This window comes from Limosilactobacillus albertensis, assembly GCF_014145555.1.
GTDB classification, from domain to species: domain Bacteria; phylum Bacillota; class Bacilli; order Lactobacillales; family Lactobacillaceae; genus Limosilactobacillus; species Limosilactobacillus albertensis.
This window is the reverse complement of record NZ_JACIVD010000066.1, coordinates 57,672-115,342: the sequence shown is the minus strand read 5'-3', so window position 1 is coordinate 115,342 and position 57,671 is coordinate 57,672. Positions and strand designations below refer to the sequence as shown.

Sequence of the window (57,671 nt, the reverse complement as noted above, 5' to 3'; positions counted from 1 at the left end):
CAGCTGTTATTGCACTAGCGGGTGTGATTGCGCTTATTCTGATCATTAACGGGAAAATTAGTTTTTAAAAACATGAGGACGGAAATTAGCTTGGTCCCTAAAAAGTAATAGGATAGCATAGTCTAAAAAGGCTCCAGAGTTCGGTTTTGCCGAGCATTGGAGCCTTTTATCATTCTCATGTTTTTCTAAATTTTAATCTTCGCTAGTCATTTTACTTTTCATATTATCCATTCGCCAAACAACATAAGTCTCAATCAACGTGATGAGGCTTACCCATAAAATTGTAAAATTCGATGAGGTAAGAAACAGTAAGATGATTAGTATCCAGGAGATCCAGTTCCAACGACGCTCAAGACGTATTACCTTTACAAATCGTGGTGGAATCTTTGCCGGATTTTGAACAGCTAGTGCTTGAAGCTGCGAGAAAAGCCGAACTTCCCAAAAGCTTTCAAGCAGGAAAATAATGGTAAATACAAATGTTATTGTTTGATTCACTGGTTGTCACCTTACTAAAATGTAGGCTTTATTTTAAGCGCTTTTTGACTACTCAAGTCTGCATCTGGGTATTTATGTTCAAGGGCAGCTAAAAGAATCTTTTTAGCAATTTCACCATTTCTTGTAAGAATTGGTCCATGGAAGTAGGAACAGTAGGTGTTTTTGTAGATTGCCCCTTCAGTGTGATCTTCGCCGTTATTCCCATTGCCAGAAATAACTTTTCCAAGCGGCCGTTCATCTTTTCCTAAGAAAGTTCGACCGTTATGATTTTCAAAACCGTGATATTCTTGGCCGCTTTCTTCATTTTTAATAGTGATATCACCGATGAAACGATGGTTATCCTGGCTTAGCGTGTAGTGATCAAGGATACCAAGTCCAGGAATCTTTTCACCGCCAGCGCCGATATAATAGTGACCGAGAAGCTGATAACCTCCACAAATAGCGAGAAGGGGTTTCCCGTCGTTAATAAACTTACTAATCCCTGTTTTTTTATTTGGAAGGTCTTTAGAAACAACAAGCTGCTCGTAATCCTGACCGCCGCCAAAGAGTGCTAGGTCAAAGTCCTGGGGGTTAAATTCATTGTCGATGCTAATAACTTTGACGTCGATATCTGTATCCATTTGTTTAGCATAATATTGAAGAGCAATAATATTACCAACATCACTATAGGTATTTAACAAGTCGCCATAAAGGTGGGCGAGATGCAAGTGGTATTTTGCCATCAGTCCATTCCTCCCTTAATATAGCCTTTATCTGCTAGTTGCTTACGTAATTGAAGAACCGCAGTATAGGTAGCGAGAATATAAACATGCTCAGTAGGCATTTCTTTAATTTTATCAATTACTTGCGTTAAGTCCGGCTCATGCCACATTTCATTTACGCCAGCCATTGTTAACCGGGTTGTAATATCTTTATACCGTTCGCCACCAGTCATATATTGCGGGATTTGGTGACGAGTAAGCTTTTCAAAGTCACCATCCCAGATCCAGCTAGTATCAATACCATCAGCATAATTAGCATTCAGTAAGAAAGCAAAACTAAATGGCTTTTCATCGGTTTCAATCATATCTAAGACTTGATTGAGACCAACCGGATTCTTAACGAGGATCAGAGTGACTTGTTTTCCATCGATATTAATAACTTCTTGTCGGCCAAAAACTCGTTCATCTGATTCAAAGGCGTCCTTAATCTGTGCCTGGCTCACTCCCAAGAAGCGGCCAAGCGAATAAGCGGCTAAAGCATTATAAATGTTATATAGTCCGCCAATTCCAATTGTATACTCTTGCCCATCAATCTCAAAGGTTGAGTGTGTTGGGGTAAGCTTATTAATCTTTGTAACAGCATACGTTAATTCTGGACGATGGAAGCCACAGTTTGGGCAGAAATAGTTACCCAGTCCGGCATAAGTACGCATCCGATATTTTAAGATATGCTGGCACTTGGGACATAGCAAGCCATCAGTGTTAGCGGGTGCATTAAAAGGTTCTTTTTCTTCATGGTTGAAACCATAATAGATAATTGGGTTAGGTAGTTCTTTACTATTGAAGAGCTGCTCATCCCCATTAGCGATAATCGTTGCTTTTGGTGCTAATTTGACTCCCTGCAGAATCTTATTATATGTGGTATAAATTTCCCCGTACCGATCCATTTGATCACGGAAAATGTTAGTAAAGACAAACGCAATTGGCGTGATATATTTACATACTTTGACTACGTTTGCTTCATCAACTTCAAGAACAGCAAGTCCTTTTTTCTTTGGACGCGGTGCAGTAATAAAGGTTGTCACAATTCCTTGCTCCATGTTAGAACCAGTTGGGTTAGTGAGAACCTGATCATATTTTTCACGGAGAACTCGTACGCTTAATGCGGTTGTTAAAGTTTTTCCATTAGTTCCTGTTACAATTACAAGGTCATACTTTTTGCTAAAGGCTTGCAGAATATTTGGGTCAAGCTTTAAGGTTAATTTTCCTGGGAGCGAGCTTCCGCCATTCATGAACGTATGGAGAAACCAGTAGCTTGACCGTCCGGCAAATTCGGCAAATGAACTTCGAACTGTCATGAATAGATGTATTCCTTTCGTATCAATTGTAAATAATACAATATTGATGATTAAATTACCGTTTAATTCTAAACTTTACGATCACAAAAAGAAAGTTATTAAACTGAAATTATTATAAGATTAAAGTTATTCAATGTAAAAAACTCTTTCCTAATGTAGAAGTATTTAAATGATCCAAATTTTTGGATATAATGAAGAGTACTATGCAAACAAAAAGGAGCAATTGTAGTGGCACAACTATTCTTTAAATATGGCGCGATGAATTCCGGAAAGTCAATCGATATTTTAAAAGTTGCTCATAACTATGAAGAGCAAGGGAAGCCCGTTGTCTTGATGACTAGTGGCGTTGATGATCGGTCCGGCCGCGGAATTATTGCCAGTCGGATTGGGTTAGAGCGTAAAGTGAAGCCGATTATGGATGACACGAATATTTATGATTATGTCAACAAAATGGACCATAAGATATATTGTGTATTGATCGATGAAGCACAGTTTTTAAAGAAAGAGCACGTCCTACAATTAATCAAAATTGTTGATGAGCTAAATATTCCGGTAATGGCTTTTGGATTAAAAAATGATTTTCGTAATGAATTATTTGAAGGTTCAAAGTACTTACTAATTTATGCTGACAAGATTGAAGAGATGAAAACAATTTGCTGGTTCTGCCCTCATAAAGCAACGATGAATTTGCGAATTCATAATGGTAAGCCGGTATATGAGGGTGAGCAGGTCCAGATCGGGGGAAATGAGTCATATTACCCGGTGTGCCGAAAACACTATTTTCATCCCAAATTAAAATAATAGGAGGAATAATAAAGAATGGAAATGGAAGAAATTTTCGACAAGCTTCAAGCAGTTGCCGACCGTTACGATGAATTAAACGAGTTGATCAGTGATCCAGAAGTAATTGCCGATTCCCAGCGTTTTATGAAGCTTTCAAAGGAAGAGGGAAGCTTACGTGAAACTGTCGAGAAATATAACCAATATAAAAAAGTTACACAAACCATTAGTGATGATGAAGAATTATTACGTGAGACTAATGATGATGATTTAACTGCCTTAACAAAGGAAGAACTAGCAGAAGCACGGGAAGAACAAGCACAATTAGAAAAAGATCTTGAGTTGCTTTTAATTCCTAAAGACCCAAATGATGATAAAAACATTATTATGGAAATTCGTGGTGCTGCCGGTGGGGATGAAGCGAGCCTATTTGCGGCTGACCTTTATAACATGTACCTTCACTATGCCGAAAAGCAGGGCTGGAAAGTAGAAGTTGTTGACCGTAATGAAACTGAGGTCGGTGGTTTTAAGGAAATTGCCTTGATGATTACCGGTGATAAAGTATATTCTAAGCTTAAGTTTGAAAACGGGGCACACCGGGTTCAACGGGTCCCTGTTACTGAATCGGCTGGCCGGGTTCACACGTCAACTGCAACCGTTGGGGTAATGCCAGAAGCTGAAGATGTGGACGTTGATATTGATCCTAAAGATATTCGTGTCGATGTTTACCGTTCAAGTGGTGCGGGTGGTCAGCACGTTAATAAGACATCGTCAGCGGTTCGGATGACGCACTTGCCAACGGGGATTGTTGTTGCAATGCAAGATGAGCGTTCCCAACAACAAAACCGTGCTAAGGCAATGCGGATTTTAAAGTCACGGGTTTATGATTATTACCAGCAACAAGAACAGAGCGCCTATGATCAAAAACGGAAAGACGCAATTGGGACAGGTGACCGGTCAGAGCGGATTAGGACCTATAATTATCCGCAAAACCGGGTTACCGACCACCGAATTGGTTTAACCTTAAATAAACTTGATAAGATCATGGCTGGTGATTTAGATGAAATCATTGAAGCTTTAATTGTTGCTGATCAGACGCAAAAATTGGAGCAGCTCCGGAATGAGTAGGTTCGTGCCAACTAATTACTTCATGGCTCAGCGATGGGCAAAAGAACAACTACAAGGAACCGATATTGATCCAAGTGCCCCGCAATTTTTACTTCAACAGCTACATGGCTGGGATGCAACTCACTTACTATTACATAATCGTGATGAAATGCCGGTTGATGAAGTAAAATGGTGGGAGGACGCAATTACAAGGTTGCTTAAACATGAGCCTGCTCAATATATTGTTGGGCAGGCCCCATTTTATGGACGAACTTTTAAAATTAACAAAAATGTTTTAATTCCGGAAGCAGAAACGGCGGAACTGATTGATTGGGTACTACAGGAAATGCCAGCTAGCCCGCTAAAAGTTTTGGACTTAGGAACAGGCAGCGGGGTGATTGGTATTACCCTGGCATTAGAACGCCCAAACTGGAAAGTGAGCTTAAGCGATATTTCGTCTGATGCTCTTACCGTTGCTCAAAAAAATATGACGAATTTTAACTTAGAATTACCGTTAATTAAAAGTGACCTATTTGAAAATATCGATCAACGATATGACTTAATTGTGACTAACCCTCCGTATATTGATCCAGATGATACTGTGGCAATGGATCAGGCTGTCCTTGAAAATGAGCCGAAGATAGCTTTATTTGCTAATGAGCACGGCCTAGGATTTTATCATCGCTTATTCAAGCAGGCAGGACATTACTTAACATCGTCTGGTCAGATATTTGGTGAAACTGGTTATGATCAAGAGGACTCAATTCAAAAATTACTACATCAAACCGATGAACACGCACAGATATGCCCACGACATGATGTGGCAGGAAAAATGAGGATGATACACGCATGGGATTTTTCAAACGCAGGAGGAAGATAGTAAGAATGGATACGAGGATTTTTCGACATGGTGAGATTGCCCAGGCAGCAGCTGCAATTAAACGTGGTGAATTAGTTGCATTTCCGACAGAAACTGTCTATGGTTTAGGGGCTGATGCAACAAACGAAGAGGCGGTTAAAAATGTTTACTTAGCCAAAGGACGGCCGAGTGATAATCCGTTAATTGTCCACGTTAATTCAATTTCAATGGTTGAAAAATATGCTGCAGAGATTCCCGATAATGCTCGAAAGCTAATGGCTGCATTCTGGCCAGGCTCTTTAACCATTATTTTAAAGATTAAAAAGGGTGTCCTTTCAAAAACGGTAACGGGGGGCTTAAAAACAGTTGCTTTCCGTTATCCAGATTGCCAGCCAACACTTGATCTTATCGAAGAAGCAGGTGTTCCAATGGTTGGACCATCTGCTAATACTTCTGGAAAACCAAGCCCGACTACTGCTCAACATGTCTACCATGACTTGCATGGCAAAATTGCGGGGATTCTTGATAATGGTCCGACACGAGTAGGGGTTGAATCAACCGTTCTTGATATGTCAACAGCCCATCCTGTGATTTTACGTCCTGGTGCTGTTACTAAGAAAGATATTGAGTCAGTAATCGGCTCAATTGATATTAATCATCACAAAGTTGGAAAAAATGAAGTTCCTAAGGCGCCGGGGATGAAATATAAGCATTATGCTCCTAAAGCGCAGGTGTATATTGTTGACGAGGGTACTGATTGGAATAAGGTTGTTGAATGGATTCGCCAACAGCCGTTCGATGTCGGAATGATGGCAGAAGGCAAAATCCTCCAGCAAGAAGTATTACCAATGAATGCGATCCAATTCTCATTAGGTAAAAATGTTCAAGATGCCAGTGCCCGTTTATTTGATGGTTTACGGCAATTTGATGATCAGCCTAACGTTAAGGCAATCGTTACCCAAACATTTCCAGCGCATGATTTAGGTGGTGCATATATGAATCGGTTAAATAAGTCTGCTGGTGGTATGCACTTTGATAGTAATGCGGTAAAATAAAGACAGTTGAGTGGAAGAGAAACCACTGTCTAATTAAAAATCTCAATAAAATAATAAAGAGACTGAGTAGTTACCAGCCTCTTTATTTATAACCAGAGGAGATGTCGTGAATGAACTACGGTAAGAAGTCACCCCAACTATGGGCAGCAATTAAAAACGAAGAACAGCGGCAACAAGATACGATTGAATTAATCGCATCGGAGAATATTGTTTCAGACGCTGTTCGTGAAGCACAAGGATCAGTGTTAACTAATAAGTATGCTGAAGGGTATCCTAATAAGCGTTATTACGGTGGTTGTGAATTTATCGATCAGGTTGAACAGTTAGCCATTGATTATGCTAAAAAGTTATTTGACGCGGCATATGTTAATGTTCAACCTCACTCTGGATCGCAAGCTAATATGGCAGTGTATCAAGCATTGCTTAAGCCTGGCGATGTAATTTTAGGGATGGGAATGGATGCTGGTGGTCATTTGACTCACGGAGCAACTGTTAATTTTAGTGGAAAGCTATATAAAACTTATGGTTATGGCCTTAATTCAGCAACTGAAGAACTTGATTACGATGAGATTATGAGTTTGGCTAAGAAAGTAAAACCTCAATTGATAGTAGCAGGGGCATCTGCATATAGCCGGATTATTGATTGGCAGGCATTCCGCAAGATTGCTGATGAGGTTGGAGCTTACTTAATGGTCGACATGGCCCATATTGCCGGCTTAGTTGCTACAGGAGCACACCCTAGTCCAATTCCAGTTGCGGATGTTGTAACGACAACAACTCATAAAACATTACGCGGACCACGAGGAGGAATGATCTTATCTAAATCGGTTGAGCTAGGCCGAAAGATCAATTCGGCGGTTTTCCCAGGTACTCAGGGTGGCCCGTTAGAACATGTCATTGCTGGGAAAGCACAGGCATTTTATGAAGATTTGCAACCTGAATATACTAAATACATTCAACAGGTAGTAAAAAACGCTGCTGTAATGAGCCAAGTATTTAAGGCAAGTGAACAGGTCCGCGTGGTTTCAGGAAAGACTGAGAATCATCTCCTTGTTTTGGACCTTACCAAGACCGGTTTGACAGGAAAAGATGCGCAAAATCTTCTTGACCGTATTCACATTACAACAAATAAAGAAGCAATCCCCAACGATCCACGAAGCCCATTCATCACCAGTGGTTTACGAATCGGAACTCCAGCAATTACGAGTCGTGGTTTCAAGGAAGAAGATGCACAGCAAGTTGCTGAACTGATCATTACTGCGCTAACAAATCCAACTGATGAAGAAAAATTACAGCAGGTAGCGGAGCAGGTTCAAAAACTGACTACTAAGTACCCAATCAACTAGGAAAATATGAATATAAAAAGTTGTTAGGATTCTTTGTCACACCTTGATTTTTTTGGTAGAATAGTGAAGAAATTTAAAGGAGTGTATTTAGCATGGGCAAATTTGAAGTTATTGATCATCCACTGATTCAACACAAGTTAACAATGATTCGGGATAAAAATGTAGGGACAAAGTTTTTCCGGGAAACTGTTAAGGAAATTTCAACTTTAATGGCTTATGAAGTTGCGCGCGACATGCCATTAAAAGATGTTGAAATTGAAACCCCGATTGCTAAGACGACTCAAAAGGAGCTTGCAGGGAAAAAAGTTGCTATTATTCCAATCTTACGTGCAGGATTAGGGATGGTCGATGGGATGACTGACCTTATTCCTGCAGCCAAAATTGGCTTTATTGGAATGTATCGGGATGAGGAAACATTGAAACCTCATGAATATTTTGTAAAGCTTCCAAATGATATTACAGAACGGCAATTATTTATTGTTGATCCGATGCTTGCTACGGGTGGTTCTGCAATGATGGCGATCGAAGCATTAAAGAAGCGCGGCTGCCAAGAACAAAATATGAAATTTGCATGTTTAGTTGCTGCCCCTGAGGGAGTTAAGGCTGTTCGTGAAGCTTATCCAGATGTTGATATTTATACTGCTGGATTAGATGACCACCTTAATAAAGATGGTTATATCGTACCAGGATTAGGTGATGCTGGTGACCGGCTTTTTGGTACTAAGTAAGATTTAAATATTTATCAGGTAACTGAGGAGATTGGGAAGCTTAATGTTTCGCCAATCTTTTTCTTTTAAATATGATTTTGCGTTGAAAAGGCTTTCGCTTATAATAGGTACTATATTAGAAAAGAGGGATTGATGAATGGTAACCCGAGTTAATGGGATTGCGGCAAGTGATGGGGTCGGGATTGCTCCGGCCTACTTGTTAACAAAACCTAATTTAAGCTTTGAAAAGTACCATGTTAGTGATGCGGCCAGTGAAAAGAAACGCTTGCATAATGCTTTTGACAAGATTATTCGTAACTTGGAAACGACTAAAAAGAACCTAACTGGTAAACTTAGTGATGAAGATCTGGCAATATTTGATACCCATATTGCTATTCTTAATGATCCGGAAATGATTAAACAAGTAGAAAATCGGATAACTAATCAACGGTTAAACGCGGAGTCTGCTTTTGCCGAAGTAATAACAAAGGCGATCAAAACACTTCAGGCAATGACAGGAAATGAGTACATGCAGGAGCGGGCTGCTGACTTTCAGAACATTCAAGATCAGGTGCTTGCTGAATTAGAGGGGAAAGAGCTGCCTAATTTACGAGCATTAGATCACCCGGTAATTGTGGTTGCTCATTCGATCGGTCCTTCTGATACTTCCCAGATGGATGCTCGTTTTGTGAAGGGAATTATTACTGATCTTGGTGGCCGGACCAGTCATGCGGCAATTATGGCGCGATCCTTGCAGATCCCTGCAATTGTTGGATGTAATGATATTACAAGAAAAGCGGTAAATGGCCAGAATGTAATTGTTGATGGGTTTGAAGGTAATGCAATTATTGAGCCGGCATCTACTGAAATTAGTCAGTATCAAAAAATTGCCGATAAATTTATGAATGTTCGTCAACAATGGCAACAAATGGTAGATAAGCCCTCAGTAACGGCTGATGGCTCTAAATATAAAATTGCTGCTAATATTGGTTCTTCTGTCGATATTTCTTCAGCAATGGAGAATGGTGCGGACGGTGTTGGTCTGTTTCGTACTGAATTTCTTTACATGAAAAGTGATCATTTGCCAACTGAAGATGAACAATTTAATGCTTATCGAAAAGCTGTTGAGCAGTTAAAAGGGAAACGATTAGTTGTTAGAACCTTGGACATTGGTGGTGATAAGCCATTACGCTTTATGCCGCTACCAAAAGAAATGAACCCGTTTTTAGGGTATCGGGCAATTCGAATCGCTCTTGACCGACCAGAGATGTTTCGGACGCAGTTAAGAGCGCTTCTTCGCGCATCTGAATTTGGGAAGATCAGTATTATGTTTCCGATGATTACAACACTGGAAGAACTTCAAGCTGCCAAGAAAATTTACTACGAGGAACAGCAAAAGTTGGCGGTTGATCATCCTGAAATCGGAAAAGATGTTCGGTTGGGAATAATGATTGAAGTTCCATTAGCGGCTTTAAATGCTGAACGATTAGCTGCAGAAGTTGATTTCTTTAGTATTGGAACTAATGACTTAATTCAATACTGTTTTGCAGCAGACCGTGGTAATGATTCTGTCTCCTACCTTTACCAGCCTTTGAATCCGACTTTTCTTAAGCTGGTAAAACACATTATTGATTCTGGCCATGCTCACAATACAACGGTTGCAATGTGCGGTGAAATGGCTGGTGACCGGTATTCGCTGCCTTTATTGATCGGAATGGGTCTCGATGTTTACTCAATGAGTGCTAGTTCAATTTTACGAACAAGATCGATGATGAGACAGCTAGACGGAAAAAAGTGTCAGGAACTTTATCAAGAAGCAATTACTACCTGTGATTCAATGCCAGCAGTAAAAAAATTAGTTCAACATTGGTTAGTAGAAAACTAAAAAGGATTTAGGAAAAGTAAAGATTTTTCCTAAATCCTTTTCTTACAAATTGTTAATAGTAAAATAACAATAGTTTGCTGTTGTTAAGGAGATGTGGGTGTGGTTAAGCAATACTGGACGAGACGAAGAATATGGCTGCTTATTTCCCTGGTTATATTAGGGCTAGCAGCAGTCTTATTTACTAGTCATAACGAACGTTTTTACCGGCAGCCCATTGCAAAGGTGATGAGTGAACAAACGGTTGGTAAACGAAGGGTAAAAGATCAATTTGATAATGTCGATCATCAATATAGTCAGCAATTGCGGGTAAAACTGATGAACGGAAAGTACCGCAATCAAGAATTAACGGTGCAAAACACTTATAGTGATTCACAACCGATGGATCAGCATTATCGAGCGGGGAACGAAATCTTTTTAACCCAGGTTCGTAAACAAAATGGTAAATTAACGGCGAATGTTGATGGCTATAAGCGTGATACAGTGATTGTCTTTTTGCTTTGGCTTGTAATTTTAATGCTTCTTTTGCTGATGGGCAGGCCGGGATTATTTGCGCTTTTGAGTGTCGTAATTAATGCGCTTCTCTTTTTAATTGCCATTGAAATCGATTTGAAACAAAATGGGCAGCACATTATGATGCTTTTCAGTATTTTGGCTGTTATTTTTACTTTTATTAGCCTTTTATTAGTTCTTGGCTTTAGCAAACGAATGCTAGCTACTTTTGCGGCAACAGTTATGGGAACATTTATTGCATTAGGCGTTAGTATGCTGGTATTCGCATGGACTCATGAGCGGGGCGTCTACTATGAATCCATGGAGTATGTAACTCAGGTGCCGCGGCCTTTATTTTTAGCTGAGACGTTGTTGGGTTCATTAGGAGCAGTTATGGACGAATCAAGCGATATTATCGCAACGTTGTTTGAGTTGAAACAACTGAATTCCCAAGTAACTCGTAAGCAATTATTTATTTCCGGTCGCAATGTTGGAAAATCGATTATGGGGCCGCTAGTTAATGTCTTATTCTTAATTTTTATGGTCGATACCTTTACCGGTAGTCTTTTATACATTAAAAACGGTAATTCGTGGGGGTACACTTATGCGATGAATATGAGTTTAGGAACGATTCAAAGCCTAATTAGCGGGATTGGAATTGTTCTCTCTGTTCCGCTTGTAAGCTTATTTGGTGCGTTATTACTCGGAAAGAAGGTGCCAAAATGACGACAATTACTGGTTTAGGCTTAGTTTTGCTTGTTTTAATGATTCTTGTTGGTGGAAAACAGGGGTGGACAGCATTTTTAAGTTTGTTGCTTAATTTTGGCTTTCTATATTTTGCAATTATTTTAGTAGCATTTCATGTTCCGCCATTATTTGTTACTACGACAATTGGAATTACCATTTTAGCGATTACAATTTTTATGGGTGAAGACGACTTACGAACAACAGTTACTGCGTTTTATTCGTCCTTAATCGTATTAAGCTTGATTTTGGTTTTAATTTTTGTTGTCGAGCACTGGGCAATGGTTCAAGGATTTGGAACGGAAGACAGTGACGAATTGGAAGGAATGTCAATCTTAATTGGGATCAGTTACCTAAAAGTCTCGGTTACTACTACTATTTTGAGTTCTTTGGGAGCAATTGCTGAAGCTGCTATGGCAATTTCATCTGGTTTAACTGAAATCCTTGAAAATCATCCTGAACGAACTAATCGGCAGCTGATTCATAGCGGGATGGCGATTGGTCAGCAAATTATTGGGACGACATTTAATACCCTCTTCTTTGGCTTCTTTGGTGGATTTTTGGCCTTATTCATTTGGTTTTTAGGGCTTCACTATTCATTTGGAACAATTATGAATAACAAAATTTTTGTTGCTGAGATGATTGAAATTCTAATCGCCTTTATTGGCGTCCTAATTACTGTACCGATGACAGCCTGGGTAATGACAAAGCGGAGAAAATCGGTTATTGACAATCAAACAAAAACAAAGTAATATACGAATAACTTATAAATAGACCTTTAATCGGAGTCCCGTGAGGCTTCAAAGGTGCGGATAAAATCTTACTGTCTCGATAGGGATATTCTAGGATAAAACGACTTTGGAGCTGGATTCCAAGGTCGTTTTTTCTTAGGAGGATATTATGGCACATCGTGATAATGTTGTGTTGGACGTTGATGAGCGACCAGCTCCCTGGCATTGGTTCGGGTTATCATTACAGCATATGTTTTCAATGTTTGGTTCAACTGTTTTAGTTCCAATTTTAGTAGGACTGAATCCAGGAATTGCCTTATTTAGTTCTGGTGTCGGTACTTTAATGTATTTATTGATTACCAAGCATAAAATCCCTGCATATATGGGATCGAGTTTCTCATTTATTGTACCAATGATGGCTTTGATGAAAACTACGGGGTATCCAGGGATTGCGCAAGGAACAATTGCCGTGGGTTGCGTTTACTTAATTGTTTCCGTGATTGTAACATTGTTAGGATCAAAGTGGATCGATCGCGTACTGCCGCCAATCGTTGTCGGACCGATTGTTGTTGTAATTGGTCTTTCGCTTGCTGGGACTGCTGCTAAAGATGCAACGATTAATTCAGTAACCGGCCATTATGACCTGCGTTTCTTTGCGGTTGCAATGCTGACAATGGCGATAACGGTAATTTTTAATATGTACTTTAAAGGATTCCTCGGATTAATTCCGATTTTAATGGGGATTGTTGCGGGGTATATCATTGCCGTACTGTTTGGGGTTGTTAATTTTACCCCGGTAATGAAAGCGCACTGGTTTAGTCTTCCTGATTTTCAAATTCCTTTTGTTGATTACCATCCGCAATTATATTGGGGTGCGATTTTAAGTATGGCACCGATTGCATTTGTGACAATGACTGAGCACCTTGGTCATATTATGGTCCTAAATGAGCTTACAGAGCGAAACTATTTTAAGGATCCGGGATTAAATCATACTCTTGCAGGAGATGGAACGGCCTCCATTATTGCCGGATTTGTTGGCGGACCTCCTGTTACCAGTTATGGTGAGAATATTGGCGTAATGGCAATTACCCGTGTGCATTCTGTCTATGTTATCGCTGGAGCAGCAGCATTTGCCATTTTCTTTAGTTTTATTGGTAAGCTCAGTGCGTTAATTGAATCAATCCCCTCTCCAGTTATTGGCGGAATTTCTTTCTTATTGTTTGGGGTTATTGCATCAAGCGGTTTGCGAGTGATGATAGAGAATAAAATCGACTTTAATGAAAAGCGGAACTTAATGATCGCATCTGTAATTTTAGTGATTGGGATCGGTAATGCTTATCTTCAATTAGGCAAATATCAATTCTCTGGTTTAGCAGTTGCAGCAGTTTTAGGAATTTTAATGAACCTTATACTACCGCAAAAGGCAAAAAGCGAAGTGTAAATTTAGAGCAGGATGAGAAATCTCCCATCCTGTTTTTTCGTTTGATAATGCGACAGAGTAATTAAGTAGTTGCAGAAAAATAAAGATTAAAAGAAAAGTTTATAAAAAATGTTGAAATCGGTTTCTTTGTAGGGTTATCAAATGATTAGTAGTGCTGCCTACTACTAATATTTTTTTGAATTTTAATCAAATTAATGATATATTAACATTCGTAACTTGGGGTAGTTCGTTTTATTTGCAACGTTCGTCCAATTTACAAGCCAAATTATTGTTATAAGGAAAGAGGTGGAATATGAATGGGCGGTGATGCTTTAACTTTTAAGCTTTTCGGACTCACTTTCAATACAACGAATATTGTTTCTGGACTGATTATCTACGCAATCGTGTTCTTCACTCTTTACGGGATGTCACGAAAGATCCAGATGAAGCCGACTGGTGCGCAAAATGTCTTTGAATGGCTAGTTGACTTCACTAACGGAATTGTGCGGAGTCAGATGCCGGCATCAGAACAAGGACATTATAGTTTCTTTGCTTTTGTTTTGTTTGTCTTTATCTTCTTTGCAAACCAATTCGGTTTAATTTTCCAATTCCATTGGAATGGGGCTGAAGTACTTAGAAGTCCAACGGCAGATCCAGTTGTTACGTTAACACTTTCTCTAATGGTAATGGTATTAGCACATGCTGCTGGGGTAGCACATAATGGCCTTGGCGGGTATCTTAAAGGATACACCAAGCCATTTACATTAATGCTGCCTGTTAACATTATTGAGGACTTTGCTAACTTCTTAACTCTAGGTCTCCGTATCTTTGGTAACATTTTTGCCGGTGAACTTTTAATGAGTTTAATTGCCAACATGGCATTCTCACATGGAGCCTTAACCATTATTCCAGGATTACTTTTGGAACTTGCATGGCAAGGATTCTCCGTATTTATCGGTTCAATTCAGGCATATGTCTTTGTAACATTAACGACGGTTTATATTTCTCGGAAGATTTCCGAATAATAATCCCTAAGGAGGAATTTTAAAATGGCATTAGGAGCAATTGCTGCAGGACTCGCGGCTATGGGTGCCGCTATCGGTGGTGGTATCGGTGATGGTATCTTAATCGGACACACTGTTGACAGTATCGCACGTCAACCAGAATTACAAAGTAGATTACAAGCAACGATGTTTATTGGTGTTGGTTTGATTGAAGCCATGCCTATTATTGCCATCGTTATTGGCTTCCTTGTTATGAACAAGTAATTATTTTAAGTTTTTAATTTTAAGATAAGGAGGTGTCAATAGATGTTTGTAAACAGTGTGTTAGCTGAATCAAACAGTTTATACATTGGTGACTTAGTATTCTACATCGTTACTTTTATTATCTTGATGCTACTGGTTAAGCATTTTGCTTGGAAACCGGTAACTGATATGATGAAGAAGCGTGCGGATAAGATTGCTAATGACATCGATAATGCTGCCCGTTCACGTGAAAGTGCTGAAAAAATGGCTGCAAAGCGTCAAGCTGAGTTACAAAGCTCCCGGCAAGAGGCTGCTGATATCGTAAGCAACGCTAAAAAGTCTGGTGAGACTCAACGAGCACAGATTGTTGAAACGGCGCAAAAAGATGCACAAGCTCTCAAGCAACAAGCACAAAAAGATGCTGAACAGGCACGTCGCGATGCATTAAACAGTGCTAAGGATGACGTTGCAAACTTATCTATTGAGATTGCTTCCAAACTCATCCAAAAAGAACTAAAGGCAGACGATCAAAAAGAATTGATCGATTCCTATATTGAAGGGTTGGTAGAACATGAGTCTTGATAAGAAGACGGTTGCTGATCGCTATGCGAAGGCACTGTTTGAATTGGTCGATGCTGATAATGAACTCGATCAAACTTATCAAGAATTAATTGCTTTACGCCAAGTCTTTGAGGACAACGAGGGATTGGACACCGCACTTGCGGGAGTTCAACTGTCACTTGATGAAAAGAAATCATTGATTAAAGATTTACAGCAGGGTGCTTCAAAGTACGTTGCCAATTTAATTCAAATGGTTTTTGATTACGGCCGCATTGACTGCATGGTCGCAATTATTGATGAGTTTGAACGGCGGTATGACCGTAAGATGAAACGGATGCATGCTGACGTTATCACAGCGATCCAACTCGATAAACAACAAGAGGATCAACTTAAAGCTAATCTTGCAAAGCGTTTTGGTGCTAATGAAGTTACCTTAACTAAACATGTTGATCCAGAAATTTTAGGTGGGGTTATTGTCCACGTTGATAATAAAACATTGGATGGTAGTCTCAGCTCAAAGATTAAGCAAATTCGTCGTTTACTAGTTAGATAAATATATCTTTTTTCAAAGAGGTGAGACCTTTATGAGCATTAAAACTGAGGAAATCAGTTCACTCATCAAAAAACAACTCGCCAACTACCAAGACAAAGTATCTGTCGAAGAAACGGGTACTGTTACCTATGTTGGTGATGGTGTTGCTCGTGCCGATGGCTTAGATAATGCTATGGCAGGTGAGTTGCTCGAATTTAGTAACGGGGTCTACGGAATGGCTCAAAACCTCGAAAGTAATGATGTGGGTATTGTTATTTTAGGGGATTACACAGGCATTCGTGAAGGAGACACCGTTAAGCGGACGGGTCGAATCATGGAAGTACCCGTTGGCGATGCATTATTGGGACGGGTTGTAGACTCACTAGGTCGTCCAATTGACGGTCTTGGTGAGATTAAGACAGATAAGACTCGCCCAATTGAACGTAAAGCTCCAGGTGTTATGGAGCGTAAGAGTGTTAGTGTACCACTTCAAACTGGTATTAAGGTTATTGATGCCTTAGTTCCAATTGGACGTGGTCAGCGTGAATTGATTATTGGTGACCGTAAAACAGGTAAAACTGCTATTGCATTGGACACCATTATTAACCAAAAGAACCAAGATGTAATTTGTATTTATGTTGCTATTGGTCAAAAGGAATCAACTGTTCGGGCTAGTGTTGAAACCCTTCGGAAATACGGGGCATTAGATTACACAATTGTTGTTTCAGCTAGTGCTTCTAACCCTGCACCTATGTTATATATTGCACCATATGCAGGGGCAGCGATGGGTGAAGAATTTATGTTCAATGGTAAAGATGTCTTAATTGTTTATGATGATTTATCAAAACAAGCGGATGCTTACCGTGAACTTTCATTAATTCTTCGTCGTCCTCCTGGTCGTGAAGCTTACCCTGGTGATATCTTCTATACTCACTCACGGTTGCTAGAACGTGCTGCTCGTTTATCTGATGATCTTGGCGGAGGTTCTATGACTGCTTTGCCAATTATTCAGACACAAGCTGGTGATGTTTCTGCATATATTCCAACTAATGTTATTTCTATCACTGATGGTCAGATCTTCTTGGATTCTGATGAATTCTATGCAGGTCAACGTCCAGCCATTGATGCTGGTACATCGGTTTCTCGTGTTGGTGGTGACGCTCAGGTTAAGGCAATGAAGAAGGTTGCTGGTACTTTACGTTTGGATATCGCTTCATATAACGAATTGGCATCATTTGCTCAATTCGGTTCTGACCTAGATGCAGCTACACAAGCTAAGTTGGCTCGTGGACAACGGACTATGGAAGTCTTAAAGCAAGGCTTACATGATCCGCTACCAGTAGAAGAACAAGTTGTAACATTATTTGCTCTTTCACGTGGCTTTATCGATAAGGTTGAGATTGAAGATGTTCAACGTTATGAAAGTGAATTGGCTGCTTACATGCATGCTAACCACCAAGACCTCTACGACACCATCAAGAAGACTGGTAAATTACCAGAAGGCGACGACTTGCAAAATGCTGTTGCTAAGTTCTCTGAATCATTTCAAGGAACCAAAAAGCAAGCCGCTGAAGAAAAATAGTTAATGATGATTAGTCGAAAGGACGGTGAGATTTAGTGCCAGCTTCACTCGCTGCAGTTAAACATAAGATTGATTCCACAAAGAGTACGCGTCAAATTACTTCGGCGATGCAAATGGTTTCAACCGCAAAACTGAATCAAATTCAACACCATACTCAGACCTACGAAGTATATGCTGAGAAGGTTAAGCAAATGTTGTCTGATCTGGTTAAATCTCACAGCGCAACATCTGCAGCTTCGCAAGATGATGTTTACGCTGCACTGTTTAAAAAGCGCGCAGTTAAAAAAACTGGGGTGCTTGTGATTACGTCTGACCGGGGTTTGGTTGGTAGTTATAATAGTAATATTATCAAGCAAACGCTAGATATGATGGCTAAGCACAATCTTGATAAAGACAACACCGTTTTCTTGACGGTTGGTAAGACAGGAACAGAATTCTTTAAGAAGCGAGGAATGAATGTCGTTTACGAATATTCAGGAGTTAGCGATGTTCCGACATATCGTGAGGTTCATAGCATCGTAAAGACTGCTGTTCAAATGTACAGTGACCAAGTATTTGATGAAATGTATATGGCTTATAGCCACTATGTTAACCGTATTACATCAAAAGTTATTGTTCACGATGTACTTCCAATTACCGAAAAATCATTACTTGAAGATGATGAAACAGTTGCAGAAGATAATGCAGAATTAAATAATTCTGATGTAAGTACTGCCCCTGTTTCATCTGAGTATGAATTTGAACCGTCAGATACGGAAATCATTTCTGCATTGGTTGCTCAATACGCAGAAAGCTTGATTTATGGAGCGATTCTTGATGCAAAGACATCGGAACACTCGTCAAGTGCTAATGCAATGCGATCAGCAACGGATAATGCTGATGACATTATCTCGACTCTCGAATTGCAATATAACCGAGCACGGCAGGCAGCTATTACCACTGAAATTACTGAAATTACTGGTGGTATGACTGCCCAAGAATAATTTTCTAACGTAGGAGGAAACAACATGAGTTCTGGTAAAGTTTTACAAGTTATCGGACCAGTTGTTGATGTTGAATTTCCCTTAGACGAAAAACTTCCTGAAATTAATGACGCTTTGAAGATTAAGGAAAGCGATGGCAAGACTTTAACGACTGAAGTTGCCTTGGAATTAGGTGACGGCGTTGTTCGAACAATTGCCATGGACGGTACTGATGGTCTTCAACGGGGTATGGAAGTTGAAAATACTGGGGCATCAATTAGTGTGCCAGTAGGTGATGATACTCTGGGACGAGTATTTAACGTCTTAGGTGAACCTGTTGACAACGGACCGAAATTTGGTCCTGATGCAAAACGGATGCCTATTCACCGTGATGCACCAAAGTATGATGACTTAAACAACGCTACTGAAATTTTGGAAACTGGTATTAAGGTTATTGATTTACTAGCTCCATATGTTCGTGGTGGTAAGATTGGTCTATTTGGTGGTGCCGGTGTTGGTAAGACCGTTTTGATTCAGGAATTGATTCACAATATTGCCCAAGGTCATAATGGTATTTCTGTCTTCACAGGTGTTGGTGAACGTACCCGTGAAGGTAACGATATGTACTATGAAATGAAGGCCTCTGGGGTTCTTGAAAAAACGGCCATGGTTTATGGTCAGATGAATGAACCACCTGGTGCCCGTATGCGGGTTGCCTTAACCGGTTTAACAATTGCGGAATACTTCCGTGATGTAAAAGGTCAAGATGTTCTTCTCTTTATTGATAACATCTTCCGGTTTACTCAAGCCGGTTCAGAAGTTTCTGCCCTTTTAGGCCGAATTCCTTCTGCCGTTGGTTACCAACCAACATTGGCTACTGAAATGGGTCAGTTGCAAGAACGGATTACTTCAACTAAGAAGGGATCAATTACGTCTATCCAAGCCGTTTACGTTCCTGCCGATGATTATACCGACCCTGCACCGGCTACAACATTTGCCCACTTGGATGCAACTACTAACTTGGAGCGGCGGTTAACTCAGATTGGTATTTACCCAGCTGTTGACCCATTAGCTTCGACTTCAACTGCTCTTACTCCAGAAATTGTTGGTAAAGAACACTATGAAGTTGCTACACAGGTTCAGCACGTTCTTCAACGATACCATGAACTTCAAGATATCATTTCTATTTTAGGTATGGATGAATTATCTGATGAAGAAAAGACTATTGTTGCTCGTGCACGGCGGATTCAAAACTTCCTCTCACAAAGCTTTAGTGTTGCTTCACAATTTACTGGTTTACCAGGTAAATATGTTCCATTAAAAGAAACAATCAAGGGCTTTAAGGAAATTCTTGCTGGTAAGTATGATGATCTTCCAGAAGAAGCTTTCCGTTTAGTTGGACCAATTGAAGACGTTGTTGAAAAGGCAAATAAAATGAAAGCTGATACTGACGAAGATAGCTCAGAAGACTAGGAGGGATAATTATGGCTGAAAATACTTTTAAGGTCACTATTATTACTCCAGATGGCACCGTCTATGATAATGAAAAGGTTACAATGCTCGTTATGAACACTGCAGGTGGACAAATGGGTATCATGGCTAACCACGTACCATTGATTGCTGCGCTAGAAATCAGTACAGTCCGAATTAAACATTCTGAAGGCACTGATGAAGTTGCTGCAGTTAACGGTGGGATCATTCAATTTGATGGTCATAATGCTATAATCGCAGCTGATAGTGCTGAAATGCCTGAAACAATTGATGTTGAGCGGGCACAGAAAGCTAAAGAGCGATCTGAGTCTGCAATTGCCGAAGCGAAGAAGAAGCATAATCAAAACGACTTATCACGTGCCGAGGTTCACCTTAAGCGTGCTATTAACCGTTTGAATGCTGCTTCCAAACAGCGCAACATTTAAGGTAGAATATTAATATAAAAAAGGGATTGTGGTTAACGCCATTATTCCTTTTTTATTTATCTGGAAATCTTATTTAATATAACGTTAAGCTTTTTTATAAAACGCTAATTTAATCTTATGATATGATATGATTAAATTTAGTTTAAAAGAAGGTGATCGATTGCAAATTACAGGATTACGGGCCTTGATTGAAATAGTGGTCCAACTTGCCTTTGTTTGGTTAGCATTTGCGGCCATTCAAGGGATTCATTTTGAACATTTTTTTAACCGACCACCGCGAACATTACCTTTACTCATTGTTTTGATGGCCACTGGACTAGGATATTTATGCGCAACGTTTTTCTTAAATATCTTAAGTGCAATTGGTAATTTGACATATTTAATTCGATAGTTATTACTGGAGGAACTTATGGAAAAAATTATTGTCAAGGGCGGTCAGCGATTAGCCGGTCGAGTGAAAGTGGAAGGGGCTAAGAATGCTGTTTTACCGATTCAAGCAGCATCTATTTTAGCTTCAAGCGGAAACGTACAATTAACAAACGTCCCAATCTTATCAGATGTAACAACGATGAATCAGTTATTGCGCTTCTTAAATCTTAAAGTAGATTTTGACGAAAAAAATCATTCACTTACACTTGATGCGTCTAACCCTGTCTCTTCAGAAGCACCCTTGGAATATGTTAGTCGGATGCGGGCTTCAATGGTTGTTCTTGGACCGCTCCTTGCTCGAACTGGACATGCGCAGATTGCATTGCCTGGAGGATGCGCGATTGGTTCACGGCCAATTGACCTGCATTTAAAAGGATTACGTCAGCTTGGTGCGATCATTGAACAGCATGATGGATATTTAGAAGCACGGGCGGATCATTTAATCGGTGATCATGTCTACTTAGACTTCCCAAGTGTAGGAGCTACACAGAACATTATGATGGCAGCTACTCTTGCTCAAGGAATAACGACAATTGAAAATGCAGCCTGTGAGCCAGAAATTGTTGATTTGGCAAACATGCTAAACAAGATGGGAGCACGGGTTCATGGTGCCGGAACCGAAATTATCCGTATTCAAGGAGTAAACTTTCTTCATGGATGTGAACATTATGTAATACCGGATAGAATTGAAGCTGGTACATTTATGATTGCAGCCGCGATTACAAATGGTGATGTTGTCGTTGAAGGAGCCATTGCTAAGCATAATTCTCCATTAATAGCTAAACTTGAGGAGATGGGCGTAACGGTTGTTGTTCAAGAAGACGGGATTCGCGTTTTAGGGACTTCGGTTTTAATCCCTACTAATATCAAGACGCTGCCATACCCCGGCTTTCCTACCGATCTTCAGCCCCAAATGTCAGTTTTACAATTGCTAGCTAATGGAACGAGTATGCTTGATGAGACTATTTTCGAGAAAAGATTCATGCATCTTGAAGAATTAAGACGAATGAATGCCGATTTTCAAATTAATGGTCCAGTGGCCGTCCTCAATGGTCCAACACATTTTAGCGGAGCGGAGGTTGCTGCTTCTGACTTGCGTGCTGGAGCTGCTTTAGTTTTAGCTGGCTTAGTGGCTGATGGAATAACACAGGTCCGTAATCTGAAGTATATTGACCGTGGTTATTATCATTTTCACCAAAAGTTACAACAATTAGGCGCAAAGATCGACCGGGTTGATTTTGAAGATAAAATTAAATTAGATGTAAAACCATCAAAAAATAAAACTAACCAAGACTAGGGGAAATGCTTGAAATCGCAAGCCACTCCTGTATTGACCCCTATTTTGTGGTATAATTACGAACGATATTAACGAGTTTAGTGTTAACACTTTACTAGCTAAAAGGAGAATAAATTAATGGCAAAGGATATTGGAATTGATTTAGGAACTGCCAATGTTTTGATTTATGTTCAAGGTAAAGGCATTGTTCTAAATGAACCGTCAGTTGTTGCGGTTGATACAAAGACCAATAAAGTATTGGCTGTTGGTTCGGAAGCTTACCGAATGGTTGGCCGGACCCCTAGCAATATTCGGGCTATTCGTCCATTAAAGGATGGAGTTATTTCCGATTTTGATGTGACCCAGGAAATGCTCTCGTACTTTATTGGCAAGCTGAGTGTTAAAGGGTTTATGTCAAAGCCAAATATTATGATCTGTGCCCCAACTAACATTACAGAGATTGAACGAAAGGCGATCATTCAAGCGGCTGAGCAATCAGGTGGCGGAAAGGTTTATCTTGAATATGAACCTAAAGTTGCTGCAATCGGGGCTGGCCTTGACATCTTTAAACCTCGTGGAAACATGGTTATTGATATGGGTGGTGGAACTAGTGATATTGCTATCCTTTCATTAGGAGATATCGTTTCTAGTCAATCGATTCGAATGGCTGGTGACAAAATGAATAGCGATATTGCTTCTTACATTAAAAATAAGCATGGGTTAGTCATTGGTGAGCATACTGCTGAAAAGATTAAGATGGATTTAGGAACAGCTCTCCGTGTGGATGATCCAGAGACAATGGATGTCCGTGGACGGGATGTTGCTACTGGTATGCCAAAGCAAATCACTGTTAATGAAAATGAGATTGAAGAAGCATTGCATGATACACTTGAGCAAATTGTATCAGCAGCGATCAGTGTCTTGGAAACCATTCCACCAGAATTAGCTAGTGATATTATTGACCGAGGAATTATGTTAACTGGTGGGACCTCATTGTTAAAGGGAATTGATCAGTTATTTAGTGCTCGGCTAAAGGTACCAGTTGTTGTTTCTCAGGACCCATTGGATAACGTTGCTAAGGGTGCTGGTGAGATGTTGGAACGGATGCAAAAAACTGAGCGAAAGAAGTAATTAAAAATGGTCGGGATGTTATGTCGGTTTATTCGTTGGTACCAACGCGCAATATCGGCACGTCGCCAATTTCGAGTATGTCGGTTTATGCCGTCATGTTCACAATATATGCTTGAGGCTCTCCAACGATTTGGCCTAAAAGGGTTATTACTTGGATGCTGGCGGATTCTTCGGTGCCAGCCTTTTTGCCGTGGCGGATATGATCCTGTCCCAAATCATTTTACTTTTCGTCGTCAGTAGCAATAATAGTTATTAAGGGTGAAAAAGTGTCAAAGAAAGATAAAAAAATAGAAGTCAGCGTTAAAGATATTGAACGTCGTAATCAACCAGTTCAGCAAATATTTATTGGTGACCGATTGATTGGTGAAGTTGTAACCGATAATGAACGTTTCAAAGCAATGCTGATAAATGACCAGAGCGAATTTTACGTTCGTTCTCAAGAAGAAGGTTTAGAAATAATCCTTCAACAATACCATCTTCACCAGCATTAGTTTGGTGAACCATCCTCTTTAATTAATATTTTGTAAAGGAGTTTGGTAATGCAACGTTCACAAAATGATGTAGAGAGTCGAATTGATTGGGGAATTATATTCTGTGTCCTCTTACTAGCTTTAATTGGTCTTGCTTCAATATATGTGGCTGCGGTTCATGACCGTCAACAAACTAGTGTTGCTCGACAGGTTATTACTCAATTAGTTTGGTATGCGGTTGGAACCATTTTAATCATTGTTATTATGCAGTTTGATGCTGAACAATTATGGAAATTGGCGCCGATTGTATATTGGCTAAGTGTGTTCCTAATGTTTGCCATATTGGTCTTTTATAGTCGGGCTTATTACGCAAGTACAGGGGCTAAAAGCTGGTTTGCAATCGGGCCGTTCACGTTTCAACCATCAGAAATAATGAAACCTGCGTATATTCTGATGATGGGACGTGTTATTACGACTCATAATAATCGTTATAGCGTTCATACGGTTGATTCCGACTGGCGTTTAATTGGAACCATGTTTTTATGGTTGTTGCCAATCTTAATTTCCCTTAAGTTTCAAAATGACTTTGGGACAGGGTTAGTATTCTTCGCTATTTTTTGCGGAATGATATTAGTTTCAGGAGTAACTTGGCGAATTTTGGCGCCCGCTGCTACAGTCTTAGTTGTTGTAGGTGGGTCTGCCTTAGCAATGGTGACAAGTTCCGTTGGTCGTCAAATTCTTGAGCATGTTGGCTTTCAGGCTTACCAGTTTGACCGTGTTGATACCTGGCTTCATCCTGAGCAAGATACTACTAACCAGGGGTATCAGTTATGGCAAAGCATTAAAGCTGTAGGTTCAGGTGGAATTACAGGAACTGGATTCAATAATTCTAAAGTGTATGTTCCTGTTCGTGAATCAGATATGATTTTCTCTGTTATCGGTGAAAATTTTGGGTTTATTGGTGGAGTTTTATTAATTCTTATTTATTTGTTACTAATTTATTTAATGATTCGGGTAACATTTGATACCAAGAACGAATTTTATGCTTATATTTCAACCGGAGTTATCATGATGATTCTATTCCACGTGTTTGAAAACATTGGGATGAACATTGGACTTCTACCATTAACTGGGATTCCATTGCCATTTATTAGTGCGGGGGGATCTTCATTAATCGGTAACTTGATTGGGATTGGGATGGTAATGTCGATGCGTTACCACCACCATTCGTATATGTTTAGTAGTAATCGTGAATTTAGATAGCGGGGTCATAAAATGTCAAAGAGTTATTTTTGGGTAAAAGAACAAGCTGATGGTACTAAGCGGATCGGGTTAAATGATGCCGGCCGTGATGAACTAGGTGAAGTAAGTTTTATTGATGTACCAGCAGTAGGAACAACCCTTAAGCAAGCCGATAAGTTTATTGCAGTTGAAGCAGAAAAAGCAGTTACTGATGTCGATAGTCCTGTTGATGGCAAGATTACTAAGATAAATGAAGCGGTTGTTGATGATCCAGCAGGCTTAAATTCAAAAGATGAAAATAAGAACTGGATTGTTGAAGTTAAGTAATTAAATAGTTCAAAAGACTGAGAAAAATAATTTTCCCAGTTTTTTTATTTTGGCTTAAATGTAGCGGACAATTGAAGTTCATGGTATACTTAAAGTTCTAGGAAAACGGTTAAGATAAAAATATTTAAGGTGGTATTTATAATGACCAAAAAACTACATATCGCTTTATTGTTCGGCGGAAACTCTTCAGAACACGATGTATCGAAGCGGTCGGCGCACAATATTTATGATGCCTTGGATAAGGATAAATATGATGTAAGCCTCTTTATGTTCACCAAAGACGGAATTTTACTTAATAATGAGGACTCACAAAAAATCTTTGATGGTCAGCCTGAAGATCAGGTAGTAAATGAAGCTTATCGTAAGATGGATTTATCCAGTCCTTTAGCACCAATTATGGCGTTAAACGAGCAAGAAGAGATTGACTTCTTCTTCCCGGTTATTCATGGAAACTTAGGTGAAGACGGAACAATTCAAGGCCTCTTTAAGTTATTAAATAAGCCTTACGTTGGTTCTAATATTTCAGCAAGCGCAATGGCCTTTGATAAGGACCTTACTAAAAAGATTATTACCCAAGCCGGGATTCGCAATACTCCTTATGTTTTAGTTACTCCAGAAAATCGAGTAGATTACTCATGGGGCCGAATTGAAGAACAGCTTGGTAATCTTACTTTTATTAAACCTGCAAAACAGGGATCATCGGTTGGTATCCACCGCGTTACTAATGCTGAGGAATATGAAGCGGCACTTAATGATGCATTCAAATATGACTATAAGGTGTTAGTAGAACAAGGAATTGACCGGCCACAGGAAGTTGAAATTTCAATCTTAGGTAATGAACATCCAATTGCTTCAAAATTAGGAGCGGTACGGGTTCCTGAAGATGATTTATTCTACGATTACGAAAATAAATTCGTTGATGCTAGCGGGGTCGTTTTTGAACTACCAGTTAAGTTGCCACAATACTTAGTTGACGAAATTACTGACATGGCCTTAAAAGCATATAAGGCATTAGGGATGAAAGGATTAGCTCGTATTGATTTCTTGGTTGATAGCAATAATGTGCCATACTTAGGTGAGCCAAATACATTGCCTGGATTTACTAATATCAGCCTATATCCTCAAATGTGGGAAGTTTCAGGAATTTCGTACTCAGAACTAATTGATCGGTTAATTCAATTAGGACTAGAGGAATTTGAACGTAATAGCAAGATTAAATATGATTTCCGTAAACTTGGCACAGAACGTGTTGGGCAAAAGAAATATAATAATTAGTAAAGATACCGATAGAGGTTCAGAGTTCAATTTATCGAGCTTTGAACCTCTATTATGTACAATTCACAATCAATATATTTAGAATAAGCAAAAGTCTGATATATTAGTATTGAAGTGCGACGTTTTTATAATATAATATAGGTACATAACAATGTGAACGTCAATTATGCCAGTATTGACGCTGTTTATAGCGATTGAGATCACACGGGGGTGACTTTAGTTAGCGATTTTATGTAGTTATTTTTTATAATATTATTAAGGACAAGCATTTAATTAGTATTAATTTATTTAGTGTTTTATAATAATGTGACTATTAATAAGTTAATGATTGCTAAGTTCTTAATAGTGGTATAATACGATTGGCAATAGTCCATTTTATAAAGGATTTTTATATTCAACAATTATGATTAAGGAAGGTAAACAATGAAACTCCGAGGAGACGTATTAAAACAAATTCGTCGCAAGCGTGGATTGTCCCAGACAGCCCTAGCTGAAGGGATTTGTACCCAGGCGACGATTAGCCTAATGGAAAAACAAAATCGCTTACCCAAAATGGATATTTTAACGGCAATATGTGAACGCTTAAATATTTCTTCTGATCGAATTGTCGAAAATGAAGTTAGTGGAATCAATGAAACATTTAACCAAATTGTTGATAGTTTAATTTCACGTAATTTTGAAGATGCTTCAACTCTTTTAAAAAAGGTTCATGTTAAAAATCTGGAAAGTGATTTTGACAAGCAACGTTACTACTACCTTGTTGGGATGGTTCAGGTAGAAAGTGATCAGCTTGATGAAGCTATTTTTAATTTTGAATTGGTATTGACACAGTTTGCTACTACTAGTGCTAATATCTACTTGGCAATGACAACTGCAGGGATGGCATTAGCATATTTAAAGCGGGGAGATAAAGAACGAGCTGCACGTTTAACTAATCGTTCAGTAAAATTAATCGATAATAAGAAGCTAATTGGTAGTCTTCATCAATGGGCTTCAATTGATTGTCAAATTTCAGAATTATACCTTCAACTTGATGATCCTGATAACGCCATTGATGTTGCGAATAAAGGGATTGAACTGTGCCGTGAACATGATTCTTTATTCTTGTTAGATGAGCTTTACCTATGTATAGGTCGGAGCTATCTTTTAAAAGACGAACCAGAAAAAGCTAAAGAATCACTAGAGATTGCTAAAAGCCTTAGCATTGCTCGTCATGGCTCTGTAACTGAAAACACAATTTTATTAGAATTAAAGAATTTAGAAGTTTAAAAAGAGGCAGTATTTAGGAAATGAGTTTTTCTTAAATACTGCTTTTTTATTATCTTGTAGTTTGATAGAAACTATTTAATATTAAGCTTACGAAATTTTCCGGGAGAGATTCCGACAGTTTCTGTAAAGGCACGGATAAAACTGCTGTAATTTTTATAACCACTAAAATATCTTTAATAAAATGACTGGTTCAGCGGAAGAGTCAGTCATTTTTTTGTTTTTTAATTATTTATCCGTATAAATTTAATAAATTCATAAACTATTTTAAATAGTCTTCAAATAATATCAATGATTTTTACATTAGTTAATATACATATAAAGGACATTAGTATTATTAACCCTTAATTAACCAAAAAATAAATTATTTATTTCACATGCATAAACTAATTCAACAATAAGATAGACAAAGATTTATTGAATGTATAAAAGCAATTTTCACAATTGATCAGTATTAATTTAAATAATTTCTCTTGATTTATCCGTATAAATACTTTATAGTTATAGTTGTTCAATGAAAGCGCGTTCATGTTCATGGAATAACCTATCACTTTTTAATTTTTAAGGAGGATGAATGTGATGGCAAAAGCCGAAAAGAAAATATCAAGTGCATTTATCTACTTCTTCGGATCATTTGGAGGAATCCTATTTGGTTACGATATCGGTGTTATGACCGGAGCCTTGCCATTTCTGCAAGCCGACTGGCACCTTGAAAATGCAGCTTCGTTAGTTGGTTGGATTACCTCTGCGGTTATGTTCGGGGTAATTTTTGGTGGCGCATTAGCTGGTCAGCTTTCTGATAAGTTTGGTCGCCGGAAAATGATTTTAATGTCTGCAATCGTCTTTATGGTCTTCTCTGTTTTATCTGGTGTTTCACCGGATATGGGCGAGACTAGTGCTTACTACTTAATTATCGTACGGATGCTCTTAGGTTTGGCAGTTGGGGCTGCTTCAGCATTAGTTCCTGCTTATATGTCTGAAATGGCACCGGCCAGTGCGCGGGGACGATTATCCGGATTGAACCAGACAATGATTGTTTCCGGAATGTTGCTTTCATACGTGGTTGACTTCTTATTAAAAGATCTTCCTGGTGAATGGGCATGGCGTTTGATGCTAGGATTAGCTGCCGTTCCTGCTTTGATCTTATTCCTCGGTGTTCTTCGCTTACCTGAATCACCACGGTTCCTATTACGTAAGGGTGACGAAGCACAAGCACGACGGGTCTTAACTTACATTCGTAAGAATCCGGCAGAAATCGATCAAGAACTAGCAAGTATTAAGGAAACTGCTAAAGAAGAACGTCAGGCAAATTCAAAGACAAGCTGGTCAACACTATTTAGCAGCAAGTATCGTTATCTTGTTATTGCGGGGGTTGGGGTAGCTGCCTTCCAACAATTCCAAGGTGCTAATGCAATTTTCTACTACATCCCGTTAATTGTTCAAAAAGCAACTGGTCAAGCTGCTTCTTCAAACTTAATGTGGCCAATTGTTCAAGGGGTTATCTTAGTTATCGGTTCCCTAGTTTACATGTGGATTGCTGATAAATTTAACCGTCGGACATTGTTGATGGTTGGTGGTGCTGTTATGGGACTTTCCTTTATCTTGCCAGCAATTATTAACTGGATGATGCCAAACATGAATCCGATGACAATTGTTGTGTTCTTATGTATCTATGTTGCTTTCTATTCTTTCACTTGGGCTCCATTAACGTGGGTACTTGTTGGAGAAATCTTCCCGCTCGCTATTCGGGGTCGGGCATCTGGATTAGCTTCTTCATTTAACTGGATTGGATCATGGTTAGTTGGTCTAATCTTCCCAATCATGACTGCAAGTATGCCTCAAGAAGCTGTCTTTGCGATCTTCGGTGTTATCTGTATCTTAGGAGTTATCTTTGTTAAGACCTGTGTTCCTGAAACTCGTGGTCATACGCTCGAAGAAATTGAAGAACAAGGAACCAACCGTGGCCGAGTAAAGGCAAGTAATCCTGAAAATTAGGAGGAATATTCAATGAATTTACGTGAAACAGCGACCCAAATTAAAAATGGTCAGACTTCACTTGGAATTGAATTAGGGTCAACGCGAATTAAGGCCGTTTTAATTAATACCGATTTTGAAACGATTTCGTCAGGTAGCTATACTTGGGAAAATCAATTTAATGATGGAATTTGGACTTACCCCCTTGATCAAGTATGGGAAGGAATTCAATCGGCTTATTCCCAAATTAAAGCTGATGTTCAGAGCAAGTATCACACTGGCTTGACAGATATTAGTTCTATTGGTGTCAGCGCCATGATGCATGGCTATCTTCCTTTCGACAAGGAAAATCAACTGCTAGTACCATTTAGGACCTGGCGGAATAATATTACAGAAGAATCTGCTGACAAATTGACAGAGCTATTTAACTTTAATATTCCGCAGCGTTGGAGCATTGCGCACCTCCATCAGGCAATTCTTAATCAGGAACCGCATGTTAAAGATGTTGATTTCATTACAACCCTAGCTGGATATGTTCATTGGAAACTTTCTGGTGAAAAAATTCTTGGAATTGGTGATGCATCTGGAGTCTTTCCAATCGATGATCAAACATTAACTTACCGCCAAGACCTTATCGAGAAATTTAATGAATTACCAGAAGTACAACAATATTCATGGCAGTTAAAGGAGATCCTGCCATCAGTAGAAATTGCTGGTCATAATGCTGGAAAATTAACAGATGCCGGGGCTAAATTGCTAGATCCTAGCGGTACCTTATCTGCAGGTAGTTTAATGGCTCCTCCAGAAGGGGATGCCGGCACTGGAATGGTTGGAACAAATAGTGTTCGGAAACGAACCGGTAATATTTCTGTTGGGACCTCAGCATTTTCAATGAATGTTTTAGATGCGCCATTGAAGAAGCTCCATCGTGATATTGACATTGTTACGACGCCAACTGGTGACCCAGTCGCAATGGTTCATATCAATAATTGTTCATCTGATATTAACGCATGGGTTGGATTATTTAGAGACTTTGCCGATGCAATTGGGGCTAAGATTGATACCAACACATTGTATGAAACATTATTTGATTCAACAGTTCGTTCAGATCCTGATGCAGGCGGACTTATCAATTATAGCTATCTTTCTGGCGAAAACATTACCAAAATTCAAGCGGGACGGCCATTATTTGTTCGGACACCAAATAGTAAGATGAACCTTGCCAATTTCTTCCTAACACAACTCTATGCGGCATTTGCGCCATTAAAGATTGGAATGGACATCTTATTAAATGAGGAACATGTTCAAACAGACGTTATGGTTGCACAAGGGGGCCTCTTTGGTACGCCGGTTATTGGTCAACAGGTTCTTGCTAATACCCTGAATATTCCAATTACAATCATGAATACTGCTAGTGAGGGTGGCCCATGGGGGATGGCTGTTCTTGCCAAGTATGCAGAAACAAACGCAGCCGAATCATTAGCTGATTACTTGGATGAACAGGTATTCAAGAATCCAGAAAGCATGACCTTGACACCGGAATCGGCAGGAGTAAAGGGCTATGAAAGTTTCATCAAGCGTTACCAAGCTGGCTTGCCCGTCGAGTCGCTTGCTGGAAAAGATATTAGTGAACGTGATGCGGAGAAAGGAAGTAATTAATAGATGCTAGAAGAACTAAAAAAAGAAGTCTATGATGCAAATATGAGACTTCCTAAGTTAGGATTAGTTTCCTTTACATGGGGAAATGTTTCTGGAATTGACCGTGAAAAGGGCTTGTTTGTTATCAAACCTTCTGGAGTTCCATACGATGAGATGAAACCGGAAGATATGGTTGTTGTTAACTTGGATGGTGAGGTAGTCGAAGGTGACTTGAATCCATCCAGTGATACCCCAACCCACACCTATCTTTATAATCATTTTCCAAAGATTGGCGGGGTTGTTCACACCCATTCACCATGGGCGGTATCTTTTGCAGCAGCACGGATGGATGTTCCAGCGATGAATACTACTCATGCGGATACTTTCTATACTGACGTGCCAGCTGCTGATGCCTTAACGAAGGAAGAAATTGAAGAAGATTACGAGGGTAACACTGGGAAAGTAATCGTTCGTTCTTTCAAGGAGCGGGGGCTAGACTATGAAGCTACACCAGCTGCATTAGTTATGCAACACGGTCCATTTACCTGGGGACCAACACCTGATAAGGCAGTCTATAACGCAAAGGTGCTTGAAGTAGTAGCAGAGGAAGACTATCATGCAATGCAATTAACGCATAAAGACCTTCACCTGCCGCAATACTTACTTGATAAGCACTATTACAGAAAGCATGGTGCCAATGCTTATTATGGACAAAATAATGCCCATTCTAAGGACCATGCAACTCACGCTTAATTAATTTGGTAGCTACATTTAAAACTTTTTAGGATAAAAGGAGTGTAATCTCATGGATATTAAGAATTATGAATTTTGGTTTGTTACTGGTAGTCAATTCCTTTATGGTGAAGAACAATTAAAGTCTGTTGCTGCTGATGCTGAAGACATCGTTAACAAGTTGAATGAAAGCGGCAAATTACCATATAAAGTTGTTTTCAAGGGTGTAATGACCACTGCTGAAGGAATTACTAAGTTTATGAAGGAAGCAAACTACAACGACAATGTTGCCGGTGTTATGACATGGATGCATACCTTCTCACCAGCTAAGAACTGGATTCGTGGGACAAAACTTTTACAAAAGCCATTACTTCACTTAGCAACTCAATACTTAAACAAGATTCCATACGACACGATTGACTTCGATTACATGAACTTGAACCAATCTGCTCACGGTGACCGTGAATATGCTTACATTAACGCTCGTCTTCAAAAACACAACAAGATTGTTTACGGCTTCTGGGGTGACGAAGAAGTTCAAGAAGAAATCGCTGATTGGCAAAATGTTGCTGTTGCTTACAATGAAAGTTTTAACATTAAGATTGTTCGTTTCGGTGACACAATGCGGAATGTTGCTGTTACTGAAGGGGACAAGGTCGAAGCTCAAATGTTCCTTGGCTGGACAGTTGACTACTGGCCAGTAAGCGAATTGGTTGAATATGTTAACGGCATTAGTGAAGATGAAATTGATGCTGCATACAAGGACCTTGAAAGTAAGTATGAAATGGTTCAAGGTGACAATACTAAGGAACACTATGAACACTCAGTACGTTACCAACTTCGTGAATATCTTGCATTGAAGAAGTTCATGGACGAAAAGGGCTACACAGGCTTTACTACTAACTTTGAAGACTTACACGGCCTTGAAGAATTACCTGGGTTAGCTGCTCAATTATTAATGCGTGATGGCTACGGCTTTGGTGCTGAAGGTGATTGGAAGTCTGCTGGAATGGACCGCTTATTGAAGATCGCTGCTGATAATGTAGCTACTGCCTTTATGGAAGACTACACTCTTGATCTTCGTGCTGGTCACCAAGCAATTCTTGGCTCCCATATGCTCGAAGTTGACCCAACAATTGCTTCAGACAAGCCACGGGTTGAAGTTCACCCGCTTGACATCGGTGGCAAAGATAACCCTGCACGGTTAGTATTTACTGGTCGTGAAGGTAAGGCTGTCGACGTTACCCTTTCATACTTCAATGATGGTTACAAGGTTATCGGTTACTCTGTTGATTGCCACAAGCCAGAAGCTGAAACACCACATCTTCCAGTTGCTAAACAATTATGGACACCAACTGTTGGTCTTAAAGAAGGGGCAGAACGGTGGATGCATGCTGGCGGCGGACACCATACAATTTTGAGCTTTAGCTTGAAGCCACAACAAATTAAAGACCTCTTTGAAATGTTAGAAGTTAAAGTTGATTTTATTGAATAATAAATCCGCATAATACTTATGAGAGAGAAGCAATTATCCTCGGTGTACCTCGAGTCGAGATAATGGCCTCTCTTTTTTATCTATGAGGAGTAATAAAATATGAAAACAGAAAAAGAAAAAATGCTAGCTGGAGAAGTATTCAATGTTTATGATCCAGAATTAGTTAAGGAGCGCCGATATGCCCGTCAGTTGGTTGAACGATTCAATGCTCTTGGCGAAATGAATCCAACCGCAAGCATTGCCTTGATCCGTCAATTATTTGGTCATGTTGGAGCCAATTGCGAAGTTCATGCACAGTTTAAATGTGATTATGGTTACAACATTTATGTAGGTGATGACTTCTTCGCTAACTATGATTGCGTAATGCTTGATGTGAGTCCCATTCGGATTGGTAAGCATTGCCTGTTAGGCCCACGGGTCCAGTTGTATACCGTTAATCATCCATTGGACCCTAAATTACGTCGCAACGGTGCTTATGGACAGAGTGAGGACATTAATATTGGCAATGATGTATGGATTGGTGGCGGAGCAGTTATTTGCCCTGGTGTGACTTTGGGCAATAATGTCATTGTTGGTGCAGGAAGTGTTGTTACTAAATCATTCGGTAATAATGTAGTTATTGCAGGTAATCCAGCACGCATAATTAAAGAAAATCCGTATTTTGAATAAAATCTGGGATTATTTCCCAGGTTATTTTTAGGCTGAAATGTATATAAAGAAGGAGCCAAAGTAAGATCAATTACGTGTGATCTTATCTTGGCTCCATTTTTTAATATTTAAGATTGTATTCGTAAACTAATGCTGGTTCTTTACCGACCCGTGTAAAGTTATTTAAGTTATTAATTGCTGTCATTTCATTATCGCTTAATACAAAATCATAAATATTTATATTTTGTTTAATTCGTGCTTCGTGAACTGATTTTGGAATAAAAGCAACGCCACTTTGGAGATGCCAACGAAGGACGATTTGGGCTGCGGATTTATTATGCTTAGCGGCAATTTGGTTTAACGTTGGATTATCAAGGATGGTACCACGCCCAAGAGGACTCCATGCCTGGGTCACAATATTGTGTTCTTTATCGTACTGGACTAATGGCTGTTGGTTTAGACGCGGATGCCGTTCAATTTGATTAATAACCGGCATTTCTTGTGCTTGTGTAGCAAGGTATTGAAGGTGAATCATTTGATAGTTGCTTACGCCGATTGAACGAGTTAATCCTTCTTTTTTTAATTCCTCTAGAGCTGCCCAGGTATCAAAGAAAGCTCGTTCAATTGGCCAGTGAATAAGAAGAAGATTAACATAATCAAGCTTTAACTTTTGGAGTGAGTCCTTGATGGAAGTAATTGTCTGCTTAAATCCTTGATTGGGCTCGGATACTTTAGTAGTAATAAAAAGTTCTTCACGTGGCAGGTTAAGTTCTTTAAGTGCATTACCAACTTCTGCTTCGTTTTTATATAACTGTGCTGTGTCAAAAAGGCGGTATCCCGCATCGTAGGCATATTTAATCGCTGACGTAATCGTACTTTGATCTGTGATTTTATATAAGCCGAATCCTTCTTGCGGCATTGATTGACCATCTGCGAGTACTAGTTGCTTTACTTTGTTATTCATTTGTCTTCTCCTTTGTAGTGAGTGGGGCGGTTGATTGTCCCTTGATAATCTTTGGTGTATAGACTTTTGATTCAACTTCTTCGCCAGCAATCATTTTTAGGATCATTTTACCAGCATCTTCCCCCAGTTGACGTTTGGGATGATTAGCTGTCGTAAGGCTAGGAGAAATGATTTGCGCCATTTCATAGTTATCAAAACCAATTACTGAGATATCGTTTGGTACTTCTTTTCCCTGCTTATGGAGGTGACTAATAATTCTTGTTGCTAGCTGATCGTTATAGCAGGCAATGGCAGTGATTTCCTGGTTGCTATTGAGCATCATATCAACCTTTTTTATGATATTTTCATAGGGGTCGCTTGACTGATACATGATAACGTTTGAGCTTGTAGTCGGAATATTATTATCTTGGTATGCCTTAATCATTCCTGCCATTCGATCGACACCTTGCTGGTCATTTATTTGAAATACGCCAAGGATATTAGTGTGCCCGAGTTCAAAAAGGTAGTTCACCAGTTCTTCTTCTGCTTCGCGGTCTTTTGTTAGCAAGGACGGAAACTCAAAACCTGGATAAGTAGAGTGAAAGAGAATTGTTGGAATTTTATACTTTTGAACTTGGCGATATAGGTCTAAGTTTGGATTAGGCATAGCACTTTCGGTTGGTTCGATAATTAAGCCGGCAATTTGAAGATCAAGCATATTTAAGATTGTTTGCCGTTCCCTATTATGGTCATTAAGAGTATTACCAACAATCATTGAATAGCCTTGTTCAGTGACGATACTGTCGATGCCAGAAATAATTGGCGGGAAGATATAGTCAGCAATATGAGTACTAATAACCCCGATTATTTTATTCTTTTCGTTTTTTGTCCAGTCGCGTTGCCAATCCTGAACAAACATTCCGCCACCTTGAATTCGATAGATATAGTGTTCGTTTTCAAGGTCGCCGACAGCCCGTCGAATAGTATAGCGGGAGACATTAAAACGTTTCATTAGGGCACTTTCAGTTGGTAATTTTTCATTAATTTTATATTTTCCGTCAATGATTTCATTCCGTAAAGTTTGTTTTACTGTTTCATATTTCACTTCCAATGCTTTGCGCTCCCATCTTAATAGAATTAACTTTAAATATATAAAAAATGCTTCATATAATTAGCGAAATGCTAACGTTTATGAGGCATTTGATTGATTTTATCTTGATATTTAGAACCGACGCTTCTTTGGATTTTCGATTTGCTTGTTATCCAAATCGGTCCGTACTACTAAAACATCACAAATAGCTGTCCGAGTAACAAATTCAGTAACTGAACCAATTAAAATTCGTTCAACAGCGTTTAGTCCAGTAGCACCAATCATGATTAAGTCAGCACCCATTTCTTTTGGCACATCCCGTGCAATAATTGTCTTAGGAGCACCATATTCAATTGAGTAGCTAGCGTTTGCAACACCGTGTTCTTTAGCATAATCAATGTACTTATCTAAAGTCTTCTTTGCAGTTTCTGTAACCTGCTCAACCATTGAAGTATCAAAACTGGAGATATTTTGGAATGCACGGGTGTCAACAACGTGAAGCAAACGTAATTCAGTGTCTGTACCGTTACGCTTTGCAACAGCAACAGCCTTCTTAAAAGCTAATTCAGCTTCTTTGGAACCGTCGACTGGAACTAAAATGTGTTTATATTCTTGTGCCATAATTTTAGTGCCCTCCTGAAATCTTTATATTATATACTTATTATACACTTTTTCACTATTGAGCGTAAAGCACCAGTGAAACATTACTTTCGGTGATTTACGCGAAGATCAGCAGTAATCGCAAACGCCATTAATGTCTCGCAGACACAGCCGATAATTACCATAACAACAAGGAAACCGGTACTATTGGTCCATCCCGCGATGACACATAAGATCCCGACAATTGTCATAACAATTCCCCAGTTTTTTAGTTGGGGAGCCAAGTACTTGCTTTTATTTGGATCAAAAACAAGAAATGGCTTGTGGACATGAGTTAAAAGGAAAATTCCTTCAAAAAGAGCGATGAGGCCGAATAGCGTCATTAGCAGTGATAACAACATAAAAAATCTATCCTATCTATAATAAAATTAAAAATGGCGTGGTAGTAAGTTTGCCTACTATCACGCCACCGAATATGTACGAAAACTCCGTTGGTGCCGTTAATTGTCATTCAGTGTTGACCTGTGTTTAAGACAGGTGGGACACGGCTGCCTAATATTCAACTACCAAGTGTAAAGGCATGTTGTCCAAAAGGCGATGCACTAGTCCCAAAGTAATAAGACTGTAAGGCAAACCTGCGTTTAGACAACGCGTACACTACAGAATTTTCACCTTTATAATAGCATTTTTACTTGATTGGTGCAATTATTTGCGCGGGTGATGCTGACCGCGTAAAGTTTGTTGTTGCGCTTTTCGTATTTGCCAATATTGGCGCCCTAGGCTTGTTTCAAAACGACCGTTACTTTTAGGCTGGTAGTATTGAGCGTCCTTAATTCGGTCAGGCAAATATTGCTGGGCTACCCAATCATGGGGATGGTCATGTGGAAAGTCGTAATCAATCCCGTGCCCTAACTTAGCAGCTCCCTTATAGTGGGCATCCTTAAGGTGGGCAGGGACATCGCCAAAACCGCCTTGACGGACTTGCGCAAGGGCTTCATCAATTGCGTTAATTCCTGAATTAGATTTTGGCGAAAGACATAGCTCTATTACAGCATCAGCAAGTGGAATTCGTGCTTCCGGAAAACCAACTCTTTCTGCGGTTTGGACTGCCGTGACAGCTCGTTGTACAGCAGGCATATTGGCAAGTCCAATGTCTTCATAGGCAGTTACCATTAGACGGCGTGCGATAACGGTAAGGTCGCCGGCTTCAATTAATCGTGCCAGGTAATGAAGTGCAGCATCTGTATCTGAACCGCGGATTGACTTCTGAAATGCCGAAATAACATCATAGTGAGCATCGCCGTCTTTATCAGCAGCCAAGGACTTTTTTTGGACACTTTCTTCAATGATCGGTAGTGTAAGATGAATCTTGCCATCTTCACTTGGATCAGTTGATTTAGCAGCGAGTTCCAAACCGTTTAACGCGCTACGAAGGTCGCCATTCGTTGCTGCAACTAGTTGATTTTCCGCATTCTCTTCTAAAATTAGTGGTAAATTGCCTAAGCCACGCTCTTTATCGACTAATGCACGGTGGATTGCAATCTTCATTTCATCTACCGAAAGAGGATGGACAGGGAAAATTTGCGTTCGACTGCGGATTGCCGGATTAATACTAATATACGGGTTCTCTGTTGTTGCGCCGATTAAAATAATCCGTCCGTTTTCTAGGTGCGGTAAAAGGAAGTCTTGCTTCACCTTATCTAAACGGTGGATTTCATCGAGTAACAATATTACAGTTCCGCTCATTTTGGCTTCTTCAGCAACAATTTGTAAATCTTTTTTCGTATCCGTTGCTGCGTTTAGTTTCCTAAAGGCATATTTGGTTGACCCGGCAATAGCACTAGCAATACTTGTTTTACCTGTTCCCGGTGGTCCATATAAAATCATTGAAGAAAGCATTTTTGCTTTAACCATGCGTGAAATAATTTTTCCCGGGCCGACAAGGTGTTCTTGACCGACCACTTCGTCTAATGTTCGGGGACGCATTCGATAAGCAAGTGGTTGCTGCATATGTTATCCACGATCCTTTCTGTGAAAAAGGCGCTGAAAAAAGCTTTGATGCTGGTCAACATTTTTTTCATTGTTGTCACTGTTTGTATCCTTTAAGTTTGGGTATCTTTTTTGAACGTCTACTGGTGATTGGTATACAGCAGTTTTGGTGGCAATTACAATTGCTAATGATTCCGGATCGGTTTTATATTCGGGATCAGTCTTTAGTGTAAAGTGAGCATTGGCCTTGGCTGCTGCTTGAATATATGGATGAATTTCATCATGCGGGAGATTGCCGTTGATGAAAATAAGGTCACCGATGCCACGATTTACTTCTGTGGTTAGTGCCGATGTCCAATCTTGTTCTCTTAATTCTTGAATACTGATTGTTAAACAGACGCGTTCACGGAATGTTCCGAGGTATTTTCGCTGTTCATCAGGCTTGATTTTCGGCGTACCATAGACAGCATTGTCGATTCGTTGCTGAGTAGCACTTTTTTCTTGTTCAGCCATATTGAATGCCTCCTTATCATGCAATTGTAACATGAAATCTAGGAAACTATATTTCTTGATAATATTATAATTTTTGTTATATCATGACTAGTGAAGGAGTAAAAGTATCGGCTAATGTATAAGGAAAGTGATTATTATGTTTAGTGCAGTATTTTGGGTTTTAGCATTTTGGTTTATTGTCAATTTGGTTTGGACGATTGCACGCCTTAATAATCGAATGATGTCAAAAACATTTGCTTGGATTAATGTAGTTGCCGTCATAATTGGTTTTTGGACGTTTTACGCTGCAAGTAACGGTGGCGGGGGAGTTACTCCTTGGTTCCGCCTGATTAATTGGACTAACATTGTTCTTGCAATCTTTCAATTTTATAACGGATATCGTCCACACCAATATAGTAAGAAATCATAATTAATGTAAGTAAAAACGAGGCTAGAAAAAATTCCTAGTCTCGCCTTTTTATTTTACAATTTCACAGAATTCAATTGTTTCACTATTTGGTCCTTCAATATTAAAGAACTTAATTCCCTTATCCCAGAAGTCAAGGTGTTGAACTTCACTATCCTTTAGCTTAAAACCTTCTGCCTTTGCAGCCTTGAAAGCAGCGTCAGCGTCACTGGTGTTAAGGGAGATGTGGTTGATAGCACCAGTTTTGTGAACTGCACCATCACCAGTCCAGATTTCTAAGGTAAGGTGACCATAATGCATGAATACTACTTCATTGCCTTGATCATCGGTATCAAATTCACCGAGTTTCTTAAATCCGAGCTTTTCCCAAAAAGTGATTGTTTTTGCCATGTCATCAGTTGGAATACCAATGTGTTGAATGTCGTCAAAGTAACCTGCTAAACTCTTATTAAATGCCATAATAATTCACTCCTGTATAATTTTAATTACCGATATCAAGTGCTTGGTGCTTTAACTTAGGGAAGATAAAGCGGTCTGCCCAGCCAGTGATTGCCCCTTGGAAGGCAAGGGCAAACAATGTTCCTAGTCCAAAGTTATAAATCCCGCCCTGCATGAAAGCAGCAATGATTGCCATAACTGTCGGTGGAATGTATGATAACCACATCGCAACTGTTGCGTTACCATGACAATAACGGAAACGGATAATTTGGAAAAGGTCATCAGCCGGGTGCAGCACGAGGTTAACCCGCTGATAAATTGAAATGGCGGTTCCGATGAAAGCAACCCCTAAGAAGTTAATGAAAACATATAGGATAATCATCGGTAAAGTTGTGGCGTCTGGCATGATTCGGTTAAAAATGTCAGAGAACCATTGAATAAAAATAGAAAATGGCAACATGAAAATAAAATTACCACCAATTCGGCGCCAGTCCCACTTATGCATTAAAATCGCGTTTAGGACAGAAGTTAACATCCCTAAGACCATGAAAGCCCAGAAAAGGGTCATTGAATTATTTCCTAAAACGGCAATCCCTAGGTTGTTTTCTGCAGCGGTCCAATAAGCGGAACCAAGAAATTGTGGGTGAACGTGTGAACTTGTAACAAGTGTTAAAACGTTCCCCATTGAGTTAATAACAATTGACAGTGCAAAGTATGCCCAACTACTAGTTAGCGAAATCGTTCGTTCGGCAACTTGACCTTGTACTGGAACTTTTTCCTGTTCCATTCATATTCTCCCTTCTAACTTGACCAATTATCTGGTGAAGTTATTCACTTTCTCTCTACGATGAACTAATTTACAACCAACAAAATAGCTTGTCAAGCGCTTTATAAGTTGAAATAACGGGATTTGTACTATACCAAAATTATTGAAACGATTTACTGAAAACGCCATCATTAAATGGGCGCAGGAAACATAAATCTAATTAGACCAATTAGCTGAAAAAGCTTACAAAAAATTCTTGAAAGGGTGATATATGTGAAGATAATTATTTCTCCAGCTCGAACGATGCAGGTTGATACAGATTCCTTACCTTATAAAAACTTACCAAAATTTATTCACCAAACTGAAGAGATTTTGGCATGGATGAGGAGCTTGTCTTATGATGAGCTGCACAAGGTATGGGGAAATTGTAGTACGCGTCTAGCAATGAAAAACTATCGTTGGCTCCAACAGATGGATCTTCACCAAAATTTAACACCGGCAATTATTGCCTTTACGGGGCTGCAGTATCAATATATGGCACCAAGTGTTTTTTCAGAAGACGGATTGAAATATGTTGAGGATAACTTACGGATTTTATCCGGCTTTTACGGTATACTGAGCCCATTTGATGGAATAGTTCCCTATCGATTAGGGATGGGGGATGCGGCAACAGTTAATGACGATAAGAACCTTTATCAATTTTGGGGCGATCAGCTATATCATGAGCTTTACCAAAATAATGATTTAGTGATTGACCTAGCATCTGTTGAATATGAAAAGGCAATTATGCCTTATATGCAATCGCATGATCGACTTATAAAATGTGTTTTTGGCGAGGTGGTTGATGGCAAAGTAAAACAAAAAGCAACGTTAGCGAAAATGGCTCGTGGCAACATGGTTCGGTATTTAGCAGAAAATCAGGTTAAAACAATTGAGGAACTAAAACTTTTTAATATCGGTGGCTATCGCTTTCGGGAGGATCTTTCTAGTGACTCAAAATTGATTTTTGAATCACCCGCAAGCATCTAACAATGTTCGTATTTTGGTAGATAATCAGCTGCGATTAACACGCTTTTTATATTTATTTTAGTAAAAAGCGAATATCTATCTTGATAAAGAGATGAATATATGCAATAATCGCACTATCATATTTATTTGAGGTGGATAACTTGGAAGAAACACGAACAATAAGCTTCTTGGATAGTACTTTTCATTTGACTGAGAATAACACGAACATTAAACGCGAAAGTTTAGCCGGATTGACAACATTCGTTTCTATGGCTTACATTCTTTTTGTTAATCCTAGTGTTCTAGGAGCGGCTGGAATGGATAAGGGAGCGGTTTTTACGGCCACTGCCTTATCAGCAATTATTGGCTGTCTATTGATGGGAATTTTGGCTAACTATCCGATTGCAATTGCACCGGGGTTAGGTGATAATGCCTTTTTCACCTATTCAGTTGTCTTAGCAATGGGAATCCCGTGGCAAAAGGCAATGGCGGGAGTATTTGTTGCCTCTGTTTTATTTACGATTCTATCTTTTCTTAAGGTTCGGGAAATTGTAATTAACGCTATTCCTAAAGATTTGAAATATGCAATGGCTGCTGGAATTGGAATATTTATTTCTTTTGTTGGCTTACAGGGCGGCGGAATCATTGTTTCAAGTAAATCATCGTTGGTTGAATTAGGGTCACTGACTGTTCCGACTACCTGGATTACAATTTTTGGCGTGTTTTTAATTGCTATTTTGATGGTGAAAAAAGTTCCAGGTGCAATTTTTATCGGTTTAGTAGCAACAACAATGTTAGGGTTGGTGACTGGTTTAGTAAAAATGCCTACCCATGTTATGTCAGTTGCGCCAAGTATGGCACCAACATTTGGTGTAGGAATTAAGTTTTTGCCAACGATGGCTGATCCTAAAATGTGGGCGGTAGTTTTAATTTTCTTATTGGTTGCTTTCTTTGATACTGCAGGAACCCTAGTTGGTTTAGCACAAGAGGCCGGATTAATGAAAGACAATAAGATGCCGCGTATTGGCCGTGCATTAATGGCTGATTCGTTGTCAATGCTTGGCGGAGCAGTGATGGGAACAACCCCAACTTCTGCATATGTTGAATCATCAGCTGGAATTGCAGTCGGTGGAAAGACTGGTTTGACAGCAATCGTAACTGGATTATTGTTTGTGTTGAGCATGGCCTTCTCACCAATGTTAGAAGTAGTTACGACTCAGGTAACATCAGCAGCTCTAATTGTTGTAGGGGTACTAATGGTTTCAGCGCTTAAGGATATTAAATGGGATAAGTTCGAGATTGCCCTTCCATCATTTCTAGTTGTAATTGGTATTCCGCTGACTTATAACATCTCGTACGGAATTGCGTTTGGCTTTTTAACCTACCCAATTTTGATGCTTGCTGCAGGTCGGCGAAAAGAGATTAGTGCTGTAATGTGGATAATGTTTATTGTCTTTATCGCATTATTATTTGTTTTGAATATTTTACCGAAATAATAAGAAAACTACTTACTCGCTTTTAAAACGTTGTAAGTAGTTTTTTCTTATTAGTTAATTTTTAATTGGGAAAGCTAGTTATTAAAATTTTGAACGTAATCTTGAACTTCTCTTAAATAGATTGCTTTTTGCTCGTTGCTAATCCAGCTGGTTTCAAATGAGTTGCAAGCAAGAGTAACAATTTGTTCTTTGGTTAAGTGGTATTTATTTGCAATTGCATAGTAGTTATCAGCAATATAACCGCCGAAGTAGGCAGGGTCATCAGAATGAATTGAAATCTTAACGCCCTTATTCAACAGTTCGATAACCTCCGTACCCTTCATATCTGCATTTAAGAAGGTGTTAGAAAGGGGGCATGAGGTAAGCCCAATTTTTCTTTTAGCCGCAAGTTCCACGAGGTCGGGGTCTTCAACAATATTTGTCCCGTGGTCAATACGATCTACACAAATTATTTCTAATAATTGCTGAATATGTTCGATTGAATCCTTTTGATCGGGATCGGCGTGCGCAGTGAGGTGAAAACCTTGTGCACTAGCTTCAGTAAATTGATTATAAAATTTCATTGGCGGATTATTGTGTTCATCAGAATCCAACCCAACGCCGATAATCTTATCCTTGTAGTTTAGTGCCTCTTCAAGGGTGCTTTGCGCGGAATCCCGAGAAAAATCACGGAGAAAACACATGATCAATTGAGCATCGATGTTTAATGCCCGGGCATCAACAGTTGCACGATATAATCCGTTAATAACCGTGCTGAAACTAATGCCACGGCTAGTATGCGCTTGGGGATCAAAGAAGATTTCTACATGGCGAACGTTATTTTTAACTGCTCGGTGGAGGTAATCCATTGCTAAGTCATAGAAATCCTGTTCTGTTTGTAGCACGTTCATTGCGGCATAATAAACCTTAAGAAAAGAAGAAAGACTATTATAGTTATACATTTTCTTCATTTCATCAATAGTTGAATATCCGGTATCAATATGATTACGTTGTGCTAGTTTGAATCGTAAAGAAGGGGTTAGGGTCCCTTCAATATGGACGTGGAGTTCGGCTTTTGGTAAATTACGGGTAAATTCAGGGGAAACTGTGGTTGACATTTATTGAACCTCCTAATATTTTAGGCAATTTTACCACAAAAAAAGAGGATTGGAAGAACCAATCCTCTTGGAGATAACAAGCAAGTTAATCTTACTTGTTGTAGAATTCAACGATGAGGGCTTCATCGATATCAGCGTTCATATCTTCACGTGCTGGAATGCGGTTAAGCTTACCTTCAAGCTTGTCGGCATCAAAGTCAACGTATGAAGGACGAGAAACAACAGCTTCCACAGCGTTCTTGATAATGTCTAAGTTCTTGGACTTGTCGCGAACGGCAATAACTTGACCAACCTTAACTTCGTATGATGGGATATCAACACGCTTGCCATCAACAGTAATGTGACCGTGGTTAACTAATTGACGAGCTTGACGACGAGTAGTAGCCAAGCCGAGACGGTAAACCATGTTATCAAGACGACGTTCAAGCAATGCCATGAAGTTAGCACCGTGAGTACCTTCCTTGATCTTACCGGCACGAACGAAAAGGTTTGAGAATTGACGTTCAGTCATACCGTACATAAAACGTAGCTTTTGCTTTTCACGTAATTGTGTACCGTATTCTGAAAGCTTACCGCGACGATCACGACCGTGGTCACCAGGAGCGTAAGCCCGACGTGCTAATTCTTTACCAGTACCTGAAAGTGAAACGCCAAGACGACGTGAAACACGCCAGCTTGGACCAGTGTAACGAGACATAAATAAATTCCTCCAATAATTTTAGTTGGAGTAAAATAATCCGATTGTGAGCTTGACATTCGTGCAGGCTGATTTGAATTTTTCACCCTAGCAGCCGGGTTACTAAAAACACCATCTGGCACCAGTCTGTTGACGAGCTTGCCCCTCACTGCTGCATTATTTTACACAAAAACTAGTTTACAACGAATTGCCAGTATTAGTCAATCGTTTTTACAAGGACCTGGCAAAATTCTTCTAATTCATTAGCAAGCGTACTATTAAATCGTTTCTTGATAGGGGAATCCAGATCTAATACGCCAAGCAACTGGTCACCTTTTAGCAATGGAATGACCAATTCCGACTTGGCGGCACTATCACAAGCAATATACCCTTTAAATTGCTGGACGTCATCAACGATTAGGGTTTGTCGTTGTGCAGCAGCAGTACCGCACACCCCGTTACCAATTTTGATATGCATACAAGCAACCTTGCCTTGAAAAGGACCAAGGACCAGTTCGTCATCTGCTTTGCTAAATAGGTAGAAACCTGCCCAATTGATGTCGGTAAGACTTTGCATTAATAGGGCACTAGCATTTGCAAGGTTAGCAATAAGATTATGTTCACCAGTTAGGAGACTTGCTAATTGTTTATTTAATAATGATTTTTCTGACATAATTTTTCCTTCTTTCTAAGCAGTGTAACTGTGGTATGCTATAATTTTGAATAGGATTATACGGCTAATTGTTGTGCAATAGCAATAAACAATAAAAAGTAGTAGGTGGAAAAAGTGGTTTTTCAAGTATTGATTGGTATTTTAATTATTGTAGTGGCAATTTTAATTTGTGTGTATCTTTATCAACGTCATGTTGTAAAACAGATTAATGACTTAATGGCAAGTGAAAAGAAATTAACCGATCAAAAAATAGGACAGCAAATTAAAAACGTCGAAGAGATGCAGTTAATCGGTGATGCTAAGAAGCAGTTCGAAACGATAAAGAATAAGTACGAAAAACAATTGCGGCCAGCAATTACGGCTTTTAATAAACGAGCTCCACAGTTGTTAGCCGACACACGGTCAAGTAAATTGCTGACGATTAATACGCAAATTCGCGATATGCAAGCTGATTTAGCAAAATTAACAGCATCTCTTCAGCAATTGCAAAAAGAACTACAGCATTTACGTCAACAACAGCATACGCATAAACAGGCAGTTGAACAAATAAAAAATAAATATCGGCAATTCCATCGGCAATTAAATGAAAAAAGCTTTGAATATGGCGGTAGCGAAGAAAAATTAAATAACCGTTTAAACGAATTGGAAGAGCAATTTGCAAAATTTACTGATCTTACTAATAAAGGTGATATTGAAGCTGCCCAAGAAATTCTGGTTAGTTTACAAGCTGAAAATTCTAAATTTGAACAACAGCTTAAAAGGATCCCCGAACTTTATAAGCCAATTGCAACTGAGTTTCCAGAACAATTAGCTGAATTAAAAAACGGCTATGAGACCCTTATAAAACAAAATTATCACTTTACAGAAAAAAATATTGATAAGCAAATTGAACAATTACAATCAAAACTGGATGAAACAATTGAACAGCTTAACGATTTACAGTTAGATATCGTTGAACAATCTAATAAAGATCTTAGCGAACAAATTGATTACTTATACGGAGTAATGCAAAAAGAAATTGATGCTAAGAATGAAGCTGTCCACCTAATTGGCGTAATGAAGGACTTCACGCAACATGCACAACGGCAAAATGATGAACTGGGAGTAGAGTTGGACCGGCTAAGTTTAAACTATACTCTTACCAACCATGAGCAAGAAACTGTTCGGGAATTAGGCGAGCAGATTAAAGCGATTATTAAACAGTATCGTGATGATGCCGAAGCAATTGCTAACAACAAGGCTGTCTATAGTCAAGTTCTTGATCGTCAAAAATCTAACCAAAAGAATTTGACAGAGATTGAAAAAAGTCAAGAAAAGCTTAATGACGAGGTCGCTAAGTTGCAAACTGATGAACAGCGTGCTCGGCAGATGCTGCAAAAGTATTCGACAGAAATTCGGACAATCCATCGCCAGGTTGAGCAGTTAAATCTTCCTGGCTTACCAAAGGATTATTTAGATTACTTCTTTGGTGTAAGTGATGAGATTAAAAAATTAGCTGATGAATTGAATGAATATAAAATTAATATGGATGAAATTACTAAACAGTTAATTATTGTGGAATCCGATATTGATACGCTGAATGACAAAACTGATATCTTAAGGGATAGCGCAGAACTCACGGAACGTTTCCAACAATATGCCAATCGTTTTAGTGACAATGAGAAGATCGCGGCAGCAGCTAAAAAATCTCAGAAACTCTTTGATCAGTTCAACTATACAGCTAGTTTAGAAGCAATTGCGACGGTTTTAGAAGAAGTAGAGCCTGGCAGTTACAAGCGGATTGAAGATAGTTATTATCGCGAAATTGGTAAAAATTAGAGAAAGCGGATAGGGCAGAATAGAACTTCTATTTGTCACTATCCGTTTTTCTTAATTGAATGATGCTAATAATTAATGATGAACGGGTGATTTTCTGTTATAATATACAACCGTTTTAAGAAGAGTCGAAATCTTCAACAGTAGCCTATCCTTAACTGTTGAATTTTAATCAGAGTGGGTGCTCATTTGCAGCTATTCTGTGTACTATTTTAGAAAGGAAATTAGTATGATCTATTTTGATAATAGTGCAACGACAAAAATATTACCTGAAGTTTTGTCAACATATGAGACTGTTAGTCAAAAGATTTGGGGGAATCCTAGTAGTTTGCATAACTTTGGTGAAAATGCATGGAACCTTCAAGAACAAGCACGCCAACAAATCGCTAAATTACTAGGTGTTAAGCCAAGTGAAATTATTTTTACTAGTGGCGGTTCTGAGGGTGATAATTGGGTAATTAAAGGAACGGCAATGGCTAAGCATCGTTTCGGCAAGCATATTATTACGACAAGTGTGGAACATGCCGCGGTAAAAAATGCGATGGAACAGCTTAAGGACCTCGGTTTCGATATTACCTACCTTCCTGTTGATAAGCAGGGAAGAATTAATCCAGCAGACGTAAAAGCAGCAATTCGTCCAGATACTATCCTTGTATCGATTATGGCGGTTAATAACGAAATTGGTACGATTCAACCAATTAAAGAAGTTGGTGAGATTCTCAAGGATTACCCTAACATTCACTTCATGGTTGATGCTGTGCAAGCCATTGGTAAAGGATTAGATGATCAAGTATTTAGTGATCGTGTCGATTTTGCTACTTTTTCTGGTCATAAATTCCATGCTCCCCGCGGAACAGGTTTTGTTTACTTTAAATCTGGACGTAAACTAGAACCGTTAATTGCTGGTGGCGGTCAAGAGCGGACACTACGAAGCGGGACTGAGAATACACCCGGAAATGTGGCGATGGCAAAGGCAATCCGATTGGTAAAAGAAAATGAAGATAGCGCGGTTAAACGTGAACAAGCAATCAAAGAACGAATTTATGATCATTTGAGTAAGTTTGACCATGTTAAGTTAATTTCTGGACGGGATGAAGGATTTGCTTCTCATGTGTTATGCTTTGCAATTGTAGGTGTTCGTGGCGAAACAATTGTTCATGCATTTGAAGATAAGGATATTTATATTTCAACGACTAGTGCTTGCTCATCTAAAAAACATTCGGAGGCAGGAACACTAGCTGCAATGAAAGTCCCAGAAAATGTTGCGACGAGTGCTGTTCGGATTAGTCTGGGCGACCAAAACACCCTTGAAGAAGCTGACCAGTTTAATAAGACTTTTGACGAATTATATGCTGGTTTCAAAAAGATTATTGAATAGGTTGAGAAAGGAGGACGTAACGTGCAATACACAGAAATAATGGTTCGCTACGGTGAGCTTTCAACGAAGGGTCATAATAAAAAGTCATTTATTGACCGGTTAGGCGTAAACGTACGAAAGGCCCTTCATAGTTTTGAACAAGTAAAAGTTCATGCTCAACGTGACCGTCTTCATGTTGAACTAAATGGTGCTGATTATGATTCCGTAATGAAGCGATTGAAATTAGTATTTGGGATTCAAAATTTCTCACCATCGATTAAGGTTGAAAAAACGTTTGAAGCTACCGCTAAAGCAGCTGTTCAGATGATTGAAGAGCAAGTAGATAAGCCGATTACCTTTAAGGTGGAAACACGGCGGTCTGACCACCAATTTGCGATGGATACTTTTGAGATGAACAATAAGCTTGGGGGATACTTACTAGAAAAATTCCCAGAAAAGCTTAAAGTTGATGTTCATAACCCAGACTTGACACTACGGGTCGAGATTCGGCTTAATGGTATTTTCTTATCCAGCGAGACTATCAAGGGGGCAGGTGGTTTGCCCGTTGGAACTGCTGGTAAGGGGATGATGATGATGTCTGGCGGAATTGATTCACCGGTTGCAGCATACCTGGGAATGAAGCGGGGCGTCTCAATGGAAATGGTTCATTTCTTTAGTCCGCCATATACAAGTCCCCAAGCATTGGCAAAGGCAAAACAATTAACGGAAAAGCTTGCTAAGTATAGCGGGAGTATCAAGTTTATTCAGGTACCATTTGCTGAAATTCAGGAAACAGTGAAGGAAAAGGTTCCGGAAGGTTACTTAATGACAATTCAGCGACGGATGATGCTTAGATTAGCTGCAGCGTTAATGATTAAACGTCATGGACTAGCAATCTTTAATGGCGAATCACTTGGTCAGGTTGCATCGCAAACAATGGAAAGTATGCTAGCAATCAACGATGTAACATCTTATCCGGTTTTGCGACCGGTTTTGTCATTTGATAAAACTGAAATTATTAAAATTGCGCAGGATATTGATACCTATGAACTTTCAATTTTGCCATATGAAGACTGTTGTACCGTCTTTACGCCGCCTTCACCTAAGACGCGGCCAAACGTTGATCGAGCCCGTGAGTATGAGAAACGTCTTGATATTGAAGGATTGATGCAACGAGCCCTTGACGGGATTGAAATTACTGAGATTCATCCTGGCGATGATTACTTAAACCAAAACGAAGATGTTTTTGCTGAATTACTTTAAATAGGTCTTGACGAGGTTTAATAATTTAGCTATGATACACTTTAATAAGCATTGACCGAAAGAGTAGTAGAGTGACACTTAATAAGCGAAGTCCTGATAGTGCAAGGGGGCTAGTTAAGCTTTATGAAGGTAGTTCGGGAGCTGATATGCTGAAACGAATAGTAGGCGTATCCGGTTCATTTACCGTTACTAAATGATAAAGCGGAGTGCGTACTGGTACGTACTCAATTTAGGTGGTACCGCGATTAATTCGTCCTATCGATTGTGATAGGGCGTTTTTTAGTTAATGCATGAATAATGATGATTGATTTTTGAAAGGAGTTTCTGTTATGACAGAAAAAGACATGTCTACCAAGTATGATCCGTCTACTGTTGAAAAGGGACGGTACCAATGGTGGATTGACCAAGGATTCTTTAAGCCAAGTGGAGATAAAAAGGCTCATCCATACTCAATTGTTATTCCGCCACCGAATGTTACTGGGAAGCTTCACCTGGGTCATGCTTGGGATACGACCTTACAAGATATGATTATTCGGCAAAAGCGGATGCAAGGATATGATGTTTTATGGGTTCCAGGGATGGATCACGCTGGAATTGCTACCCAGGCTAAGGTTGAAGCCCGTCTTCGTAAACAAGGCATTTCTCGTTATGATTTAGGCCGTGAAAAGTTTGTTCAGCAAGTTTGGGACTGGAAAGATGAATACGCTGATATTATTCACCAACAGTGGGCGAAAATGGGGATTTCCGTGGACTATGACCGTGAACGTTTTACCCTTGATGAGGGGTTGAACAAAGCAGTCCGAAAAGTTTTTGTTGACCTCTACAACAAAGGCTTGATTTATCGCGGAACCTACATCATTAATTGGGACCCGCAAGCCCGTACTGCTTTATCTGATATTGAAGTTATTCATAAGGATGATAAGGGTGCATTTTACCATGTTAAGTATCCATTTACTGACGGTACTATTTTTAATGGTAAGGATTACATTGAAATTGCGACAACTCGTCCTGAAACAATGTTTGGTGATGAGGCTGTTGCCGTTAACCCTAATGATGAACGGTATAAAGAATTAGTTGGTAAAAAAGTCATGGTACCGCTGGTTAATCGGGAAATTGAAATTATTGCCGATGATTATGTAACGCCTGATTTTGGTACTGGGATGGTTAAGATTACTCCAGCTCATGATCCAAACGACTTTAAGGTAGGTAAGCGTCACAACCTTCCTGAACTTAATACGATGAATGAGGATGCTTCAATGAACGAAAATGCTGGTAAATACGAAGGCATGGATCGTTTTGAAGCCCGTGAAGCAATCGTTAAGGACCTTCAAGATCAAGGTTACATGTTAAAGGTTGACCCGATTGTTCACTCTGTTGGTCATTCTGAACGGACTGGTGTTCAAGTTGAAGCCCGTCTTTCAACACAGTGGTTTGTTAAGATGAAGCCATTAGCAGAAGCTGCCCTTAAAAACCAGGATACTGATGATCGGGTTAACTTTATTCCTGAACGATTTGAGCACACCTTTACTCAATGGATGGAAAATATTCATGATTGGGTTATCTCTCGTCAATTATGGTGGGGACATCGGATCCCAGCTTGGTATAACAAGAAGACCGGTGAAGTTTATGTTGGAATGGAAGCTCCTAAAGATATTGAGAACTGGGAACAAGACAAAGATGTTCTTGATACTTGGTTCTCAAGTGCGCTTTGGCCATTTTCAACGATGGGCTGGCCTGACACCGACTCAGCAGACTTTAAGCGGTATTTCCCAACTAATACTTTAGTTACTGGTTATGATATTATCTTCTTCTGGGTTTCACGGATGATTTTCCAATCTCTTGAATTTACAGGCCGTGCACCATTTAAGAATGTCCTTCTTCACGGTTTGATTCGTGATGAACAAGGGCGAAAGATGAGTAAATCACTTGGTAATGGTATTGACCCAATGGATGTTATTAAGAAGTATGGTGTGGATGCGCTTCGGTGGTTCTTAATTACTGGGTCAACCCCTGGACAAGATATTCGTTTTAGCTACACTAAGATGGATGCGGCTTGGAACTTTATTAATAAGATTTGGAACGCTAGTCGCTACGTTATTATGAACCTTGGCGATATGCCGGCACCGGTCCTTCCTGACAAGAGTAAGTGGGACTTGGCTGATCGGTGGATTTTAAGCCGGTTAAATGCAACGGTAAAGCAGGTTAATGAACAATTCGATAAGTTTGAATTTGGGGAAGCCGGCCGTGCATTATATAACTTTATTTGGAATGATTTCTGTGATTGGTACATTGAAATGACCAAGGAGAAACTTAACAATGGTACCGCTGAAGAAAAGGCGGATACTAAGAATATTCTTGGTTATGTATTAGACCAAACCTTAAAGATGCTGCACCCGATTATGCCATTTGTTACTGAAAAATTATGGCAATCGATGCCTCATGATGGAAAGTCGATCATGATTGCTAAGTATCCAGTAGCTCATGAAGAACTTGACGATCCGGCAGCTACTGAACAGATGAATAGTTTAATTGAATTAATTAAAGCCGTTCGGAACATTCGGAGTGAAGCTAATGCACCAATGTCTAAGCCGGTTGATATTTTAGTGAAGGTTGATAATGACCACCTAGCTCAGATGTTAACTGACAACCGGGACTATATTGAACGCTTCTGTCATCCAGAAAACTTAACAATTGGTTCAGATGTTGAGACACCTAAGCTAGCTATGAGTGGAATTTTAGCCGGAGCAGAAGTTTACATTCCGATGGCTGAATTAGTTGATCTTGATGAAGAACGTGCTCGAATGGAAAAAGAAATTGCCAAGCTTGAAAAAGAAGTAGAACGTTCACAAAAGAAACTTAGTAACGAAAAATTCGTTAATAATGCTCCAGAAAAGGTTGTTGAAGCTGAACGGCAAAAAGCAACCGAATGGCAGCAAAAGTTAATGGCGGCAAAAGAACGTCTTGCATCGCTCCAAGAAGCATAATGTAAATTTATAAGCGGATAATCAATATAATAGACAATAAATGATAATTAGATCATTTGATTATTGGCGGTAAGGCTACTGATACTAGACTTTTAACTAATAACGGTAAATAAGGAAACAAGGAAACTTGTTTCCTTATTTGTTTAACATGAATAAATAATCATATATTATTCAAAAATGTTTATCAATCGATAAGAGTTAAATAGCTGATAATTAAGCGTTTTAATTACAAAATATTTCACATATTTGCCATTTATTTATTGTAATTATTTATCACAAGTATTATGATTAAAAGTGTAGAAACAGGAAACGGTTTCAACTATTACTTTTATTTGATGTACTTCGGAGGGAGGTATTTTATAATGAATATTCTTAGTCTGGCACGTTTCCAATTTGCCATGACGACGGTCTATCACTTCTTCTTTGTTCCATTTTCTATTGGGACAGCATTTATCGTCGCCATTATGGAAAGTATGTATGTTTCAACTAAGGACGAGACATACAAAAAAATGGCAAAATACTGGGGGAATATTTTCCTGTTGAGTTTTGCTGTTGGTGTTGTTACAGGTTTGATTCAGGAATTCCAATTTGGGATGAACTGGTCTGACTATTCACGTTTTATGGGTGACATTTTCGGTGCCCCACTTGCCTTAGAAGCATTGCTATCATTCTTTATGGAATCTACATTTATAGGCTTGTGGGTATTTACCTGGAAAAAAGTTAGACCTGGCGTACACCTATTCTTTATTTGGATGACTAGTATTGGTTCGTTAACATCTGCTTTGTGGATTTTAACTGCTAACTCATTCATGCAACACCCGGTTGGCTATGAAGTAAAAGGCGGCCGTGCTGTTATGGTTGACTTTGGGGCATTATTAAAGAACCCACAATTATGGTATGAATACGGACATGTAATTCTTAATGCCATCATGATGGGTGGAGTTATTATTGCCGGTTTAACAGCATTCCAGCTTCTTAAGAACAAAAAACTTTCTGAAGCTAATAAGAAGTTCTACAAGAAGTCAATGCGAATTGGGTTGCTTTTTGCACTAATCTTCTCCATTGGTGGAATTGCATTAGGGGATGCACAAATGCAGTACCTAATCAAAGAACAGCCAATGAAGTTTGCAGCTACTGAAGATGTATTTACAACTACTGGTAAACACGCACCATGGACAGTTGTTGGAATTGCAGATATGAAGGAGCACAAAGTAAAGGATAATATTGATATTCCATATGCTTTAAGTATTCTGTCATATCATAAGACTACCGGTGCAGTTACAGGGATGAATGAGCTTAATGCGCAATATAAGAAAAAGTATGGGAAGAACCTTGATTACTACCCACCAGTAAACACCTTGTTCTATAGTTTCCGGATTATGTGTGCAATCGGTGCTTGGATTTTCTTAGTTTCATTAGTCGGTTTGATTATGACAAGGGAAAAGAGCAAGAAACCGCTGGCACAACGCCGCTGGGCACTTTGGTGTATTGCAATTACCACATTCTTACCATTTATCGGTAACACTGCTGGTTGGTTTGTAACTGAATTTGGTCGTATACCATGGACAGTTTATGGTTTGTTTACGATTGCTGAAAGTGTATCGCCAAATGTTTCGGTTGGATCGTTGTTAACATCAAACATTGTTTACTTCGTATTATTTACTACTCTAGCAATTACCCTGATTTGGTTAATTGTTCGCGAATTACGGAAAGATCCATCAGAGGCGATTGAACCTAAATTTAAGAAGGTCCTTGACCCATTTGACAAGGAGGCGTTCTAAATGAGTTTTCTTCAATTACTATGGTTTATATTGATTGGAGTGCTATTTGCCGGCTTCTTCTTCCTTGATGGATTTGACTATGGGGTAGGAATGGCTGTTGAAACACTTGCTCATAATGAATCAGAGCGTGATCAGCTTGTCCGGACAATTGGACCGGTTTGGGATGCTAATGAAGTATGGCTAATTACAGCTGGTGGGGCAATGTTTGCCTCATTCCCATATTGGTACGCCAGTCTTTTCAGCGGATATTACTTAATTCTGATGATTATTTTAGCTGGCTTGATTATTCGTGGTGTTTCGTTTGAATTCCGTAAGAATAGTCCAATGCCTAAAAAGCGGATTTGGGACTGGGCATTAGCAATTGGTAGTGCAATTGTTCCATTCTTCCTTGGAATTATGTTTGTTAGCATGATTCATGGAATGCCAATTGATGCTAACGGTAATTTCCATGCTGGTTTCTTTGATTACTTTAACTGGATTTCAGTTGTTGGTGGAATTGCTTTATTACTATTGACCTACTTACACGGAATTAATTACATTGCTTTGAAGACGACTGGTCCGGTTCAAGAACGGGCACGGAACTATGCTGAGTTCCTATACTGGATCCTCTATGCCGGTGAAGTTGTCTTTGCATTGTTGCTGATCTTTATGACCGACTTTATGGCAGTTCACCCAGTTGGTACAATCTTAATGCTTGTTCTGATTGTTGGCTTCTCGGTTCTTGCACATGCGGAAACCTTTGCTGGTCATGAACTAGTTGCTTTTATTTCCAGTGGATTAACATTGGTATCATTGGTTGTATTGATCTTCATTGGTCTGTTCCCTCGTGTACTGATTAGCAGCATTAGTCCGAAGTACAGCATTTTAATTCAAAATGCTTCATCAACGGAGTACACATTAACGGTAATGACCATTGCAACATGCTGTCTTTTACCATTCGTTTTGGCATATACAATCTGGGCTTACTGGATTTTCCGCAAGCGGATTGCAATGCCTGCTATTCCGGAGGTTAAATAAAATTTATGATTGATCGACTACTCTTCAAAATAAAGGGGAGCAGACATATCATGATTAGGCTTGTGGGGCTTTATGTCCTGCAAGCTTTTCTTATCCTTGGTCAGGGATTAAGCTTAGCAGCATTGTTAACCGGCTTATGGCAGGGACACACCCTCCTAAGCCAGATTTACTGGCTAATTGGATTTATTGTTTGCTATCTTTTACGACACGGATTAACAGAGGTTGGAAATGGTTGGTTAGACCGGTATTCCTCAGTAGCTGCGCAAAACTTTCGCCAGCAGTTATTAAAAAAGGTTTTTGAATTAGGACCAGTAATTGTTCAACGTGAAGGAACGGGGAATATGGTAACCCTTGCGCTAGATGGAATTAAGGAAGTTGAAAATTATATCCAATTAATCTACAGCAAGGTAATTAGCATGATGATTATTCCAGTGCTTCTTTTAATTGCCTGCTTTTGGCTAGACTGGATTTCCGGAGTTGTTATGTTGCTGGTCTATCCCTTAATTGTTTTGTTTATGATTATTCTTGGCTATGCCGCAAAGGCAAAAGCTGATCGGCAATTCGCGGCTTTTCAAGTATTGTCGAACCACTTTATTGATTCATTACGGGGAATCGACACATTGAAGTATTTTGGCCTTAGTAAGAGATATTCGCAAAGCATCTATCGTTCAAGCGAACAATTCCGAAAGTCGACAATGAGTGTGATAAAGGTGGCAATGCTATCAACCTTTGCATTAGATTTTTTCACGACATTAGCTATTGCAGTGTTAGCCGTCTTCCTTGGACTACGGCTAATAAACGGACACTTATTATTATTCCCGGCATTAGCAATTTTAATTTTGGCGCCAGAATACTTTTTGCCAATTAGAAACTTTGCGAGTGATTACCATGCGACTTTGAATGGAAAAAATTCTTTCCATGCTGTCCTTAAAATTCTCAATATGCCATTACCGAAAAAGCCGGCTATTAAGCTTCATCAATGGTCGGACAATGATCAATTAACTTTTGATGATGTAAAATTTACTTACCCTCATGAAGGTAGTGAATTAGCAAATCTTAATTTGACAGTTAAGGGTTATCAAAAAATTGGAATTATCGGTATGAGTGGTGCTGGAAAGACAACTTTGATTAATCTTTTAAGCGGTTTTTTAGCGCCAACAACTGGAAAGATTAATATTCAAGATCAAGAAGTGGCAACCTTGGATATTAATAGCTGGCAAAAACAAATTCTATATATTCCGCAAACACCATATATTTTTGCTGATACGCTTAAAAATAATATTGCTTTCTATACTCCTGATGTTAGTGAGGATAAGATAAAAGAAGCAATTCATGTTGTGGGATTAGATGATTTAGTTGCTGAATTACCCCAAGGATTG

Annotated in this window: 57 protein-coding genes, 1 other RNA gene and 1 other annotated feature (2 of these 59 cut by a window edge); of the genes, 43 read left to right on the top strand and 15 right to left on the bottom strand. The window is 39.3% G+C overall.

From position 1 onward, the window contains the following. Window positions 1–68: the end of an amino acid permease gene (locus H5S41_RS08145; protein ID WP_182602918.1), read on the top strand. Its footprint begins 1,339 nt before the window's first position; only the last 68 of its 1,407 coding nucleotides appear in the window; its start codon lies beyond the left edge, outside the window; the stop codon is at window positions 66–68. A gap of 124 nt (window positions 69–192) precedes the next feature. On the opposite strand, the gene H5S41_RS08140 is transcribed toward H5S41_RS08145, so the two are convergent. From H5S41_RS08140 to H5S41_RS08130, 3 genes are read right to left on the bottom strand one after another with little or no spacing between them, the layout of a single operon-like run. Beyond that, window positions 193–495, bottom strand: a complete 303-nt coding sequence (locus H5S41_RS08140) for a hypothetical protein (protein WP_182602917.1) — start codon at window positions 493–495, stop codon at window positions 193–195. Window positions 496–509: 14 nt separating this feature from the next. Then, window positions 510–1,217, bottom strand: coding sequence for a type 1 glutamine amidotransferase (locus H5S41_RS08135; RefSeq protein WP_182602916.1), 708 nt, complete (start codon window positions 1,215–1,217; stop codon window positions 510–512). Continuing rightward, entirely contained in the window at window positions 1,217–2,554 is a 1,338-nt protein-coding gene (locus tag H5S41_RS08130) for a Mur ligase family protein (protein ID WP_182597474.1), read from the bottom strand. Before H5S41_RS08130 ends, H5S41_RS08135 begins: the two co-directional genes overlap by 1 nt. Before the next feature lie 228 nt (window positions 2,555–2,782). On the opposite strand from H5S41_RS08130, the gene H5S41_RS08125 reads away from it, so the two are divergent. From H5S41_RS08125 to H5S41_RS07970, 32 genes are all read left to right on the top strand, one after another. Continuing rightward, window positions 2,783–3,355: a thymidine kinase gene (locus H5S41_RS08125; protein WP_182602915.1), complete on the top strand. Its 573-nt coding sequence runs from the start codon at window positions 2,783–2,785 to the stop codon at window positions 3,353–3,355. Window positions 3,356–3,379: 24 nt separating this feature from the next. After that, a complete protein-coding gene (gene prfA / locus H5S41_RS08120; protein WP_182597494.1) occupies window positions 3,380–4,462 on the top strand; it encodes a peptide chain release factor 1 in 1,083 nt (360 codons plus the stop codon). Then, a complete protein-coding gene (gene prmC, locus H5S41_RS08115) occupies window positions 4,455–5,321 on the top strand; it encodes a peptide chain release factor N(5)-glutamine methyltransferase (protein ID WP_182602914.1) in 867 nt (288 codons plus the stop codon). Before prfA ends, prmC begins: the two co-directional genes overlap by 8 nt. A 5-nt stretch (window positions 5,322–5,326) precedes the next feature. Then, window positions 5,327–6,355 (top strand): L-threonylcarbamoyladenylate synthase, encoded by a 1,029-nt coding sequence (locus tag H5S41_RS08110; protein ID WP_182602913.1) that lies wholly within the window; start codon window positions 5,327–5,329, stop codon window positions 6,353–6,355. A gap of 110 nt (window positions 6,356–6,465) precedes the next feature. Next, on the top strand, window positions 6,466–7,701 hold the full coding sequence (gene glyA / locus H5S41_RS08105; protein WP_182602912.1) for a serine hydroxymethyltransferase: 1,236 nt from the start codon (window positions 6,466–6,468) through the stop codon (window positions 7,699–7,701). 92 nt (window positions 7,702–7,793) lie between these two features. Then, complete coding sequence (upp, locus tag H5S41_RS08100) at window positions 7,794–8,429, top strand: uracil phosphoribosyltransferase (protein WP_153710164.1); 636 nt, start codon at window positions 7,794–7,796, stop codon at window positions 8,427–8,429. 136 nt (window positions 8,430–8,565) lie between these two features. Further along, window positions 8,566–10,293, top strand: a complete 1,728-nt coding sequence (ptsP, locus tag H5S41_RS08095; RefSeq protein ID WP_182602911.1) for a phosphoenolpyruvate--protein phosphotransferase — start codon at window positions 8,566–8,568, stop codon at window positions 10,291–10,293. Between the two features lie 99 nt (window positions 10,294–10,392). Further along, window positions 10,393–11,508, top strand: a complete 1,116-nt coding sequence (locus H5S41_RS08090; protein WP_182602910.1) for a YibE/F family protein — start codon at window positions 10,393–10,395, stop codon at window positions 11,506–11,508. Beyond that, a complete protein-coding gene (locus tag H5S41_RS08085; protein WP_182602909.1) occupies window positions 11,505–12,278 on the top strand; it encodes a YibE/F family protein in 774 nt (257 codons plus the stop codon). The genes H5S41_RS08090 and H5S41_RS08085 overlap by 4 nt, the downstream gene beginning before the upstream one ends. Before the next feature lie 148 nt (window positions 12,279–12,426). Then, window positions 12,427–13,698 (top strand): solute carrier family 23 protein, encoded by a 1,272-nt coding sequence (locus H5S41_RS08080; protein WP_182602908.1) that lies wholly within the window; start codon window positions 12,427–12,429, stop codon window positions 13,696–13,698. 296 nt (window positions 13,699–13,994) lie between these two features. Further along, window positions 13,995–14,702 (top strand): F0F1 ATP synthase subunit A, encoded by a 708-nt coding sequence (gene atpB, locus H5S41_RS08075; protein WP_163704870.1) that lies wholly within the window; start codon window positions 13,995–13,997, stop codon window positions 14,700–14,702. 24 nt (window positions 14,703–14,726) lie between these two features. After that, window positions 14,727–14,945 carry a F0F1 ATP synthase subunit C gene (gene atpE, locus H5S41_RS08070; protein ID WP_003666561.1) on the top strand — a complete coding sequence of 73 codons (219 nt, stop codon included), beginning with the start codon at window positions 14,727–14,729 and terminating at the stop codon, window positions 14,943–14,945. A 42-nt stretch (window positions 14,946–14,987) separates the two neighbouring features. After that, window positions 14,988–15,506: a F0F1 ATP synthase subunit B gene (gene atpF, locus H5S41_RS08065; RefSeq protein WP_153710169.1), complete on the top strand. Its 519-nt coding sequence runs from the start codon at window positions 14,988–14,990 to the stop codon at window positions 15,504–15,506. Beyond that, window positions 15,496–16,038: an ATP synthase F1 subunit delta gene (atpH, locus tag H5S41_RS08060; protein ID WP_153710170.1), complete on the top strand. Its 543-nt coding sequence runs from the start codon at window positions 15,496–15,498 to the stop codon at window positions 16,036–16,038. Before atpF ends, atpH begins: the two co-directional genes overlap by 11 nt. Before the next feature lie 31 nt (window positions 16,039–16,069). Continuing rightward, a complete protein-coding gene (gene atpA, locus H5S41_RS08055) occupies window positions 16,070–17,599 on the top strand; it encodes a F0F1 ATP synthase subunit alpha (RefSeq protein ID WP_153710171.1) in 1,530 nt (509 codons plus the stop codon). A gap of 35 nt (window positions 17,600–17,634) precedes the next feature. Next, entirely contained in the window at window positions 17,635–18,582 is a 948-nt protein-coding gene (locus H5S41_RS08050) for a F0F1 ATP synthase subunit gamma (RefSeq protein WP_182597464.1), read from the top strand. A gap of 24 nt (window positions 18,583–18,606) precedes the next feature. Beyond that, complete coding sequence (gene atpD / locus H5S41_RS08045) at window positions 18,607–20,034, top strand: F0F1 ATP synthase subunit beta (RefSeq protein ID WP_153710172.1); 1,428 nt, start codon at window positions 18,607–18,609, stop codon at window positions 20,032–20,034. Between the two features lie 11 nt (window positions 20,035–20,045). Further along, window positions 20,046–20,477: a F0F1 ATP synthase subunit epsilon gene (locus tag H5S41_RS08040; protein WP_153710173.1), complete on the top strand. Its 432-nt coding sequence runs from the start codon at window positions 20,046–20,048 to the stop codon at window positions 20,475–20,477. Between the two features lie 127 nt (window positions 20,478–20,604). Further along, on the top strand, window positions 20,605–20,868 hold the full coding sequence (locus H5S41_RS08035; protein WP_153710174.1) for a DUF1146 family protein: 264 nt from the start codon (window positions 20,605–20,607) through the stop codon (window positions 20,866–20,868). 18 nt (window positions 20,869–20,886) lie between these two features. After that, a complete protein-coding gene (gene murA, locus H5S41_RS08030; protein ID WP_182597462.1) occupies window positions 20,887–22,203 on the top strand; it encodes a UDP-N-acetylglucosamine 1-carboxyvinyltransferase in 1,317 nt (438 codons plus the stop codon). Between the two features lie 117 nt (window positions 22,204–22,320). Next, a complete protein-coding gene (locus tag H5S41_RS08025) occupies window positions 22,321–23,313 on the top strand; it encodes a rod shape-determining protein (protein WP_153710176.1) in 993 nt (330 codons plus the stop codon). A gap of 6 nt (window positions 23,314–23,319) precedes the next feature. Continuing rightward, window positions 23,320–23,553: a membrane protein insertion efficiency factor YidD gene (gene yidD / locus H5S41_RS08020; RefSeq protein ID WP_182597461.1), complete on the top strand. Its 234-nt coding sequence runs from the start codon at window positions 23,320–23,322 to the stop codon at window positions 23,551–23,553. A gap of 26 nt (window positions 23,554–23,579) precedes the next feature. Next, complete coding sequence (locus H5S41_RS08015; protein ID WP_163704866.1) at window positions 23,580–23,804, top strand: DUF2969 domain-containing protein; 225 nt, start codon at window positions 23,580–23,582, stop codon at window positions 23,802–23,804. Between the two features lie 48 nt (window positions 23,805–23,852). Continuing rightward, complete coding sequence (locus H5S41_RS08010) at window positions 23,853–25,046, top strand: FtsW/RodA/SpoVE family cell cycle protein (protein WP_182597460.1); 1,194 nt, start codon at window positions 23,853–23,855, stop codon at window positions 25,044–25,046. A 12-nt stretch (window positions 25,047–25,058) separates the two neighbouring features. After that, window positions 25,059–25,352, top strand: a complete 294-nt coding sequence (locus H5S41_RS08005; protein ID WP_182597459.1) for a glycine cleavage system H family protein — start codon at window positions 25,059–25,061, stop codon at window positions 25,350–25,352. Between the two features lie 141 nt (window positions 25,353–25,493). Further along, complete coding sequence (locus tag H5S41_RS08000) at window positions 25,494–26,627, top strand: D-alanine--D-alanine ligase family protein (protein ID WP_182602907.1); 1,134 nt, start codon at window positions 25,494–25,496, stop codon at window positions 26,625–26,627. Between the two features lie 423 nt (window positions 26,628–27,050). Then, a complete protein-coding gene (locus H5S41_RS07995) occupies window positions 27,051–27,896 on the top strand; it encodes a helix-turn-helix domain-containing protein (protein ID WP_182597457.1) in 846 nt (281 codons plus the stop codon). A gap of 567 nt (window positions 27,897–28,463) precedes the next feature. After that, a complete protein-coding gene (locus H5S41_RS07990) occupies window positions 28,464–29,888 on the top strand; it encodes a sugar porter family MFS transporter (protein WP_182602906.1) in 1,425 nt (474 codons plus the stop codon). 12 nt (window positions 29,889–29,900) lie between these two features. Beyond that, a complete protein-coding gene (locus H5S41_RS07985; RefSeq protein ID WP_182602905.1) occupies window positions 29,901–31,526 on the top strand; it encodes a xylulokinase in 1,626 nt (541 codons plus the stop codon). A 3-nt stretch (window positions 31,527–31,529) separates the two neighbouring features. Then, complete coding sequence (locus tag H5S41_RS07980) at window positions 31,530–32,258, top strand: L-ribulose-5-phosphate 4-epimerase (RefSeq protein ID WP_182597438.1); 729 nt, start codon at window positions 31,530–31,532, stop codon at window positions 32,256–32,258. Window positions 32,259–32,310: 52 nt separating this feature from the next. Next, window positions 32,311–33,732 carry an L-arabinose isomerase gene (araA, locus tag H5S41_RS07975; protein ID WP_182602904.1) on the top strand — a complete coding sequence of 474 codons (1,422 nt, stop codon included), beginning with the start codon at window positions 32,311–32,313 and terminating at the stop codon, window positions 33,730–33,732. A gap of 99 nt (window positions 33,733–33,831) precedes the next feature. Then, a complete protein-coding gene (locus tag H5S41_RS07970) occupies window positions 33,832–34,401 on the top strand; it encodes a sugar O-acetyltransferase (RefSeq protein WP_182602903.1) in 570 nt (189 codons plus the stop codon). A gap of 100 nt (window positions 34,402–34,501) precedes the next feature. On the opposite strand, the gene H5S41_RS07965 is transcribed toward H5S41_RS07970, so the two are convergent. The 7 genes from H5S41_RS07965 to H5S41_RS07940 all read right to left on the bottom strand — a co-directional run bounded on the left by H5S41_RS07965 (window position 34,502) and on the right by H5S41_RS07940 (window position 39,515). Then, on the bottom strand, window positions 34,502–35,344 hold the full coding sequence (locus H5S41_RS07965) for an aldo/keto reductase (protein ID WP_182602902.1): 843 nt from the start codon (window positions 35,342–35,344) through the stop codon (window positions 34,502–34,504). After that, a complete protein-coding gene (locus tag H5S41_RS07960; protein WP_182597434.1) occupies window positions 35,337–36,434 on the bottom strand; it encodes a GntR family transcriptional regulator in 1,098 nt (365 codons plus the stop codon). The genes H5S41_RS07965 and H5S41_RS07960 overlap by 8 nt, the downstream gene beginning before the upstream one ends. 111 nt (window positions 36,435–36,545) lie before the next feature. Beyond that, the gene (locus H5S41_RS07955) at window positions 36,546–37,034 is read right to left on the bottom strand and encodes a universal stress protein (RefSeq protein WP_153710191.1); all 489 of its coding nucleotides are present in this window, start codon (window positions 37,032–37,034) and stop codon (window positions 36,546–36,548) included. A gap of 83 nt (window positions 37,035–37,117) precedes the next feature. After that, window positions 37,118–37,414 carry a DUF7144 family membrane protein gene (locus H5S41_RS07950; protein ID WP_182602901.1) on the bottom strand — a complete coding sequence of 99 codons (297 nt, stop codon included), beginning with the start codon at window positions 37,412–37,414 and terminating at the stop codon, window positions 37,118–37,120. Window positions 37,415–37,494: 80 nt separating this feature from the next. Then, window positions 37,495–37,682: non-coding RNA, 6S RNA (ssrS, locus tag H5S41_RS12210), on the bottom strand. A 36-nt stretch (window positions 37,683–37,718) separates the two neighbouring features. Then, window positions 37,719–39,023, bottom strand: a complete 1,305-nt coding sequence (locus H5S41_RS07945) for a replication-associated recombination protein A (RefSeq protein WP_182602900.1) — start codon at window positions 39,021–39,023, stop codon at window positions 37,719–37,721. A 3-nt stretch (window positions 39,024–39,026) separates the two neighbouring features. Further along, window positions 39,027–39,515 (bottom strand): YueI family protein, encoded by a 489-nt coding sequence (locus H5S41_RS07940; RefSeq protein ID WP_182602899.1) that lies wholly within the window; start codon window positions 39,513–39,515, stop codon window positions 39,027–39,029. Between the two features lie 136 nt (window positions 39,516–39,651). Between H5S41_RS07940 and H5S41_RS07935 the strand changes: the two genes are divergently transcribed. Next, the gene (locus tag H5S41_RS07935) at window positions 39,652–39,924 is read left to right on the top strand and encodes a hypothetical protein (RefSeq protein WP_153710195.1); all 273 of its coding nucleotides are present in this window, start codon (window positions 39,652–39,654) and stop codon (window positions 39,922–39,924) included. A gap of 48 nt (window positions 39,925–39,972) precedes the next feature. Here the strand turns inward: H5S41_RS07935 and H5S41_RS07930 are convergent, their stop codons facing one another. Both H5S41_RS07930 and H5S41_RS07925 read right to left on the bottom strand, forming a co-directional pair. Further along, window positions 39,973–40,380, bottom strand: coding sequence for a VOC family protein (locus H5S41_RS07930; RefSeq protein ID WP_182602898.1), 408 nt, complete (start codon window positions 40,378–40,380; stop codon window positions 39,973–39,975). Window positions 40,381–40,402: 22 nt separating this feature from the next. Further along, window positions 40,403–41,146: a DUF6198 family protein gene (locus tag H5S41_RS07925; protein WP_182602897.1), complete on the bottom strand. Its 744-nt coding sequence runs from the start codon at window positions 41,144–41,146 to the stop codon at window positions 40,403–40,405. Window positions 41,147–41,398: 252 nt separating this feature from the next. On the opposite strand from H5S41_RS07925, the gene yaaA reads away from it, so the two are divergent. Next, complete coding sequence (yaaA, locus tag H5S41_RS07920) at window positions 41,399–42,154, top strand: peroxide stress protein YaaA (RefSeq protein WP_182602896.1); 756 nt, start codon at window positions 41,399–41,401, stop codon at window positions 42,152–42,154. 140 nt (window positions 42,155–42,294) lie between these two features. Continuing rightward, on the top strand, window positions 42,295–43,629 hold the full coding sequence (locus H5S41_RS07915; RefSeq protein ID WP_182602895.1) for an NCS2 family permease: 1,335 nt from the start codon (window positions 42,295–42,297) through the stop codon (window positions 43,627–43,629). 74 nt (window positions 43,630–43,703) lie between these two features. On the opposite strand, the gene add is transcribed toward H5S41_RS07915, so the two are convergent. The 3 genes from add to msrC form a co-directional block, all read right to left on the bottom strand. Further along, complete coding sequence (gene add, locus H5S41_RS07910; RefSeq protein WP_182602894.1) at window positions 43,704–44,726, bottom strand: adenosine deaminase; 1,023 nt, start codon at window positions 44,724–44,726, stop codon at window positions 43,704–43,706. Between the two features lie 91 nt (window positions 44,727–44,817). Continuing rightward, complete coding sequence (gene rpsD / locus H5S41_RS07905; protein ID WP_153710199.1) at window positions 44,818–45,423, bottom strand: 30S ribosomal protein S4; 606 nt, start codon at window positions 45,421–45,423, stop codon at window positions 44,818–44,820. Between the two features lie 196 nt (window positions 45,424–45,619). Further along, the gene (msrC, locus tag H5S41_RS07900; RefSeq protein ID WP_182602893.1) at window positions 45,620–46,075 is read right to left on the bottom strand and encodes a free L-methionine (R)-S-oxide reductase MsrC; all 456 of its coding nucleotides are present in this window, start codon (window positions 46,073–46,075) and stop codon (window positions 45,620–45,622) included. A gap of 114 nt (window positions 46,076–46,189) precedes the next feature. Between msrC and ezrA the strand changes: the two genes are divergently transcribed. The 7 genes from ezrA to cydD all read left to right on the top strand — a co-directional run. Then, the gene (ezrA, locus tag H5S41_RS07895) at window positions 46,190–47,893 is read left to right on the top strand and encodes a septation ring formation regulator EzrA (protein WP_310740916.1); all 1,704 of its coding nucleotides are present in this window, start codon (window positions 46,190–46,192) and stop codon (window positions 47,891–47,893) included. A 226-nt stretch (window positions 47,894–48,119) separates the two neighbouring features. Continuing rightward, the gene (locus H5S41_RS07890) at window positions 48,120–49,268 is read left to right on the top strand and encodes a cysteine desulfurase family protein (RefSeq protein ID WP_182597425.1); all 1,149 of its coding nucleotides are present in this window, start codon (window positions 48,120–48,122) and stop codon (window positions 49,266–49,268) included. Window positions 49,269–49,289: 21 nt separating this feature from the next. Next, window positions 49,290–50,510, top strand: coding sequence for a tRNA uracil 4-sulfurtransferase ThiI (gene thiI / locus H5S41_RS07885; RefSeq protein WP_182602891.1), 1,221 nt, complete (start codon window positions 49,290–49,292; stop codon window positions 50,508–50,510). 42 nt (window positions 50,511–50,552) lie between these two features. Then, window positions 50,553–50,771 (top strand) — a binding site (T-box leader). Between the two features lie 68 nt (window positions 50,772–50,839). Continuing rightward, window positions 50,840–53,494: a valine--tRNA ligase gene (locus tag H5S41_RS07880; protein WP_182602890.1), complete on the top strand. Its 2,655-nt coding sequence runs from the start codon at window positions 50,840–50,842 to the stop codon at window positions 53,492–53,494. A gap of 362 nt (window positions 53,495–53,856) precedes the next feature. Further along, on the top strand, window positions 53,857–55,275 hold the full coding sequence (locus H5S41_RS07875; RefSeq protein ID WP_182602889.1) for a cytochrome ubiquinol oxidase subunit I: 1,419 nt from the start codon (window positions 53,857–53,859) through the stop codon (window positions 55,273–55,275). Beyond that, window positions 55,276–56,292, top strand: a complete 1,017-nt coding sequence (gene cydB, locus H5S41_RS07870; protein WP_182602888.1) for a cytochrome d ubiquinol oxidase subunit II — start codon at window positions 55,276–55,278, stop codon at window positions 56,290–56,292. It begins immediately after the preceding gene. Window positions 56,293–56,297: 5 nt separating this feature from the next. Continuing rightward, window positions 56,298–57,671 carry the 5' portion of a thiol reductant ABC exporter subunit CydD gene (gene cydD / locus H5S41_RS07865; RefSeq protein WP_182602887.1) on the top strand. 357 nt of this gene lie beyond the right edge of the window, so only the first 1,374 of its 1,731 coding nucleotides appear in the window; its start codon is at window positions 56,298–56,300; the stop codon falls past the right edge of the window.

Bases quoted from the DNA above. Each gene is read 5' to 3' on its own strand.
- H5S41_RS08135 (WP_182602916.1), bottom strand. From the start codon at position 1,217: ATGGCAAAATACCACTTGCATCTCGCCCACCTTTATGGCGACTTGTTA.
- H5S41_RS08130 (WP_182597474.1), bottom strand. From the start codon at position 2,554: ATGACAGTTCGAAGTTCATTTGCCGAATTTGCCGGACGGTCAAGCTAC.
- prfA (WP_182597494.1), top strand. From the start codon at position 3,380: ATGGAAGAAATTTTCGACAAGCTTCAAGCAGTTGCCGACCGTTACGAT.
- prmC (WP_182602914.1), top strand. From the start codon at position 4,455: ATGAGTAGGTTCGTGCCAACTAATTACTTCATGGCTCAGCGATGGGCA.
- H5S41_RS08110 (WP_182602913.1), top strand. From the start codon at position 5,327: ATGGATACGAGGATTTTTCGACATGGTGAGATTGCCCAGGCAGCAGCT.
- glyA (WP_182602912.1), top strand. From the start codon at position 6,466: ATGAACTACGGTAAGAAGTCACCCCAACTATGGGCAGCAATTAAAAAC.
- upp (WP_153710164.1), top strand. From the start codon at position 7,794: ATGGGCAAATTTGAAGTTATTGATCATCCACTGATTCAACACAAGTTA.
- ptsP (WP_182602911.1), top strand. From the start codon at position 8,566: ATGGTAACCCGAGTTAATGGGATTGCGGCAAGTGATGGGGTCGGGATT.
- H5S41_RS08085 (WP_182602909.1), top strand. From the start codon at position 11,505: ATGACGACAATTACTGGTTTAGGCTTAGTTTTGCTTGTTTTAATGATT.
- H5S41_RS08080 (WP_182602908.1), top strand. From the start codon at position 12,427: ATGGCACATCGTGATAATGTTGTGTTGGACGTTGATGAGCGACCAGCT.
- atpB (WP_163704870.1), top strand. From the start codon at position 13,995: ATGGGCGGTGATGCTTTAACTTTTAAGCTTTTCGGACTCACTTTCAAT.
- atpE (WP_003666561.1), top strand. From the start codon at position 14,727: ATGGCATTAGGAGCAATTGCTGCAGGACTCGCGGCTATGGGTGCCGCT.
- atpF (WP_153710169.1), top strand. From the start codon at position 14,988: ATGTTTGTAAACAGTGTGTTAGCTGAATCAAACAGTTTATACATTGGT.
- atpH (WP_153710170.1), top strand. From the start codon at position 15,496: ATGAGTCTTGATAAGAAGACGGTTGCTGATCGCTATGCGAAGGCACTG.
- atpA (WP_153710171.1), top strand. From the start codon at position 16,070: ATGAGCATTAAAACTGAGGAAATCAGTTCACTCATCAAAAAACAACTC.
- atpD (WP_153710172.1), top strand. From the start codon at position 18,607: ATGAGTTCTGGTAAAGTTTTACAAGTTATCGGACCAGTTGTTGATGTT.
- H5S41_RS08040 (WP_153710173.1), top strand. From the start codon at position 20,046: ATGGCTGAAAATACTTTTAAGGTCACTATTATTACTCCAGATGGCACC.
- H5S41_RS08035 (WP_153710174.1), top strand. From the start codon at position 20,605: ATGATTAAATTTAGTTTAAAAGAAGGTGATCGATTGCAAATTACAGGA.
- murA (WP_182597462.1), top strand. From the start codon at position 20,887: ATGGAAAAAATTATTGTCAAGGGCGGTCAGCGATTAGCCGGTCGAGTG.
- H5S41_RS08025 (WP_153710176.1), top strand. From the start codon at position 22,321: ATGGCAAAGGATATTGGAATTGATTTAGGAACTGCCAATGTTTTGATT.
- yidD (WP_182597461.1), top strand. From the start codon at position 23,320: ATGGTCGGGATGTTATGTCGGTTTATTCGTTGGTACCAACGCGCAATA.
- H5S41_RS08010 (WP_182597460.1), top strand. From the start codon at position 23,853: ATGCAACGTTCACAAAATGATGTAGAGAGTCGAATTGATTGGGGAATT.
- H5S41_RS08005 (WP_182597459.1), top strand. From the start codon at position 25,059: ATGTCAAAGAGTTATTTTTGGGTAAAAGAACAAGCTGATGGTACTAAG.
- H5S41_RS08000 (WP_182602907.1), top strand. From the start codon at position 25,494: ATGACCAAAAAACTACATATCGCTTTATTGTTCGGCGGAAACTCTTCA.
- H5S41_RS07995 (WP_182597457.1), top strand. From the start codon at position 27,051: ATGAAACTCCGAGGAGACGTATTAAAACAAATTCGTCGCAAGCGTGGA.
- H5S41_RS07990 (WP_182602906.1), top strand. From the start codon at position 28,464: ATGAATGTGATGGCAAAAGCCGAAAAGAAAATATCAAGTGCATTTATC.
- H5S41_RS07985 (WP_182602905.1), top strand. From the start codon at position 29,901: ATGAATTTACGTGAAACAGCGACCCAAATTAAAAATGGTCAGACTTCA.
- H5S41_RS07980 (WP_182597438.1), top strand. From the start codon at position 31,530: ATGCTAGAAGAACTAAAAAAAGAAGTCTATGATGCAAATATGAGACTT.
- araA (WP_182602904.1), top strand. From the start codon at position 32,311: ATGGATATTAAGAATTATGAATTTTGGTTTGTTACTGGTAGTCAATTC.
- H5S41_RS07970 (WP_182602903.1), top strand. From the start codon at position 33,832: ATGAAAACAGAAAAAGAAAAAATGCTAGCTGGAGAAGTATTCAATGTT.
- H5S41_RS07965 (WP_182602902.1), bottom strand. From the start codon at position 35,344: ATGAATAACAAAGTAAAGCAACTAGTACTCGCAGATGGTCAATCAATG.
- H5S41_RS07955 (WP_153710191.1), bottom strand. From the start codon at position 37,034: ATGGCACAAGAATATAAACACATTTTAGTTCCAGTCGACGGTTCCAAA.
- H5S41_RS07950 (WP_182602901.1), bottom strand. From the start codon at position 37,414: ATGTTGTTATCACTGCTAATGACGCTATTCGGCCTCATCGCTCTTTTT.
- H5S41_RS07945 (WP_182602900.1), bottom strand. From the start codon at position 39,023: ATGCAGCAACCACTTGCTTATCGAATGCGTCCCCGAACATTAGACGAA.
- H5S41_RS07940 (WP_182602899.1), bottom strand. From the start codon at position 39,515: ATGGCTGAACAAGAAAAAAGTGCTACTCAGCAACGAATCGACAATGCT.
- H5S41_RS07935 (WP_153710195.1), top strand. From the start codon at position 39,652: ATGTTTAGTGCAGTATTTTGGGTTTTAGCATTTTGGTTTATTGTCAAT.
- H5S41_RS07930 (WP_182602898.1), bottom strand. From the start codon at position 40,380: ATGGCATTTAATAAGAGTTTAGCAGGTTACTTTGACGACATTCAACAC.
- H5S41_RS07925 (WP_182602897.1), bottom strand. From the start codon at position 41,146: ATGGAACAGGAAAAAGTTCCAGTACAAGGTCAAGTTGCCGAACGAACG.
- add (WP_182602894.1), bottom strand. From the start codon at position 44,726: ATGTCAACCACAGTTTCCCCTGAATTTACCCGTAATTTACCAAAAGCC.
- rpsD (WP_153710199.1), bottom strand. From the start codon at position 45,423: ATGTCTCGTTACACTGGTCCAAGCTGGCGTGTTTCACGTCGTCTTGGC.
- msrC (WP_182602893.1), bottom strand. From the start codon at position 46,075: ATGTCAGAAAAATCATTATTAAATAAACAATTAGCAAGTCTCCTAACT.
- H5S41_RS07890 (WP_182597425.1), top strand. From the start codon at position 48,120: ATGATCTATTTTGATAATAGTGCAACGACAAAAATATTACCTGAAGTT.
- H5S41_RS07880 (WP_182602890.1), top strand. From the start codon at position 50,840: ATGACAGAAAAAGACATGTCTACCAAGTATGATCCGTCTACTGTTGAA.
- H5S41_RS07875 (WP_182602889.1), top strand. From the start codon at position 53,857: ATGAATATTCTTAGTCTGGCACGTTTCCAATTTGCCATGACGACGGTC.
- cydB (WP_182602888.1), top strand. From the start codon at position 55,276: ATGAGTTTTCTTCAATTACTATGGTTTATATTGATTGGAGTGCTATTT.